At 72.0% G+C, this 56734-nt stretch carries 54 protein-coding genes and 1 pseudogene (2 of these 55 only partly in view); 31 read left to right on the top strand and 24 right to left on the bottom strand.

Features of this window, described 5'->3' with window-relative positions; genetic code table 11:
* The 3 genes and pseudogenes from IH48_RS33655 to IH48_RS0127365 form a co-directional block, all read left to right on the top strand.
* A pseudogene (locus tag IH48_RS33655) lies at positions 1-864 on the top strand (MFS transporter) (it extends 506 nt beyond the left edge of the window).
* A 198-nt stretch (positions 865-1062) separates the two neighbouring features.
* Positions 1063-1962, top strand: coding sequence for an aldo/keto reductase (locus IH48_RS0127370; protein WP_030910223.1), 900 nt, complete (start codon positions 1063-1065; stop codon positions 1960-1962).
* An 80-nt stretch (positions 1963-2042) separates the two neighbouring features.
* Positions 2043-2870, top strand: a complete 828-nt coding sequence (locus IH48_RS0127365; protein ID WP_030910220.1) for a transglutaminase-like domain-containing protein — start codon at positions 2043-2045, stop codon at positions 2868-2870.
* A 25-nt stretch (positions 2871-2895) separates the two neighbouring features.
* On the opposite strand, the gene IH48_RS0127360 is transcribed toward IH48_RS0127365, so the two are convergent.
* Complete coding sequence (locus IH48_RS0127360; RefSeq protein ID WP_030910218.1) at positions 2896-3099, bottom strand: DUF397 domain-containing protein; 204 nt, start codon at positions 3097-3099, stop codon at positions 2896-2898.
* Complete coding sequence (locus tag IH48_RS0127355; RefSeq protein WP_030910215.1) at positions 3096-3941, bottom strand: helix-turn-helix domain-containing protein; 846 nt, start codon at positions 3939-3941, stop codon at positions 3096-3098. Before IH48_RS0127355 ends, IH48_RS0127360 begins: the two co-directional genes overlap by 4 nt.
* 204 nt (positions 3942-4145) lie before the next feature.
* On the opposite strand from IH48_RS0127355, the gene IH48_RS0127350 reads away from it, so the two are divergent.
* Positions 4146-5105 (top strand): aldo/keto reductase, encoded by a 960-nt coding sequence (locus tag IH48_RS0127350; protein ID WP_030910212.1) that lies wholly within the window; start codon positions 4146-4148, stop codon positions 5103-5105.
* 158 nt (positions 5106-5263) lie between these two features.
* Positions 5264-6199, top strand: a complete 936-nt coding sequence (locus tag IH48_RS0127345; protein WP_030910209.1) for a LysR family transcriptional regulator — start codon at positions 5264-5266, stop codon at positions 6197-6199.
* Between the two features lie 6 nt (positions 6200-6205).
* Here the strand turns inward: IH48_RS0127345 and IH48_RS0127340 are convergent, their stop codons facing one another.
* The 4 genes from IH48_RS0127340 to IH48_RS0127325 form a co-directional block, all read right to left on the bottom strand.
* Positions 6206-10684 (bottom strand): NACHT and WD repeat domain-containing protein, encoded by a 4479-nt coding sequence (locus IH48_RS0127340; protein WP_030910206.1) that lies wholly within the window; start codon positions 10682-10684, stop codon positions 6206-6208.
* Positions 10681-11073 (bottom strand): effector-associated constant component EACC1, encoded by a 393-nt coding sequence (locus IH48_RS35955; protein WP_267885331.1) that lies wholly within the window; start codon positions 11071-11073, stop codon positions 10681-10683. Before IH48_RS35955 ends, IH48_RS0127340 begins: the two co-directional genes overlap by 4 nt.
* A 143-nt stretch (positions 11074-11216) precedes the next feature.
* Entirely contained in the window at positions 11217-11993 is a 777-nt protein-coding gene (locus IH48_RS0127330) for a serine hydrolase (RefSeq protein ID WP_199810010.1), read from the bottom strand.
* 5 nt (positions 11994-11998) lie between these two features.
* On the bottom strand, positions 11999-13528 hold the full coding sequence (locus IH48_RS0127325; protein WP_030910199.1) for an N-acyl-D-amino-acid deacylase family protein: 1530 nt from the start codon (positions 13526-13528) through the stop codon (positions 11999-12001).
* A gap of 219 nt (positions 13529-13747) precedes the next feature.
* Here IH48_RS0127325 and IH48_RS0127320 point away from each other — a divergent pair, with 219 nt between their 5' ends.
* Genes IH48_RS0127320 through IH48_RS0127295 form a run of 6 tightly spaced genes read left to right on the top strand, consistent with a single transcriptional unit; the run spans position 13748 to position 20605 of the window.
* Positions 13748-15655, top strand: a complete 1908-nt coding sequence (locus IH48_RS0127320; RefSeq protein WP_078850072.1) for an ABC transporter substrate-binding protein — start codon at positions 13748-13750, stop codon at positions 15653-15655.
* Positions 15648-16715 (top strand): ABC transporter permease, encoded by a 1068-nt coding sequence (locus tag IH48_RS0127315; RefSeq protein ID WP_234434399.1) that lies wholly within the window; start codon positions 15648-15650, stop codon positions 16713-16715. Before IH48_RS0127320 ends, IH48_RS0127315 begins: the two co-directional genes overlap by 8 nt.
* Complete coding sequence (locus IH48_RS0127310) at positions 16712-17626, top strand: ABC transporter permease (protein WP_037843304.1); 915 nt, start codon at positions 16712-16714, stop codon at positions 17624-17626. The genes IH48_RS0127315 and IH48_RS0127310 overlap by 4 nt, the downstream gene beginning before the upstream one ends.
* On the top strand, positions 17623-18648 hold the full coding sequence (locus IH48_RS0127305) for an ABC transporter ATP-binding protein (RefSeq protein WP_051840658.1): 1026 nt from the start codon (positions 17623-17625) through the stop codon (positions 18646-18648). The genes IH48_RS0127310 and IH48_RS0127305 overlap by 4 nt, the downstream gene beginning before the upstream one ends.
* Positions 18645-19652: an ABC transporter ATP-binding protein gene (locus IH48_RS0127300; protein ID WP_037843301.1), complete on the top strand. Its 1008-nt coding sequence runs from the start codon at positions 18645-18647 to the stop codon at positions 19650-19652. The genes IH48_RS0127305 and IH48_RS0127300 overlap by 4 nt, the downstream gene beginning before the upstream one ends.
* Positions 19649-20605 (top strand): S66 peptidase family protein, encoded by a 957-nt coding sequence (locus IH48_RS0127295; RefSeq protein ID WP_037843299.1) that lies wholly within the window; start codon positions 19649-19651, stop codon positions 20603-20605. Before IH48_RS0127300 ends, IH48_RS0127295 begins: the two co-directional genes overlap by 4 nt.
* Before the next feature lie 191 nt (positions 20606-20796).
* Here IH48_RS0127295 and IH48_RS0127290 read toward each other — a convergent pair whose 3' ends face one another.
* The 3 genes from IH48_RS0127290 to IH48_RS0127280 form a co-directional block, all read right to left on the bottom strand.
* Positions 20797-21594, bottom strand: coding sequence for a DedA family protein (locus IH48_RS0127290; RefSeq protein WP_078850070.1), 798 nt, complete (start codon positions 21592-21594; stop codon positions 20797-20799).
* Between the two features lie 277 nt (positions 21595-21871).
* Positions 21872-22348: a DoxX family protein gene (locus IH48_RS0127285; RefSeq protein WP_078850069.1), complete on the bottom strand. Its 477-nt coding sequence runs from the start codon at positions 22346-22348 to the stop codon at positions 21872-21874.
* A gap of 261 nt (positions 22349-22609) precedes the next feature.
* Positions 22610-24307 carry an alkaline phosphatase D family protein gene (locus IH48_RS0127280; RefSeq protein WP_030910171.1) on the bottom strand — a complete coding sequence of 566 codons (1698 nt, stop codon included), beginning with the start codon at positions 24305-24307 and terminating at the stop codon, positions 22610-22612.
* 86 nt (positions 24308-24393) lie between these two features.
* Between IH48_RS0127280 and IH48_RS0127275 the strand changes: the two genes are divergently transcribed.
* Positions 24394-24870 (top strand): TIGR03668 family PPOX class F420-dependent oxidoreductase, encoded by a 477-nt coding sequence (locus IH48_RS0127275; RefSeq protein ID WP_030910168.1) that lies wholly within the window; start codon positions 24394-24396, stop codon positions 24868-24870.
* A 6-nt stretch (positions 24871-24876) separates the two neighbouring features.
* On the opposite strand, the gene IH48_RS0127270 is transcribed toward IH48_RS0127275, so the two are convergent.
* A complete protein-coding gene (locus tag IH48_RS0127270; protein ID WP_030910165.1) occupies positions 24877-25428 on the bottom strand; it encodes a hypothetical protein in 552 nt (183 codons plus the stop codon).
* A gap of 581 nt (positions 25429-26009) precedes the next feature.
* Here IH48_RS0127270 and IH48_RS0127265 point away from each other — a divergent pair.
* The gene (locus tag IH48_RS0127265) at positions 26010-26594 is read left to right on the top strand and encodes a TMEM165/GDT1 family protein (RefSeq protein ID WP_030910162.1); all 585 of its coding nucleotides are present in this window, start codon (positions 26010-26012) and stop codon (positions 26592-26594) included.
* Positions 26595-26632: 38 nt separating this feature from the next.
* Here IH48_RS0127265 and IH48_RS0127260 read toward each other — a convergent pair whose 3' ends face one another.
* From IH48_RS0127260 to IH48_RS0127250, 3 genes are all read right to left on the bottom strand, one after another.
* Positions 26633-27313: an HAD-IA family hydrolase gene (locus IH48_RS0127260; RefSeq protein ID WP_030910159.1), complete on the bottom strand. Its 681-nt coding sequence runs from the start codon at positions 27311-27313 to the stop codon at positions 26633-26635.
* A 191-nt stretch (positions 27314-27504) separates the two neighbouring features.
* Positions 27505-28593, bottom strand: a complete 1089-nt coding sequence (locus IH48_RS34550) for a peptidoglycan-binding domain-containing protein (RefSeq protein ID WP_051840656.1) — start codon at positions 28591-28593, stop codon at positions 27505-27507.
* Positions 28594-28671: 78 nt separating this feature from the next.
* Positions 28672-29175, bottom strand: a complete 504-nt coding sequence (locus IH48_RS0127250; RefSeq protein ID WP_030910154.1) for a GNAT family N-acetyltransferase — start codon at positions 29173-29175, stop codon at positions 28672-28674.
* A gap of 343 nt (positions 29176-29518) precedes the next feature.
* Here IH48_RS0127250 and IH48_RS0127245 point away from each other — a divergent pair, with 343 nt between their 5' ends.
* Positions 29519-31606, top strand: coding sequence for a bifunctional glycosyltransferase 87/phosphatase PAP2 family protein (locus IH48_RS0127245; protein WP_234434398.1), 2088 nt, complete (start codon positions 29519-29521; stop codon positions 31604-31606).
* A 57-nt stretch (positions 31607-31663) separates the two neighbouring features.
* Here the strand turns inward: IH48_RS0127245 and IH48_RS0127240 are convergent, their stop codons facing one another.
* Positions 31664-32338: an HAD family hydrolase gene (locus IH48_RS0127240; RefSeq protein ID WP_030910148.1), complete on the bottom strand. Its 675-nt coding sequence runs from the start codon at positions 32336-32338 to the stop codon at positions 31664-31666.
* Positions 32339-32440: 102 nt separating this feature from the next.
* Here IH48_RS0127240 and IH48_RS0127235 point away from each other — a divergent pair, with 102 nt between their 5' ends.
* From IH48_RS0127235 to IH48_RS37680, 10 genes are all read left to right on the top strand, one after another.
* Entirely contained in the window at positions 32441-33643 is a 1203-nt protein-coding gene (locus tag IH48_RS0127235; RefSeq protein WP_030910146.1) for a helix-turn-helix domain-containing protein, read from the top strand.
* 102 nt (positions 33644-33745) lie between these two features.
* Complete coding sequence (locus tag IH48_RS0127230; RefSeq protein ID WP_051840651.1) at positions 33746-34135, top strand: hypothetical protein; 390 nt, start codon at positions 33746-33748, stop codon at positions 34133-34135.
* 432 nt (positions 34136-34567) lie between these two features.
* The gene (locus IH48_RS0127220; RefSeq protein ID WP_030910137.1) at positions 34568-34993 is read left to right on the top strand and encodes an ATP-binding protein; all 426 of its coding nucleotides are present in this window, start codon (positions 34568-34570) and stop codon (positions 34991-34993) included.
* A 227-nt stretch (positions 34994-35220) separates the two neighbouring features.
* Entirely contained in the window at positions 35221-36378 is a 1158-nt protein-coding gene (locus IH48_RS0127210) for a radical SAM protein (protein WP_051840649.1), read from the top strand.
* The gene (locus IH48_RS0127205) at positions 36375-36587 is read left to right on the top strand and encodes a hypothetical protein (protein WP_030910132.1); all 213 of its coding nucleotides are present in this window, start codon (positions 36375-36377) and stop codon (positions 36585-36587) included. Before IH48_RS0127210 ends, IH48_RS0127205 begins: the two co-directional genes overlap by 4 nt.
* 119 nt (positions 36588-36706) lie before the next feature.
* On the top strand, positions 36707-37510 hold the full coding sequence (locus IH48_RS0127200; RefSeq protein WP_234434397.1) for an aminoglycoside phosphotransferase: 804 nt from the start codon (positions 36707-36709) through the stop codon (positions 37508-37510).
* Between the two features lie 231 nt (positions 37511-37741).
* Positions 37742-38125: a type II toxin-antitoxin system RelE/ParE family toxin gene (locus tag IH48_RS0127195; RefSeq protein WP_030910127.1), complete on the top strand. Its 384-nt coding sequence runs from the start codon at positions 37742-37744 to the stop codon at positions 38123-38125.
* On the top strand, positions 38122-38460 hold the full coding sequence (locus IH48_RS0127190) for a helix-turn-helix domain-containing protein (protein ID WP_030910124.1): 339 nt from the start codon (positions 38122-38124) through the stop codon (positions 38458-38460). Before IH48_RS0127195 ends, IH48_RS0127190 begins: the two co-directional genes overlap by 4 nt.
* A 14-nt stretch (positions 38461-38474) precedes the next feature.
* Entirely contained in the window at positions 38475-38711 is a 237-nt protein-coding gene (locus tag IH48_RS0127185) for a helix-turn-helix domain-containing protein (protein WP_030910121.1), read from the top strand.
* 5 nt (positions 38712-38716) lie between these two features.
* Complete coding sequence (locus IH48_RS37680) at positions 38717-38956, top strand: DUF3710 domain-containing protein (protein ID WP_078850066.1); 240 nt, start codon at positions 38717-38719, stop codon at positions 38954-38956.
* Positions 38957-39069: 113 nt separating this feature from the next.
* Here IH48_RS37680 and IH48_RS0127180 read toward each other — a convergent pair whose 3' ends face one another.
* The gene (locus IH48_RS0127180) at positions 39070-40401 is read right to left on the bottom strand and encodes a prenyltransferase/squalene oxidase repeat-containing protein (RefSeq protein ID WP_030910117.1); all 1332 of its coding nucleotides are present in this window, start codon (positions 40399-40401) and stop codon (positions 39070-39072) included.
* Between the two features lie 212 nt (positions 40402-40613).
* Positions 40614-41513, bottom strand: a complete 900-nt coding sequence (locus tag IH48_RS0127175) for an LLM class F420-dependent oxidoreductase (protein ID WP_030910114.1) — start codon at positions 41511-41513, stop codon at positions 40614-40616.
* A 203-nt stretch (positions 41514-41716) separates the two neighbouring features.
* On the opposite strand from IH48_RS0127175, the gene IH48_RS0127170 reads away from it, so the two are divergent.
* From IH48_RS0127170 to IH48_RS0127145, 6 genes are all read left to right on the top strand, one after another.
* Positions 41717-42235, top strand: coding sequence for an excalibur calcium-binding domain-containing protein (locus IH48_RS0127170; protein WP_037843296.1), 519 nt, complete (start codon positions 41717-41719; stop codon positions 42233-42235).
* A 266-nt stretch (positions 42236-42501) separates the two neighbouring features.
* Positions 42502-43926: a glycosyltransferase family 4 protein gene (locus IH48_RS0127165; RefSeq protein ID WP_078850065.1), complete on the top strand. Its 1425-nt coding sequence runs from the start codon at positions 42502-42504 to the stop codon at positions 43924-43926.
* Positions 43927-43965: 39 nt separating this feature from the next.
* Positions 43966-44700 (top strand): class I SAM-dependent methyltransferase, encoded by a 735-nt coding sequence (locus IH48_RS0127160; protein ID WP_030910106.1) that lies wholly within the window; start codon positions 43966-43968, stop codon positions 44698-44700.
* A gap of 2 nt (positions 44701-44702) precedes the next feature.
* Positions 44703-45788: a prenyltransferase gene (locus IH48_RS0127155; protein ID WP_030910103.1), complete on the top strand. Its 1086-nt coding sequence runs from the start codon at positions 44703-44705 to the stop codon at positions 45786-45788.
* A gap of 91 nt (positions 45789-45879) precedes the next feature.
* Positions 45880-46173 (top strand): hypothetical protein, encoded by a 294-nt coding sequence (locus IH48_RS0127150; protein ID WP_030910100.1) that lies wholly within the window; start codon positions 45880-45882, stop codon positions 46171-46173.
* Between the two features lie 35 nt (positions 46174-46208).
* Positions 46209-46994, top strand: a complete 786-nt coding sequence (locus IH48_RS0127145) for a maleylpyruvate isomerase N-terminal domain-containing protein (RefSeq protein WP_030910097.1) — start codon at positions 46209-46211, stop codon at positions 46992-46994.
* 96 nt (positions 46995-47090) lie between these two features.
* On the opposite strand, the gene IH48_RS0127140 is transcribed toward IH48_RS0127145, so the two are convergent.
* From IH48_RS0127140 to IH48_RS0127130, 3 genes are all read right to left on the bottom strand, one after another.
* Positions 47091-47849, bottom strand: coding sequence for a DUF5336 domain-containing protein (locus IH48_RS0127140; RefSeq protein WP_078850064.1), 759 nt, complete (start codon positions 47847-47849; stop codon positions 47091-47093).
* 148 nt (positions 47850-47997) lie between these two features.
* Positions 47998-48891 carry an N-acetylmuramoyl-L-alanine amidase gene (locus IH48_RS0127135; RefSeq protein WP_078850063.1) on the bottom strand — a complete coding sequence of 298 codons (894 nt, stop codon included), beginning with the start codon at positions 48889-48891 and terminating at the stop codon, positions 47998-48000.
* A gap of 32 nt (positions 48892-48923) precedes the next feature.
* Positions 48924-49577: a class I SAM-dependent methyltransferase gene (locus tag IH48_RS0127130; RefSeq protein WP_030910088.1), complete on the bottom strand. Its 654-nt coding sequence runs from the start codon at positions 49575-49577 to the stop codon at positions 48924-48926.
* 271 nt (positions 49578-49848) lie between these two features.
* Here IH48_RS0127130 and IH48_RS0127125 point away from each other — a divergent pair, with 271 nt between their 5' ends.
* On the top strand, positions 49849-51348 hold the full coding sequence (locus IH48_RS0127125) for an MFS transporter (protein ID WP_037843294.1): 1500 nt from the start codon (positions 49849-49851) through the stop codon (positions 51346-51348).
* Positions 51349-51381: 33 nt separating this feature from the next.
* On the opposite strand, the gene IH48_RS0127120 is transcribed toward IH48_RS0127125, so the two are convergent.
* The 5 genes from IH48_RS0127120 to IH48_RS33650 form a co-directional block, all read right to left on the bottom strand.
* Complete coding sequence (locus IH48_RS0127120; protein WP_030910082.1) at positions 51382-52029, bottom strand: response regulator transcription factor; 648 nt, start codon at positions 52027-52029, stop codon at positions 51382-51384.
* A 756-nt stretch (positions 52030-52785) separates the two neighbouring features.
* Entirely contained in the window at positions 52786-54168 is a 1383-nt protein-coding gene (locus IH48_RS0127115; protein ID WP_234434396.1) for a sensor histidine kinase, read from the bottom strand.
* The gene (locus tag IH48_RS0127110; RefSeq protein WP_030910076.1) at positions 54165-54899 is read right to left on the bottom strand and encodes an ABC transporter permease; all 735 of its coding nucleotides are present in this window, start codon (positions 54897-54899) and stop codon (positions 54165-54167) included. Before IH48_RS0127110 ends, IH48_RS0127115 begins: the two co-directional genes overlap by 4 nt.
* Positions 54896-55906: an ABC transporter ATP-binding protein gene (locus tag IH48_RS0127105; protein WP_078850102.1), complete on the bottom strand. Its 1011-nt coding sequence runs from the start codon at positions 55904-55906 to the stop codon at positions 54896-54898. The genes IH48_RS0127110 and IH48_RS0127105 overlap by 4 nt, the downstream gene beginning before the upstream one ends.
* Before the next feature lie 473 nt (positions 55907-56379).
* Positions 56380-56734, bottom strand: partial view of a hypothetical protein gene (locus tag IH48_RS33650; protein ID WP_234434395.1) — the end only. It continues 965 nt past the right edge of the window; only the last 355 of its 1320 coding nucleotides appear in the window; its start codon lies beyond the right edge, outside the window — the gene reads right to left on this strand; its stop codon occupies positions 56380-56382.

Here is a 56734-nt window from a genome sequence, read left to right as displayed (position 1 = left end):
AGCGCCGCCCACGGGAACGTCTTCGACGGCCCCCGAGCCCGAGGGGCCCGTACGCAGGCCCCCGCTCCTGTCCGCGGTGGCGGTGAGCGCGGCGGCGGCGCTCACCCAGTACGGCGTCTCCTCGTGGGACCTTCGGCATGCGATGGCCACGGCGGCGGGCCTGACGCTGCTCGTGACGCTCGCCCCGCGCCTGCTCCCACCACGCACCTGGCGCGCCGGGCTCGGGCTGCCCGCCACGGTGCTGCTACGGGCGTTGACGTCGGGCGCGTACTTCACACTCGAAGCGTTCGTGCCGCTCATGCTGACCACGGCACGACGAGTGCCGGGCGTGGTGACGGGGCTCGCCTTCACCGGCGCCGCGATTGCCTGGGCCGCGGCGTCCTGGACGCAGGGGCGCCTGCAGGGCCGGGTGGAGCGGCACCGGCTCGTCGCCTCCGGGGCCGGTGTGATGGCGGTTGCGGTCGGGTTGGCGGCGCTGGCCACCCTCCCCGAGGTGCCCGCGGTCGTCGCGGTCTCGTCGATGACGCTCGCAGCCGTGGGCATGGGGCTCGCCGCGCCCTCGCTCACCCTGCTGTCGCTCACCCACGCCCCGGCCGGCAGGCAGGGCTACGCGAGCAGCGTGAGCAGACGTCGCAGAACCTCGGCCAGACGCTGATCCTGGCCCTGGCCTCGGCCCTGTTCAGCGCGGTATCGGCAGCGAGTGCCAGCCAACTCCCGCCGTTTGCATGGGCATTCATCGTGCTGCTGCTACCGGTGGCGGGGGCGGGCTGCCTGGTCGGCCGCACCCGGACGGCGAACCCGGCTCGGCAAGGCGTCCACGAGCCGACCACCACAACTCGCGCCGAGTCGCTGGACGGCACGTGAGGCCATGAGAAGGCGCTCCGTGTGCGCGGAAGCGCCACCTATGACAACTGGCAGTGGGTCCACCGGATTCCCTGTCACGGTGTGACATTCACCCCGCACTCCGTACCTTCCTTCCGTGTCTGCCGTCTGCACATACTCCAGGGCCGCTGCGCCCTGAACTCCCAGGGAGCGGAGGCCGACCGAACGGAGTTGATGGGGATGACGTCACACGCTCCCGCGGCGGCAGCCGCCGGCACGTGGAGGCTCGGCGACCTCACCGTGAACCGGATCGGTTTCGGCGCCATGCGTCTGGCCGCCCGAGCCGCCTTCCGCACAGGCGCGTCGAGGGACCGTGGCCAGTCGATCACCGTACTTCGCCGCGCAGTCGAGCTCGGTGTCAACCACTTCGACACCGCGGCCTTCTACTTCTCGCCTCTGCGTTCCGCCAACGAACTGATCAATACGGCGCTGTCCCCGTACCCGGACGACCTCGTCATCGCCACGAAAGTCGGCCCGGCGCGGGATCCCGGCGGCGAGTGGACCACTCCGGCGCGCCCCGACCAACTGCGCGGACAGGTCGAAGAGAACCTGCGCCAACTGGGCCGTGACCATCTTGACCTGGTCTACCTGCGCGTCATGGGACAGGAATCCGTCAGCGAACACTTCGGCGCTCTCGCCGAGCTGCGCGATGCCGGTCTCGTCCGTCACCTCGGCATCTCAGGCGCCAGCCCGCGACACCTTGCCGAGGCTCGGGAGATCGCGCCAGTGGTCTGCGTCCAGAATCGGTACGTCATCGACACGCCCGGTGGGGAGGAGATGCTCCAGGCGTGCAGAGCACACGGCATCGCGTTCGTGTCTTTCTTCTCCATCGCAGGGGAAGGGGGCGAGGCCGGAGCCGTCCGGGTCGAGCGGGACGAGGTCCTCGCCGTGGCTCGCGCGCACGGGGTCTCGTACGCCCAGATCCGCCTGGCCTGGACCCTCGCACAAGGCGACCACGTGCTGGTCATCCCGGGGACGGGCGACCCGGAACACCTCGCCGACAACGTGGCGGCGGGTGCGCTCCGACTGACGGCGGAGGAGCTCCGACTGCTCGACCTGACAGGCCACCGGGAATTCTGACGCAGCCCGTACTCATCATCTCCGCATGAGTACGGTCCGAAGGCACACACGCAGAAGAGGCCGGATCTACCATGAGGCTCGTGACCATCGAGCTCGATTACTCCTCTGCCGGACCGCTGACGGGACTCGCCCCCGGCCAGGTCCCGTTGGCGGACGGTCTGCCGCATGACCCCGTCGGTATCTGTGCCACCGTGCAGGCTCTGTTCATCCAGCCCGGTGACGCCTCGGCTCTGGGCGTCGCTGAGCACCGCCTCGCAGAGAAGGACATCCGACCGGCGAGTGCACTGGTCGCGGCGCTCACAGCCCTCAACCCCGCCCCGCTCCGCCTCGCGCGGAAACCGGAAGAGCGTGTCGTGGGCACCTGCCGCCACTTCGCCACCCTCGCCTGCGCCCTTCTGCGGCTCCGGGGCGTCCCTGCCCGGGCCAGGTGCGGGTTCGGGATGTGCTTTCTGGAGGGGCGCGGCGCCGACCACTGGATCACCGAGTACTGGCGGGACGACGACTCCCGTTGGGTGCGCGTGGACATCGAACACCTCGGACACGGCTACGTGGCGCACCCCGAGGACCTCGGCCCGGACGAGTTCCTCACCGGTGGCGAGGCCTGGGTCCAGTACCGCGAGGGCCTCGTCGATCCGCACCGGTTCGGGGTGCCGGGGACGGACGACGCCTGGGGACCGGCCGAGATCAGCGGCAACGCCGTGCGCGACCTGGCCGCGCTCTGCAAGCACGAGATGCTGCCCTGGGACGAGTGGGGCCGCATGACGGCCGCGTACGACGGCGCCACGGGACCCGACTACGACCGGCTCATCGACGACGTCGCGGCCGCCTGCTCCGCCGATGAACCGTCGGCTCTCGTACGCCTTTTCGCGCACGAGGACCTGGCGGTGCCACGCCTCCTGATCGCCTGAAGGCGGCCCGCCGTCCCGAGCCGCGCTACCGCACCGCGTGTGCTACGAACGCCGTCCACTGGTCGCGGCCGAGCCGCAGCGCCGGGCCGGTCGCCGCCTTGGAGTCCCGTACGTACACGGCACCCTGGCCCGCGGCCACCTCCACGCAGTCGCCGCCGCCCGACCCGCTGTAGCTGCTCTTGAACCAGCGCAGCTCGTCCCCGCTTTCGGATACTCGCTTCCCGCTCATGTCTCTCCAACCAGCCGTTCGATGAGCCGTGCGGACTCCCTGCCGTTCAGAGCCTGCGACCGCAGCTTGCCATACCGCAACCCGAAGGCGCTGACGTCTGCCGGATCGTGGACCACGCAGCCAATCTCTTGGGACTCGATGTAACCGATCTGCCGATGTTCGTTCGTCTCCAGCAGCACGAACGGGCCGTTGAGGCCGGAGTGGAAACCTGGCGCGGCGGGCATGATTTGTACCTCGACGTTGCGCATCTCGCGGAGATCCAGCAGGCGGCGCCACTGTCCGCGCATGACTTCACCGCTGCCCACCGGATTCCGTAGCGCCTCCTCGCTGATGACGAACGACAACTCGGCGAGAGGCACCCTGCTCAGCAGCTTCTGACGACTGAGCCGAGCTTCCGTGTGCTGATCGATGATCTCTTCGTTCAGCGGTGGGCAGTGCCCCGCGAACACCGCCCGCGCGTACGCCTCCGTCTGCAACAGGCCCGGTACCAGCAGCGGGTCGTAGGAGAAACGGCTCAGTACCTCCGCCTCGATGAGGGCGAAGTCTCGGAAGAATCGGGGGAGTTTCGCGCGATCCACCTCGTCCTGGAGTGCTTCCAGGGCCCCGCGCGCCTCCAGCACCCGGTCAGCCGCCGTTGTGAAGTCGGCCTTCGCCGGGCGTCGGCCCTGCTCGACCGAGGCGACCTGCTCCAACGAGTACCCGATGGCCTGGCCGAACGCCTGCTGATTCAGCCCGCGCTGCTTGCGCAGGTGCTGGAGGAGTCTGCCGTACGCCGCCCACGCGCCCGGCAGTCCGCTCTCGCCCGCCCTGTTCGCCGTGCGCCTGTCGTGTGTATCCCGCATCGCCGCCCTCACGCCCCTTCCCGTCGCCGCGTGCACTGCCGAGCCTCACCCGGCAGCGACCGTCGTCGGCCTCACTGCGCCGGGCACGGTTCAACCCCGTGGGCGGTTCCCTGGGCACGGCCACCGGCCCGTACAGAACCCGTACAACAGCGGTTTCCCGGCGAGCCCGGAACTTCGGACAGGCGAGCACTCGTTGGTTCTGGCATGACTGAACTGCGCCCCCTCGGCTCGTCCGACCTCCTCGTTTCCCCCCTCTGCCTGGGCGGCAACGTCTTCGGCTGGACCGCCGACAAGACCCAGTCGTTGGCCGTGCTCGACGCCTACCTCGCCGCAGGCGGCAACTTCATCGACACCTCCGACTCGTACATGAACTACTTTCCCGAGCAGGGCAACGAGCCGGGACAGTCCGAGAGCATCATCGGCGACTGGCTCGCCACCCGGCGCAACCGCGACGACGTGGTCGTCGCGACCAAGGTCGGCGACCATCCGAAGTTCATGGGCCTCGCGCCCGCCAACATCAAGGCCGCTGCCGAGGAATCCCTGCGGCGGCTGCGCACCGACCACATCGACCTCTACTACACCCATTTCGACCGGGACGAGTCCATCCCGGTGGACGACATCATCACCGCGCTCGACGACCTCGTGAAGGCCGGCAAGGTGCGTGCCATCGCGACCTCCAACATCAGCCCCGAGCGGCTCTCCGCCTCGCTGGCCTTCTCCGATCGCGAAGGGATGGCCCGGTACGTCGCTCTGCAGCCGCAGTACAACCTCGTCTCGCGCGACACCTACGAGGGCGCGCGGCGGGATGTCGTGGAGCGCGGAGGGCTGGCCTGCGTTCCGTACTTCGCGCTCGCCTCCGGCTTCCTCACCGGCAAGTACCGTCCTGGGAAGAGCATCGAGAACGTGCGCGACATTCCCGGACTCGCCGGCGGCTACGCGGACACCGAACGCGGCGTGAAGGTGCTCGATGCGCTGGAGCGGATCGCGGCGGCGCGCGGGGCGGAGATGGCCACGGTGGCGCTGGCCTGGCTCGGGCAGCAGCCGACCGTGACCGCGCCGATCGCCTCCGCACGCACCGTCGAGCAGCTGCCTGCGCTTCTGGCCGCGCAGGACCTGCGTCTGTCGGACACCGAGCTCGGGGCCTTGACGGCAGCCTCGTCCTGACCGCCCAGGCACCTGCCGCCCGTACCGGAAGGAGGGGACCAGCGGCTCGACCGCTGGTGAGGGCCCCGAAACGAGGCTTCTTGAAGATGTTGCGGAATGCATGAAAATCCGTTTCCGACCCCTGCCAACGCCGCGGGGTGGCGTCATAGTCTGCCGCCATGCTCAACACGCACCGCCTGCACGTACTGGCCACGGTCGACCAGGCAGGGAGTATCGCCGGGGCCGCCCGCGAGCTGCGGTTGTCGCCGTCCGCCGTGTCGCACCAGCTGGCCCAGTTGGAGAAGGACGCGGGCATCAGCCTCGTCGAGCGCAGCGCGCAGAGCCTGCGGCTGACTCCCGCCGGGCGGCGGCTCTCGCTGCGCGGGCAGGAGGTGCTGGCCCTGCTGGACTCGGCGGAGCGTGACCTGCGGGCGCAGTCGCGCGCAGACTCGGGGCACCTGCGGATCGGGTTCTTCGCGTCGGCCGGCTACCAGCTGCTGCCGCAGTCGCTGTCACGGTTCTCCCGCCGCCACCCCGGCGTCGAGCTGGAGCTCGTCGAGGGGCAGCCGCACGAGCTGGCCCTCGGCGTCCAGCAGGGCGCGATCGACACGCTGGTCGTCTTCGAGCACGCCCTCGACCCGTGGGTGCCGCCCGAGGGCGTCGAGGTGAAGGTGCTCTTCCACGAGCCGCAGCTGCTGGTGGTACCGGCCGGTCACCCCGCCGGGAGGCGCGGCCAGGTGCGGCTGGTGGAGCTGGCGGGGGAGCAGTGGGTGACGTCGTTCGGCACGGGCACGCCGGTCCTTTCCGTGCTGGAGCGGGCGTGCGCCCTTGAGGGCTTCGTGCCGCACATTCGCTGCCGCAGCGACCACTACGAGGTGATCGTGGGCCTCGTGCGGGCGGGAATGGGCATCGCGCTGGTGCCGAGCCTCGGACTCAACGACACCAGCGGTGTGCAGACGAGCCGCGTGTCCGGGCCGAAGCTCTACCGGAAGATAGGCGTCGCCTGGCGTCCGGAGAACCCCAACCCGGTGCTGAGCAGCTTCACCGCCTACCTGGGCAGCGCCGCGTCCAACCTGCTGGCCGCCGGGCACCTCGCCGGGATGGCCCCCGGCTGATCCACGTCACTGACATGGCGGTTGGTAGGGGCGATCCGGCAGGTACTTCTTCCAATCCTGCTGGGAGATCGGGTCGCCGATCGCGTTGCAGAGAGACGTGATGACGTGCTGCGGATTGGTGTCCCACAGATCGATGCCGGCGGAGGCGCGTACGACGGCGAGGGTCTTGCCGTCGGGAGCGAATGCCAGGGAGTAGAAGTCCGATGCGGTCGGCATGTAGAACTGCCGGCTGGGTGAGTGCGGATCACTCACGTCCCAGACCTCGGGGCGCTTTTTGAAGTCGTCGTTGGTCGTGAACAGAGCGATGCGGGTCCCGTCGGGGCTGAAGGCCAACGGACTGTCGGGCTTCCCGATGGACACCTTTGCGGTGCGACCTGCCAGACGGTCACGGCGGACGTCCCACAGCCGGAGCGTTCCAGTCTCGTCGTAGAGCGCGAAGAGCTTCCCGTCCGGCCGGAACGCGAAATAAGCGAATCTGGTGCCGGTCGGCAGGCGTATCGACCACGATGCGGATGGATGAGTGGGATGGGTGACGTCCCAGCTGCGTACCACCGGGTCTGCGGTCGGGCGGGCTTTCCTGTCGCTCTTGGTGGACTCGTCGATGACCAGCGACCTGCCGTCCGGTGAGAAGACAAGTCCGTACCCGGCCGTTTCGATCGTGGAGAGGTGACGCGGGTGCCGGGGATCGGCGATGTCGTAGAGCCGGACGACCTGGGGCTTGGGGTTTCTGGCCACGAGGCCGTTGGAGTCGGAGACGGCCAGGAGGGGCTTGGTCGGACTGAAGGCGAGTGCTCCCACGCCGTTGTCCACATTGATCATGGCCAGCTTCTCTTTCGGGTGGGCGGTACCGCGCAGAAAGAGGTTGGCGTACGTGTCCTTGCCCTGCTTGTAGACCTCGGTGTCGGCGAGGAGCTTGCCGTCCGGGCTGAGGGCGATGTCCTGTCCCGCGAACATGTCGGGCGCGCGCGTCATGACCAGAGGCTTGCTTCGCCGACTCCGGAGGTCGAGGTCCCGCAGCCAGTTCGCGCCCACGCCTTGGTAGGCGAGGAGCACTTTCTTCCCGGCCCTCGCGAGGGACAGCCGGCCTCCGGTGCCGGGCGCCGGTGGTATGAATCCCACCGCCCCCGGCTGGGCGCCGTTGGCGAGGTCCCAGATCTTGACGCCGCGGTCGGTGGCCTTGAGCACCTGCTTGGCGTTGCCGGGGACAAACAGCGCTACTCCGCCGCCCCTGTCGCTGCCGGTGTTCGACGCACCGGGCAGGATCGCGTCGGTTCCGTGTGTGTAGATCCAGATCTTCCAACTGGGGCCGCAAGCCGCGACGATCCGTTTGCTCTTCGAGGCGAACGCCATCGAGGTCACGCTGTCCGTGCATCTGCTGGCGCTGCTCGACACGCCTTTGTCCGCTGACACGACCTGCCGGGGAGCCTTCGGGTCGTCGAGGGTCCACAGCGCCAGATCGTCACGGTAATCGAGGGTGTCCGTCTTCTTCGGTTTCTCGGCCGGTGCTGCCAGCAGGCTGCCCGAACTGTCGAAGGCGATTCGGTGCAGTGGCCGCATATGCTTGTCAAAGTAGGCGTCGTACGGGGCCGCGCGCAGTGTGGCGAGGGGTTTGGTGCCGGTCGCCTTCCACAGCCGTACCCGCCCGTCGACACTCGCGCTCGCGAGCAGACCGCGCTTGGGGGAGACGGCCAGGGAGTCGACCTGCTTGCCGTTGCCCCGGAGCGGGGGCAGGGCGTGCGGCGCACGAGGATCACCGGTGTCCCAGCGGAGGATCCCGCCCGCCGATGTGCCGGCGAAGAGGGTGTTCCCGTGAGTGCCGAAGACCAGCGCGGTGACGGCGTCCGACGTCGTGGGCGCGGACAGCTTCTTCGGCCGGCCGGGTCGGGAGATGTCCCACAGCCGCACAGTCGCCGAGGTGGAGCCGTCGGTGGCGTAGGTGGCCGCGGCGAGCACGGTGCCGTCGGCGGTCACCGCGATCGGGCCGGTCAGGATCCCGTCAATATGCCCTGCCCGGCCGTGCCGGGTGCGCAGCACGATCGAGTCGCCGGTGGAGATGGCGAGCACCTGGCCGTTCGCGCTGTAGGCGAGGTCATAGGCCGGTTCGCCGTCGTTGATCACGCCTGGTGTGTGCTGGCTGTTGAGGAGGGCGCTGCGGCCGGCCTCGTGGTCGAGCCGGTACGAGACCAGGCTGAGCTGCTTGGCCAGCCCGGGGTGGAGCTCGCGCTGCCCCTCGGCCTCGGCGGCCAGGTACCGGGCGAGGTCGCGCTGCTGCGCCTGACCGGCCTGGCGCCAGTAGATTCCCGCGCCTGCCAGGCCGGTCGTCGCCAGCAGGGCCAGCACGACGAAGAAGGTGAACACGGCACGGCGTCGGCGGCCGTCGCGCGTGTGCTGGCGCCAGGAGTTCTCCATGAACTCGGCGGATACCGAGCCGAGTGGTGGGGCGCCGGGTGCGGCCGTGCGCTCCCGCATCGCGGCGAGCCGGTTCCCCCGGTACAGCAGGGAGGTGTCCCGTTCTGACTGCTCCCAGCCCGCCGCGTCCGAGGCGAGCTGCTGGCGGGCGCGCAGCAGGTCGCGATCCTCGTCGATCCACTGCCCCAGCTTGGGCCAGGCACGCAGCAGCGCCTCGTGGCTGATGCGGACCGTGTCGCGGTCGAGGGTGAGCAGGCGGGCCCCGGCGAACCGTGCGATCGCATTCCTCGCGATCGCCTCGTCGGACACCCCGTGCAGGAGCACAGGCCATTCGACCGGCTGTGCGGTGTCGCCGGCGTCCTCGCTCACCCGGGCCAGCCGGGGCAGCATGAGGCGCACCGCCTCCTGGCCGGGCGCATCGAGCCCGCCGTAGACGCTCTCCGCCGTGGTCGCGACGGCCTTCGTGATGCCACCGGTGGCGAGGTATCCGGAGACGGTGAGCCGCAGGTCCTCGCGCTCCTTCCACGTCTCCTGCAACACGTGGGACAGGAGCGGCAGCGCCTCCGCGGGCGACCGCAGGCCGGTCGCTCTGCCCAGCTCCTCCAGGATGAGAGGGGCGAGCCCCTCCTCGAGCTCCAGCTGCGCGGTGGCCGCAGGTTCCTCGATCGAGGCGCGCAGTTCGCCGGCGTCCATGGGGTCGACCAGTAGCTGGCTGCTACTCAGGATGGTCCGCAGTTCGGGGCGTTCGGCCGCCTGGGCGTAGAAGTCCGCCCGCAGCGCGAAGACCACCAAGGCCCGCGGTTCGTGGCCCTCTTGGGGCTGGGCCAGTTCGGTCACCGCCCTCAGGAACGCCGTCTGTTCCTCCGGGTCCGTACAGAGGGTGAACAGCTCTTCCAGCTGATCGACGACCATGACCAGCCGTTGCCCCGGGTGGTCGAGAAGGCGGTCCGCGAATTCTGCCGCGTGGCCCTTCACCAGCAGCGACTCGGCGCCGTCGGGGGCCTCGGGCGCGAGGGAGTCGGCGAGGTTCCGTAGCGGGTTCCTGCCAGGTGTCAGGCGCCGGCCGGGCCAGCCGGTCGACCCCGGCAGTCCGGGCAGTCCATGGGTGCGCAGACGTGCCAGCAGACCGGCGTTGAGCAGGGACGTCTTTCCGGATCCTGACGCCCCGACGAGGATCAGGGAGCCAGGTGCGCCGAAGGCCGCCGCCGTCGCCTTCACCAGGCGCTCGGTCATCGCGGTGCGTCCGGCGAAGACATCGGCCCGCTCCACCGAGAAGGGGCTGAGCCCCGGGTAGGGGCAGACGCTGTCGGCGGGCGGCTGCCGGTCCGGTGCGGAGGCACGCGTGTGAAAGGCCGGGTTGGGCGCGATGACGAGATTGCCGGAAAGGTCTCCGTTCACCCTCCGGGGTACGGGCTGCTGTCCGTCCCGCAGCCTTCGCTCCAGGGCGTAGTAGGCCGCGTCCAGGGTCAGCGACTGCTGCCCCTCGGCGTCGCCGTGCTCCAGCAGGTGGAGTAACGCCCCCGTGAATGTGGTGTGTTCGGCATCCTCCGGGGCGCGGGCCAGCAGTTCCGCCGACCCGAGGAGGTACATCCCATTGCCCGGTGCCGCGTTGAAAGCGGTGACCAATGAGGTGCCGCCCAGCGACGCGCGCCCGGAGAAGCAGCAGTCGAGCACGATGACTTTGGACGCGGCCCGGCTCGCCAGCACCGCCTCACGCAGGGCGGCGAAGGAGTACGCCTGGTGCTCGGCCATGCCGGGAGTGAGTTCCGCGGTGTTGCCTGCGGCCAGGTACAGGTCCCCGCTCGGGGCAAGCAGGCCGTGCCCGATGAAGTAGACCAGCAGAACGGTGTCGGCCCGCATTGTTGCCCTGGCCACGGCGAGGGCCATGCTCTGGGCGTCTGCCGGGTCGAGCACCGCCGTCACCTGTTCCGGCCGCACCCCGCAATGCTCGACCAGGGCCGTCCGCAGATCCCTGAAGCTGCCGGCGACCGACGGGACCGAGGGGAGTCCGCCGTCCTGGTGCGTCGCGGTGGCGATCAGCAGAACCTGCACGCCCGCGCCGTCCAGATCGGTCATCGGTCCTCGCGGTGCTCGGGCGCCGAGATCCGCAGGGTCGTGTCTCCCTGCTGGTCCTGCGCGCCCAGCAGGGACGCGACATCGGCCACTTGGCGCCGCAGGTCTGCCGCGTCGAGAGCGGCCACGTTCCTGGCGGAGAGTTCCAGTGAACGGCCGTCCGGGAGCGTCATCTTGACGTGTATCTCACCGCGCCGGGTACGCAGCCAGGCGATGACGGTGGTCGCCAGCGCGGATGCCGCGGCGCCGGGACCGACCGCCACCGTCAGCGCCTCGAGCAAAGGCCCGAGCGTGCCCTTCTCGGGCGGGCCCTCCTTGCGGCCGACTCGGCCTCTCAACTCATCGACATCCGCCAACCAGGCGTGCAGTGAACGAAGTTGGTCTGCTGTCATCGGGCCATTGGTGTTCAGCGTCACTTCTCACAAGCCCCCGTCGCCGCCGCGTACAACTCTCTGCCTTCACGGCTGCGACGAGGCTAGCGGCTGCCGCTCGGCCTGACCAGGGTCACTGAACTCGGCGCTTCGGACCGCGGCGCTCAGCTTGCCGCGGCCGCGATCTGCGCGCCGACCGCGCGCATCGCCCGCACCATTTCGAACTCGTCGCCCGGCGCGCACCTGGCGAGCACCGCGTAGCAGACCTGACGTGCGCCGCGCACCACCCCGACGTCACAGCGCACCCCCTCGTCCGTGCCCGTCTTGTTCGCGACCCACAGCGACGGGCACGGGACGTCGCGGACCTCGGCGTCCTCGGCGTCGTGCGGGATGAAGGCCGGGACCATCGCCCGGTCGCCGCATCCGGCCATCCAGCCGAGCAGCAGGCGCGCCCACCGCTCGTCGGCGGCGATGCGCTCCGCGAGGGCGGACAGTTCCGCCGCGGTGCCGACCGCGAAGGTGGTCGGGTGCCCCGGGAGCCGGGGTTCGCGGATCCGGTCGAGGACGCGCGTGCGGACGAGCCCGAGTGCTTCCGCCCTCTTGTTGACGCGCGAAAGGCCCACCCGGCGGATCAGCGCGTTGGTTGCGGTGTTGTCGCTCACCGCCGCCGTGAGGACGGCCAGGTCGGCGATGGTCGGGCGGCGTACGGACAGCCGGGTCAGCAGCCCTGAGCCGCCGCAATGGTCCTCGCCGAGCAGTTCGACGGGCTCGGCCGCGTCCAGGCGGTCTCCGGCCGGGCCGGTGCCGGTCAGGCCGTGGGCGACCTCGGCGAGCAGCAGCAGCTTGCCGACGCTGGCCAGCGGCAGCACCTCGTCGGGACGGTGTTCGAGCACGCCCGGCACCGAGACGGACAGCGTGCCGGGAAGGTCGGGTGGCAGCACGCCGCTCAGCATGCCAGCACCCGGCCCGGCCGCGCCTTGGTGACCTCGCCGTCCTCCACGACCACCGCGCCCGCCACCACCACGATCCTGACGCCGCACGGCGCCGGCAGCGGGTCGGAGAAGGTGGCGCGGTCGGCGACGGTCTCCGGGTCGAACACCACCAGGTCGGCGTGGCCGCCGTCGCGCAGCACACCGCGCCCGGTCAGGCCGAACCGCGCCGCGGTCGCGCCCGTCATCTTGTGGACGGCGTCGGGCAGCCCCAGCAGGCCGAGTTCGCGCACGTAGCGGCCGAGCACGCGGGCGAACGTGCCGGCCCAGCGGGGATGCGGCAGCCCCGGTCTCGGCACACCGTCAGAGCCGATCATGGTGAACGGCGCGGCGAGCACGCGCCGTACGTCGTCCTCCCGCATCGAGTGGCTGATGATCGTCACGTCCCCGTCCTCCGCCAGCAGCAGGTCGGCGACCACGTCGAGGGGATCGGCGCCGCGTTCGTACGCGATGTCCGCGACCGTTCGCCCGTGCAGCGCGGCGTGGTGTGCGGTGCCGGCGAGCGAGATCCGGTCCCAGCCGCCGTTGCCGACGGTGTTCTCCCAGCCGTCCACGCCGTCCGCGATGGCGGCGCGCATCCTGGCGCGCTGTTCCGTGTCGCGCAGCCGCTCCAGCAGGCGGACGTCGCCGCCGTCGTGCGCCCACGGCGGCAGCATCGCGGCGAGGGACGTGCTGCCCGCGGTGTACGGGTAGACGTCGCAGGTCACGTCCATGCCATCGGCGCGCAGTCCGTGCAGGCGCGGCAGCGTCCGCTCGGTGCCGCCCCAGCCGTACCGGCCCGCGGTCTTGTGGTGCGACACGTGCAGCGGCGCGCCGCTGTCGCGGGCGATCCGCACCGCCTCCTCCAGCGCCTCCTCGACGGCGGACATCTCGTCGCGCAGGTGCGTCACGTACGGCTTGCCGTGCCGTGCCGCGACCGCGGCGAGGGCCGTGACCTCGGCCGTGTCGGCGTACGAGCCCGGCGTGTAGATCAGGCCCGTGGACAGGCCCGCGGCGCCCGCGGAGAGCGCGTCGTCCAGCACCCTGCACATGGCGCCCAGTTCGTCCTCGCTGACCGCCCGGGCGTCGGGGCCCGCCACGGCCTCGCGCAGCGTGCCGTGGCCGACGAGCGAGGCGATGTGGTTCGGCCGGCCCGCATCGGCGTGTGCCCGGCAGAACGCCGGGAAGTCCGGGAAAGGTCCGGGGAAGGCGCTGTCGCCGCAGTTTCCGCAGACCTCCACGGTGACGCCCTGCAGCACGGCCGAGTGTGCGGGCAGCTCCCCGGTCCGGTCGAGGGCTGTGACGTCGGAGTGCGTGTGGGCGTCGATGAAGCCGGGCGCGACAACGTGCCCGGGGGCGTCCACGACCCGGTCGGCGGTCGCGGGGGCGCCGGGCGGCAGGACGCGTACCCGGCCGTCGGCGACCCCGACCTGGCCCGCGGCGAGCGGCGCGCCCGTCCCGTCCGCGATGTCCGCGCCCCGGATCAGCAGGTCGAAGTGGGGATTCATGTGCCTCCTCGCTCGAGCGTCCTCGCTGGGGTGTCCACCTGGACGCGCGGAGTCAGCGTGCAACCCGCCGGAGGCCTGCCGCACGGAGCACCGAAAATCTCGCCGCTCACCGATCACTTCTTGTACGGCGGACGGCAGGGCCCGCCTCAGCCGCCACGATGTCGACCCACCGGGCCAGCCGAACGTCGACCCTCCGGGCCAGTCGAACGAGGAGCGCACATGACCGCCGTCGAGGACACCGCCGCCACGGCGCCCGCGAGTACGCGCCGGCTGCGCGGACTGCGAGGACCGCGCGCCGTCCTGGCGCTCGCCATCGCGTGTGCCATGTGCCTGCTCGGCCTGGCGGGCTCCGCGTCCGCCGCGTCCCCGAGCCGGGCATCACCCGGCAGTTCCGCGTCCACGGGTTCCGCCGCAGGCAAGACGCTCCGCGTGGCGATGGACAGTTCGGGCGTGGACACGCTGAACCCGTTCGTGTCGTACTTCAACGGCTCCCTCGACATCTTCGGCGCCATCTACCCGACGCTCACTGTGATCGAGAAGAACGGCAAGCCCGGCCCCTACCTCGCCACGTCCTGGTCCCTGTCGAAGGACCACCGCACGTGGACGTTCAAGATCCGGCCCGGCCTCAAGTGGAGCGACGGCAAGCCGCTGACCGCCGCCGACGCCGCCTGGACCTTCCACCTGATCATGACGAACGAGGTGGCGGCGACCGCCAACGGCACGCTCGTGTCCCACTTCAAGTCCGTGTCGGCACCGAACCCCACCACACTGGTCATCACAACGGACGAGCCGCAGGCCGACCTCACCTACGTGAGCGTGCCGATCTACGGCATCCCGATCGTGCCCGAGCACATCTGGAAGTCGCACGTCAAAGACCTCAAGAGCTACCAGAACGACTCCTATCCCGTGGTCGGCTACGGCCCGTGGATTCTCACCGGGTACAAGACGGACCAGTACGCGACGCTCGACGCGAACAAGTCGTTCCTCTTCGGCGCGCCCAAGTTCGGCCACCTCATCGAGCGGCTCTACAAGACCAGTGACAGTGCCGTCGCCGCGCTGCGATCGGGACAGCTCGACTACATCAGCGGCGTCAACGCCACGGAGTTCACGTCGCTGAGACGCACCTCCGGTGTGCACACCGTGCAGGCGGCGGGCAACGGCTGGAACGGACTCGAGCTCAACCCGGGCGCGAGGACCCGCGGCGGCAAGCCCATCGGCACCGGCAACCCGGCCCTGAAGGACCCTGTGCTGCGGCGCGCGATCGCGCTGAGCATCGACAAGAAGACGCTGGTCGGCAAGGTTCTCGACGGCTACGGCACGGTCGGCCAGGGGTACCTGCCACCGGCCTGGTCGCAGTGGGTGTGGAAGCCGCCACCCGGCCAGGAGCAGAGGTACGACCCGCGGCATGCCAACCGGATGCTCGACAAGGCCGGCTACAAGCGGGGCCGGGACGGCATCCGGATCGACCCCAAGAACGGCAAGCCACTCGTCCTCAGGCTCGGGATCCACTCCGACGAGTCCGAAGACGCGGCGTTCGCCCCCTACATCCAGGGCTGGCTCAGGGACATCGGAATAAAGGTGGTGATCCACCCCATGAGCATGTCCGCACTCAACAGCGACCTGGGCAAGGGGGATTGGGACATGCTGATCGACGCATGGACCAGCGGCCCCGACCCGACGTACATGCTCGGCATCCAGAGCTGCACCACCCTGCCCAACGAGCAGGGCACGGGCGGCAACACGGACTCGTTCTTCTGCGACCCCCGCTACGAGAAGCTGTTCGCGCAGCAGCAGAGCGAGTTCGACCCCGGGCAGCGTGCGCGGGTCGTCGGCAAGATGCAGAAGATCCTCTACGACGCCGACGTGGACATCATGTTCTACAACAAGAGGCAGAAGATCGCGATGTCCTCCAAGGTCACCGCCATGAACACCGGCACACCTGACGCGCAGGGCTTCTACCCGGCGCAGGGCTCCTTCTGGAGCTACCTCGACGCGACCCCCACCGCCCAGCGCCACTACTCCGCCGGCGGCATCGGCCTCGGGTTCGGCATAGCCGCAGCGGTCATCGTGCTCGGGGCGGCAGCCGCGATCGTCCGGCACCGGGCGGGGGTGGACGACCGTGAGTGATCCCGCCATCGCCACCGGGACGACGGCCGGGGCGCCCGCCCCGGTCCCCGCGCCGCGCCGGCAGCGCTCGCCGCGCATGCCCTGGGCGCGCTACCTGGTCTCCAAACTCGCCGCCGCCGTCGTGAGCTTCGCCGTCACCCTCGTCATCGGCTTCGTGCTGTTCAACATGATGCCGTCCGACCCGGTGCGCACCATGACACGCGGGCGGCCCGTCAGCGAGTCCCAACTCGCCCACCTGCGCGTGCAGCTCGGCCTCGACAAGCCGCTGTGGCTGAGGTTCCTCGACTTCGTCAACGACACACTCCACGGCCATCTCGGCTACTCGTGGGAGTACCAGCGCTCGGTGGCGTCGCTGACGCTGAGCCACATCGGCCCCACCCTGCTGCTGATGGGAACCTCGTTCGCCATCTCCGTCGTCATCGGGCTGTGGCTGGGCCAGCGCAGCGGCTGGCGCGCGGGCAGTGCGTTCGACCGCGTCACCTCGTCCACGTCACTCACACTCTGGTCCGTGCCCACCTTCTGGCTGGGCATGATCCTGCTGATGGTGTGCAGCGTCGGCATCGGCCCGATCCACGGCTTCCTGCCCGCCGGCGGCATGAGCGACCCCTCGCTCCCGCAGACCGGGTTCACGCACTACGTGGACGTCGCGCGGCACCTGGTGCTGCCCGCGCTGACCATGGTCCTCGTCACCTACGCCCAGTACGTGACGATCATGCGGTCCTCGATCATCGAGGAGAAGGGCAGCCCCTACCTGCTGACCGCACGCGCCAAGGGACTGAGAGACGCCCACGTGCGCCGCGGCCATGCGCTGCCCAACGCCATGCTCCCCTCGGTGACCATGATCTTCATGCACCTCGGGATGCTGATCAGCGGCGCGGTCACCGTCGAGGCGGTCTACTCCTGGCCCGGCCTCGGCGACCTCACCTACGAGGCGCTCAAGATCCCCGACCTGCCGCTGCTCCAGGGCACCTTCATCGTCTTCAGTGCGAGTGTGATCATCATGAATCTCCTGGCGGACCTCGCCTACCGGTTCCTCGACCCCAGGGTGCGCGCCCAGTGAGCGCCGCACAGGCCGTGGGTGCCGATCAGGCGGCGGTGGCGGTCCCGCCACGGTTCGCCGGGGCGCGCCGCTTCGTCCGGGCCTTCGCGCACCGCCCGTCCGGTGTCACGGGTGTCGTGCTGCTCGTGCTGTTCATCCTGCTCGCGCTGGTCTCGCCGCTGTTCATCGGCCTCGACCAGCTCGACGTCACGAAGGCGGACGGGCCGCTGCTCGCAGCGCCGAGCGGCCACTACCCGCTCGGCACCGACCAGGCGGGACGCAACGTGCTGCTCCTGCTGGTCTGGGGTTCGCGCGAGAGCCTGCGGGTCGGCGTCATCGCCACCGCGCTGACCGTCGTGTTCGGCGCCGGCGTGGGCATCGTCGCCGGGCACTACGGCGGCTTCGTCGGCCGCGCGCTGATGCACGTGACGGACTGGTTCATCGCACTGCCCAGCCTGCCGCTCGCGATCTCCCTCGCCGCGGTGCTCGGCCAGGGCGAGACGTCGATCACCATCGCCATCGCCGTCACCTCGTGGACCGCGACCGCGCGCCTCATCCGCGCGCAGACACTGGCCGTCGAGGCGCGGCCGTTCGTCGAACGGGCGCGGGCGCTCGGGGCGGGGGACTGGCAGATCATGGTGCGCCAGGTGCTGCCCAATGTGACCCCGCTGATCCTGGTCTCCTCCACCCTGACGGTCGCCGGGGCCCTGCTGTCCGAGGCCACCCTGACCTTCCTCGGCCTCGGCAACCCCGCCTCCATCACCTGGGGCGAGATGCTCAACAACGCATTCTTCAACGGCGCGTTCACCGCCGGGGCCTGGTGGTACGTGCTGCCACCCGGCCTCGCGATCCTCGTGGTGGTCCTGGGCTTCACGCTCACAGGACGCGCCGTGGAACACGTGCTCGACCCACGGACGGAGGACAGGCGTTGACCACCAGTACGGCGGACGCCGCCGACAGCACGACCACCGAGGACACACCGCTGCTCGACGTGCGCGACCTCCACGTCACCTACCGGCTGGGCGAGCGCGAGGTGCCCGCGGTGCGCGGGGTCGGCTTCAGCCTCGCCGCCGGGGACACACTCGGCGTCGCCGGGGAGTCCGGCTGCGGCAAGTCGACGATGGCGCTCAGCCTGTTGCGGCTGCAGGACCGCGGCGCGAAGGTCGACGGCGAAGTGCTCTTCCGCGGCGAGAACCTGCTGACCACCAGATGGGTGCGGCTGCGCGCGGTGCGCTGGGCCGGCGCCTCCGTCGTGTTCCAGGGCGCGATGAGCGCGCTGAACCCGGTGCGCCGCGTCCTCGACCAGGTCGTCGAACCGATGGTCGTGCACGACGGGATACGGCCGAAGGCAGCGGAACGCCGCGCCATCGAACTGCTCGACAGTGTCGGCATCCCGGCCAGGCGGGTCCGCGGCTACCCGCACGAGTTCTCCGGCGGCCAGCGGCAGCGTGTGATGATCGCGATGGCCCTGGCCTGCCGCCCCGAGCTGATCATCGCCGACGAGCCCACCACGGCGCTCGACGTCATGGTCCAGGCCCAGATCCTGCAACTGCTGGCCGATCTCGTCCGCGAGTCGCGGATCGCCGTCATCATGATCACGCACGACCTGTCGCTGCTCGCCCACACCTGCGATCGGCTGGCCGTCATGTACGCCGGCCGGATCGTCGAACTCGGCCCGGCGAAGCAGGTACTGCGGAATCCGGAACACCCCTACACCAGGGCGTTGTCACGGGCGTTCCCCACCATCGGCGACCCGGCGTCGCGGCGCGCGCCCGCCGGCCTCAGGGGCGACCCGCCTCGGCCGTCGGACACCCGAACGGGCTGCGACTTCGCCGCACGATGCCCCGAGGTGCTGCCCGCCTGCCACACCGAGGACATGCGGCTGTGGCCCGCCGGGCCCGGTCGCACGGCCGCGTGCCTCAAGGCGCTGCCCGAGCACCGAGGAGAGCAGTGACCAGCGAACCCGGCCAGGCCCCCGCCGCGTTGGAGGCCCGCGAACTGTCCGTCGTCTACCCGCCGTCACGCGGGCGCGGCCCGGCCCGCGCCGTCGACGGCGTCAACCTGCGCGTCGCGAAGGGCGAGATCGTCGCGCTGATCGGCGAGTCGGGGTGCGGCAAGTCCACACTGGCACGCGCGCTGGTCGGGCTCGTCAAGCCGACCGGCGGCGAGGTGCGCTACGAGGACACACCGCTCGCCTACACGGCCAAGGGGCTCAAGCGCTACCGGCGCCACACCCAACTCGTCCTGCAGGACCCGGGCGGCGCCCTCAACCCCAAGCAGAACGTCTACGACGCGGTGGCCATGGGGCCGCGCCTGCACGGCCTCACCGACGGGCTGCCGCGCACCGTGCACCAGGCCCTGGCGCGCGCAGGACTGCGGCCGCCCGAGGACTACTTCGGCCGCTACCCGCACGAGATGTCCGGCGGGCAGCAGCAGCGCGTCGTCATCGCCGGCGTGCTGGCGCTCAACCCCTCCGTCATCGTCGCGGACGAGCCGGTGGCGTCGCTGGACGCGTCGGTGCGCGGCGAGATCCTGGAGCTCATCCTGCGGCTGCGCGACGACCTCGGCGTGTCCGCCCTCGTCGTCAGCCACGACCTCGGCCTCGCCTGGAACATCGCCGACCGGGTGGCGGTGATGTACCTGGGCAGGATCGTCGAGCAGGGCACCGTCGAGGAGGTGCTGCTGCGCCCGCAGCACCCCTATACGCGGGCGCTGCTGTCGGTGGTGCCGACCGGCGCCGACGACTGGCACCCCACCCTCCTCACCGGCGAGCCGCCCGACCCCACGGCCATCCCGTCCGGCTGCCGCTTCCACCCGCGCTGCGGCCGCTGGGCGGGCGCCACGCCACAGGAACGGGCCACCGCCGCCTGCGACCGCCGCGAGCTGCCCGTGCTGGGGTCCGGCACCTCGTGCGCCGCCTGCCACCTCCTCACACCGACACACCTGGAGAACGCATGACCCTGCTCCGTCCGCCCGCGCTGCGCCCGGGCGACACCGTCGCCGTCATCTGCGCCAGCTCGCCCGTGGACGACCAGGAGCACCTGGAGTCCGGCCTCGCGGCCATGCGTTCTGTGGGCCTCGTGCCCGAGGTCTTCGGGTCGGCACGCGACGCGGGCAGCGTCTACGACTACCTGGCCGGCGACGACGAACTGCGGGCGTCGGACCTGACGCGCGCCCTGTCCGACCCGGCCTACGCCGGCGTGTTCCTCGCCTGCGGCGGCTACGGCGCGCAGCGCACGCTCGAACTGGTCGACTTCGGCCGCATCGACCCCGCACGCCCGAAGGTCGTCGTCGGCTACTCCGACGTGACGGCGCTGCTCGAAGCGCTGGCCGCCAAGCTGGGCTGGGTCTCGCTGTTCGGGCCGATGGTCGCCTGCGGCGGCTTCTGGGAGGGCCCGTCGGAGTACGACTTCGCGCGGCTCATGAAGTTGCTGTACACGCCGTCCGAGGTCAAGGAACTGACCTTCCCCGACGCGCGGACGCTGGTCCCCGGCATCGCCGAGGGGCTGACCCTGGGCGGCACGGCGACGCTGATAGCCGCGAGCCTCGGCACCGACACGTCGTACCCGGCGAAGGACGCCATCCTCTTCCTGGAGGACGTCGACGAACTGCCTTTCCGTATCGACCGGATCGTCACCCAGATCAGGCGCGCCAAGAGCTACCTCGACGGGGTCGCGGGGATCGTACTCGGCACGTTCACCGAGTGCGGCGACCCCGCGCACGTCGACCGGATGCTGGCGGAGCGCTTCGGCGACCTCGGCGTGCCGGTGCTGGCGGGCGTCAACATCGGGCACAACACGCGGATGCAGACGTACCCCATCGGGGTCAGGGCGCGGCTGGACGCCGACGGAGCGCGGCTGACGTTCCTCGACCAGGTGCTCACCGACCCCGAGCCCGCCCTGCTCGGCTGACCCGGCCGCCCCGTGCGGTCCGGCCGCCGGGCCGGTGCGGCCCGCACCGGCCGGGGCCGTTCGCCGGGGCCGGACGGCGGCGTTCCAGGGACCGGGCACGCGCCGTCGTGGCCGACAGCGTAGGGACGCGTAGAGCGGCAGCAGGCCGTGGCAGGGCGCTCGCGCGCGGCAGTTCCCGGGACCCGGCGCTCCTACGCGGCCCGCATCGGGCGGGGCTGTTCGTCGGGGGCCGTGGCCTGGGCCGGGACGCCGGCCCGGTGCACGGACCGGGACATGGCCGGGGGCAGGTCGCAGCCGATGACGCGTACGCCGGTGGCGAGCGGGGCGGGTGCGGCGGCGGCCGCGACGGCGGCGGCCGGGCGGCGGCGGACCACGTACGCGGCGACCGCGCCCGCGCCGAACAGCGCCAGCACTGACAGGAACGTGCCGAACCAGCTCGCGCCGAGCCACTGCCCGCCGAAGTACCCGAGCCCCACGCTGTAGACGGCCCAGGCGGCGCCGGCCAGCGCCGACCACGGCAGGAACTCCTTCGTCCTGCGCTGCGAGGTGCCCGCGCCGAACGACATCACCGACCGCCCGGCCGGAGCGAAGCGCGCGATCACGACCAGGAGGCCGCCGCCCGCCGCCAGTGCCCTGCCGAGACTCTCGTGCGCCCTGGTCAGCCGCCTGGAGCGGCCCAGGGCGGCGGACAGCCTCGTGCTGCCGCTTCTCGCGAGGCGGAAGGCGACGAGGTCGCCGAGCACGGACGCGGTGGTGGCGCAGAGGCCGAGGAGGAGCAGGGAGGGCAGCTCGTGCGCCAGGCGCGTCAGGTGCGACACCTTGTCCGCGGCCTGCGCCATGCTGGTGGACCCGGCGGCGGTCGCGGTCGCCGCCGTCACCACGATCACACCACTCGGCAGGACCGGCACGAAGACGTCGAGGAGTACGGAGAGCGCCACGACGGCATAGATCCACGGGCTGCTCGCCAGCGGCCCAAGACTCTCCAGCACGTGCCCTACTTCCCCGATCCCGTCTCGTCGCCGCGGGTGTCGCAAGGGCGGCAGGAGCGGCCCACCGGCTATACAGCGTACGCCCGAGGCCTGTGGCGGGTTCAGGCGGCGTGCGTGATGTTGTCCACTTCGATACCTCCGGTGGTCACCCGCCGGTCATACGCGGCTCACCCGGGGTCGCCAGGGCCGGTACGGGTCGCACATGGTGCCGGAAGGCGTACGCAACGTGTGCGGCCGCGCCCGCGCGTGGCGGGGTCGCGGCCGCACAGGGGCCGGCTCAGGGCGCGACCGGGTCGCTCTCACGCGGTCCCCGGGGTGCGACCACGCCGGATGGGCCGTCGGGCGGCGTGGTCGCCGCGCCGTCACGTCCGCTCGTGAACAGCCGGTGCGAGGCGAGCGCTCCCGGGCCCGCGAAGGCGATCAGCAGGAAGGCCCAGCAGAAGAACACCGGGGCCTCGCCGCCGTTCTGGATCGGCAGCAGGCCGTGCTCCTGGTGGACGGTGAAGTACGCGAACGCCATGGATCCGGAGCTGAGGAGGGCAGCGGGCCGCGTGGTGAGACCCAGCATGACGAGCGCGCCGCAGGCGAGCTGGATGACGGCCGCGTACCAGCCGGGCCAGTCCCCGGCCGTCGCGGCGTGCTTGCCCAGCACGCCGAAGAGCGTCGCCACTCCGTGGCAGGTGAAAAGCGCGCCGATGATGATTCTGAACAGGCCGAGGACGTAGGGCTGTGTCCGATCGAGTCGTCCGAACATGTGGGGGTGACTCCTTCGGTCGGTCGAGACCAGTTGGTATGGACCTGTGGAGTCTCCTCGTGCGTGCCCGGCGGGGAAATCCGGCCGTACGAGTTCGATGTCTTCGCACGAACGATTCGGGTCGGGCCGGGGTGCGCTATGCGGACGCGCTGGTGGGTCATGGACATGCCCTTACCGCGGTGCCCGGCGTTCTGCGGTGTTCGTGGCCGCTTTGTGCCGCGGCGCACGCTCGTCCGAAAAGCGGCGCCTGCCACGGGACGGTCAGCTCGTCAGCGTCCGCTCGTCCACCGTCACCAGGCTCGCGGTCCCGTCCCGGGCCGCGCGGGACTGATCGAGGCGCAGATCGGCGCGGCGGCCGTCCAGGGTCAGTGTCATCAGCTGGTTGCCGAACCACGGGCCGCCCGTCCTGTCCCACGCCACCTGCGTGTGCCCCAGGCGCCCGTGCAGCCGCAGCAACCGGCCAAGCCCTCTGCCGAGGCCGCTCCAGCCCATTCGGAACGTGAACTTCATATAGCCCGGCACGGAGTTGTGCACGGGCGAGCACGTCAGCTGCACCACCCGCGAGCCGACCTCGCCCCCCGGCCGCTCGCGCGGCCACGCCGCCTGAGCGATATAGGCGTGGTGCACGTCCCCCGACAGCACACACACCGTCGCAGGGGCCTCGGGCCCACTGCCCACCTCCGCGACCAGGTCCGCGAGTTCGCCGAACGAGCGCGGGAACGCCGCCCAGTGCTCCAGGTCGGCCGTGCGGCGCAGCCGCTCGCCGATCCGCGCCCAGCGCGGTCCGCGCCCACCGCCGCACAGCACCGAGTCCCAGCTCTCCAGGTCGTGGATCATCGGCGGCAGCAGCCACGGCAGCGACGTGCCGAGCAGCAGGTGGTCGTACGAGCCAGGCGCGTCGAGCGCCTGCTCGCGCACCCAGCGCGCCTCCTCCTCGTCGACCATCTTGCGCCCGTCCTCCGCCAGTACGCGCGCCGCGCGCGAGTCGACCACCAGCAGGCGCGTGCGGCCCAAGTCGCGGCGGTAGCTCCAGCGGGTCGCCGCACGGTCGCGGTCGGCACGCGCCGCGAACTCCCGCAGCGCCGCCGTCGCGTCCTCGCCCTCCCGCACCGCCGCGTACAGCTCGTCGCGGCCCAACTCTCCGGGCGAGAGGTTGCCGAGGTGCTGGTAGACCCAGTACGACATCAGCCCGCTGACGATCCGCTCCTCCCACCAGTCGGTGGCGCGCATCTCGTCCAGCCAGGAACCGCTGGTGTTCCAGTCGTCCACGACGTCGTGGTCGTCGAAGATCATGCAGCTCGGCACGGTGGAGAGTAGCCACCGCACCTCGGGGTCGCCCCACGACTCGTCATAGAGGTGGGTGTACTCCTCGTAGTCGGCCACCTGCGTGCCCGGCGGGCGCCGGAGGTCGCGCCGGGACGCCAGCCACCGCTGCGTCTCCTTCGACGTCTCGTCCGCGTACACCTGGTCGCCCGCGAGGAAGAGCAGGTCGGGCCGGTCCGACTCGTCCGCCGCCGCGAGCCGCAGCGCCAGCGTGTCGAGGGCGTCGGGGCCGACGGGGTCGTGACCCTCCTTGGCGGGTCTCGCCCACCGGCAGGAGCCGAACGCGACGCGCGCACCGCCGGCGTCCCGCGCGGGCGTGCGTATCGCGCTCGGGGGGAACACCGGGCCGTCCGGCGCGGGCCGTCCGCCCGCGCCGCCGTGCGGCGCCCGCGGCCAGACGCCGTGCCCGTCAAGACGCACCTCGTACGTCGTCGACGTGCCGGGCGTCAGCCCCTCGACCAGTACGAGCGCGTAGTGGTGCCCGGCCACCTCGAACGTCGGCGCGGACCCCGACGCCCCGTCCGCGCAACGGACTTCGGCGGTGCAGGCGCCGTCCGCCTCCACCCACACGGTCGCCGTTCCCGATCCGTCCCACGCGACGTGCCGCAGCACGGGGCCCAGCCGAAGCTCGGTCATGCGTCACCCCTCCTCATGTCCGCCCGTACGCTACGGAAACCGGGTCGCGACACGCGAGGCGGCCCCCGGCGCGGTACGAATGGACCGTGCGACTGACCGAGGACGAGGCGAGGCGGCGGCTCGGCGCCGCCCGGGTGCTCAGGCTCGCCACCGTGGATGCCGGCGGCGCGCCCCACCAGGTGCCCGCCACGTTCGCCTTCTACGGCGGCGGCCGGCTCGCCATCGCCGTCGACCACAAGCCCAAGCGGACCAGCGACCTCAGGCGCCTGCGCAACATCGAGGCCGAGCCGCGCGTGTGCGTGTTGGCCGACGAGTACAGCGACGACTGGACGCGGCTGTGGTGGGTGCGGGCCGACGGCACGGCGCGCGTCCTGGCCGCCGGCGCCGTGCGGGAAACCGGCGCCGGGCGGACAGGACGCGACAGAGAGGCCGAGCGCACCGAGGCGGTGGACCGGCTGGTGGCCAAGTACCCGCAGTACGCGGCGCACCGGCCGGAAGGACCGGTCATCGTGATCGACGTCGAGCGCATCACGGGATGGGCGTACGCGGACCCGGCAGGGTAACCGCGGTCAGCCGATGCCGGTGACGCTGAGAGCCGTGGTCCAGTTGTTCTTCATGGCGCTGCGGGCGGCGGACAGGGTGATCCGCCCGTCGCACACCGCGTTCTTGAGCTTCGTCTCGACGCCGTCCTTGCTCCTGGCCGTCTTCGTACCCGAGTACGGCTCCGGCCACAGGTTCCCGGGGTCGCGCGGGGAGCCGCCGAGCTCCAGCGGGATGAAGTGGTCCTCCTCGTAGGCGGAGGTGGAGGTGTTCGCGTAGCCGTAGTCCGCGATGCCCTGCACCTTCAGCGGGTTGGTGTAGGACGTGGGCGGGCGGACGGTCGCCGTCCAGCCGGAGACGCAGATCGTCGAGTCGATCGTCGACTGGGTGACGTCGGGGTTGTACACGCCGGGGGTGCACGACGGGTCGGGCAGCGGCAGGTACGCCTGCGAGCAGCCGGCCGCCCGGGCGGTGCCGGCGGCCGCCTGGGCCGTTCCGGCGCTCACGCCGAGGAGGAGCCCGCTGCCGGCCACGGCGAACGCGGACGCGACGGCGACGGGCGTCCGGACTGTCCGGAGCATCCGGGGTATTCGGGGTGTTCGGGGGAGGGAACGCATGGGGGTCTCGCTCTCCTGAGTGGGTGGAAACACTGCGGACGGCCCCCGCGTGACGCGCGTAGAACGACGGCACTTGTCCTTACGGCGACGGGCGCGAGGGGTCGACTACGGGGCGAGCGTGGCGGGGTGGGGTGTCCGCCGCGCATGCGCCGGATGACAGCTTGGGGTCAGGTTCACGTCAAAACAAGAGGGGCGACGCGATCCGGGACGCCCGGGACGCGCGGGACACCCGGGACGCCCGAGGCCCAAGGGCCCTGGATGGCGAGACGGCCCGTGACGTAGGCTGGGGGCAGCAGAAGGGGAGTAGCTCTTCGCCGGAACGTCGACATACTGCCGGGCCCGGGATCCGTCCCGACCCGGCCGGCGCCCGGAGGCGGCCGTGTCCACGGCCCGCCAGCGAGACCTTCGGCCGCAGTGATCCGTGGTGCACGCCGCCGGCGCAGGACGCCGGTGGCCCCGACGACGCTGCCGTGCCGAAGCGGTCCGTCCCCTCGTACGGTCACCCTCCCGGTACGGCGCGCCCGACCGATTGAGGACAACGACCAGTGTTCAGCTTCACCGTCATGGCAATCGTCTTCGGCGTGATCTTCCTCGCCGAGCTGCCGGACAAGACCGCTCTCGCCGGCCTGATGCTGGGGACGCGCTACCGCGCCTCGTACGTGTTCGCGGGCGTGGCCGCCGCCTTCGCCGTCCACGTCGCGCTCGCCATCGCGGCGGGCAGCGTGCTGACCCTGCTGCCGCACCGGCTCGTGCAGGGGGTGGTCGGCGTGCTGTTCCTCGCCGGGGCCGCGATCCTCCTGTTCAAGAAGGACGAGGAGGAGGACGAGGAGGTCAAGGCGCCCTCCGACCAGTCCTTCTGGCGCGTCGCGGGCGCGGGCTTCACGCTCATCCTCGTCGCGGAGTTCGGCGACCTCACGCAGATCATGACCGCCAACCTGGCGGCGCGCTACGACGACCCGTTCTCGGTCGGCATCGGCGCCGTCCTCGCCCTGTGGGCGGTCGGCGCGCTCGGCATCCTCGGCGGCAGGACGCTGATGAAGTACGTCCCGCTGAAGCTGATCACCAAGATCGCCGCGCTCGTGATGATCGCACTCGCCGGGTTCAGCCTCTACGAGGCGATCGCGGGCTGACGGGGCGCCGCGGCGGGGCGGCTTGCGCGCGGGCTCGCTCAGGGCGCGATGCGCAGGGTGATGCCCGCCGTTGCCGCGTCGCGCTCCACCGTCACCTGCGTCAGGTCGCGCACGTGCGCCGTGGGGGCCATCGCGGCCGCGCGCGGCCCGACGCCCACCACCCGCATGCCCGCCGCACGCGCCGCGGCGATGCCCGCCTCGGAGTCCTCGAAGGCCACGCAGTCCTCCGGCGCGAAGCCCAGGCCCGCCGCGCCCTTCACGAACCCCTCGGGGTCCGGCTTGCTCGCGCTGACGTCCTCGGCGGTGACGCGCGTCATCGGCATGGGCAGGTCCGCCGCGCCCATCCTGGCCTCGGCGAGCGCCACATCGGCCGAGGTGACGAGTGCGTGCGGCAGAGCGGCCGCGACGAGCTCCGCGAGGAAGGCGGGGGCGCCGGGCACCGGGACGACGCCCTCCGTGTCCGCGGTCTCCTGCGCCAGCATCCGCTCGTTCTCGGCGCAATTGTCCTCCATCGGCCGGTCGGGCAGCAGCGCCGCCATCGTGGCGTACCCCTGCCTGCCGTGGACGACGCCCATGATCGCGTCGCCGTCGAGCCCGTGCCGGACGGCCCACTCGCGCCAGACGCGCTCCACCACCGCGTCGGAGTTGACCAGGGTCCCGTCCATGTCGAGCAGTACGGCCCGGCAGGTGAGGACGGTTTCGGGGGCGGTGGCCTGCATGTGCGCGACTCCAGGTGGGGGCGTAGGACACAAGCGGCCCCGCCCGCCGGTCAGGGAGTACGGGCGGAACCACTTTGTTCCCCCACAGTACAAACCAGAGGCCGTGGCGCGCCACCACCGGGGGGTGAACGCCGGGGAACGAGCGTCCGCGCAGGTGGGCGGCGTGTGATACGCGCCACGTGCGGGCCGCGTCAGCGGTAGCGCGTCCCGCCGTACCCGTCGAAGTGGTCTCCCGTGCTGCCGCTGCCCGCATACGTGCCGGAGTCCGTGCCGTAGGGGCTCTGCGCGCCGTAACGGCCGTCCGACGGGTAGGTTCCGGACTCCTGCCGCGACTGCCGCCGCGTCTCCTGGCCGGAGCGCGAGTGCTGCCAGGAGTGCTGCGTCTGCTGGGTCCGCCGGGTCTGCTGCGTGCCGGTCCCGCGGGCGCCATGGGTCCCCTGCCGCGGCGTCTGCTCCGACTCAAGCGCGCGCCGCGTGTTCGGCCCGTACACGCCCGGCTGATCGCCCTTGACGTGCCGGTACATCTGGTAGATGCGGACCGAAGCGGCCACGGACCGGCCGTATTCGCCGTCCTGCGCACCGTGGTACAGGTACATCGCCGCCAGGCGCCGCTGGAGCGCCGCCACGCGCGCGCCGCTGTCGCCGTAGGCGAGGGAGGCGCCCGCGTCAGTGCCTGCCGTCCGGCCCGCCGAGCGGTCGGCGCCGTGCTGGGCGCCCGATGATGCGCTGTGCCCCGCCGCGATGTTCTTGGCCGTGGCGGACGTGCGGGACGACGTGCCCGCCTGCGCGGGGTGGCCCGAGGGGTGGTCGGGAGCGGCCGTCGCACCGTCCGGGAGCGCGGTGTCGGGCAGCCCCGCGTGCGTAGCGTCGGCGAGGGCCTCGCCGGATCCGCCGCCCGAGAACATGCCGGACGCGAACGCCGCCGTGCCGAGCACGGCCGCGGCGGTCACGCCCAGAGCGACGGCCTTCATGGGCCTGTGCGCGGCCCTGCCCGCGTCCGCACGGTCGGGCGCGTGCGGCGGCATCGGCCCGGGCGGCGGGGGAAGCACACGCGCCAGCGGCGGCAGCGGACCGGCCGTACGCGGGGGAGCGGCGGGCCGCTCGTGCTCGTCGAGCGTCACGTACGGGCGTATGTGCAGCGGGTGGAAGTCCTCGGCGCCGGACGCCTCGGTAGACGCGGACGCCGCATGCTCGGCGTACGGGGCGCACGAGCAGCCCGCACCGCCGCCCGGCACGCGCGGCGTACCGCACGCACGGCAGAACCGCCCGTTCACCGTCACCGTGGAACCCCTCCCCTTTGTGAACTGCCCCAGATTATCCAGCCCCTGGGGCCTCATGGGGGCAAACGGCGGGTATTTCTACCGGGGCCCGATGTCCTTCCCGTACCAGATCTCCGAGTACGGGCCGGAGCTGTACGCCGCAATCTCCCGGAAGCCGTGCTTCACGTACAGTCCTCGCGCCTCGATCAGGTCGAGGCGGGTGTCGAGTACCAGCCGTGACGCACCCAGCGCGGCGGCGGCCGTCTCCAGCGCGGCGAGCACCGCCGCACCACCGCCGGTGGAGCGCGCTGCCGGGCTCACGTAGACCCGGGTCAGCTCCGCCCTGCACGCGTCGAGCAGGCGCACGCCTCCGCAGGCCGCCGCCTCCCCGCCGTACCTCCCGACGACGAACCGGCCGCACGGCGGGGCGAGTTCCAGGGCCGCGTCGTCCGCGATGCCCGCGTCCACCTCGGCCTCGGTGGCGGGCCTGCCCCAGTAGCGCCCGGCGACCTCCGCGTAGTAGGCGCGGCGCAGCCGTGCGGCGTCGCGCGTGCCGGCGTGCTCGGGGCGCACGGACCAGGCGCGGGCGTGCGGCGACGTCATGATCCACCTCCTGATCCGGATCCACATCCGGTTCCGCATCCTGATCGTCGGGAGCCCGTGGCGCGATCTCGTTTCCGGACACGCGGACGGCACCGCAGAGCGCACCGCGCGGCTGCGCCACGTCCCGCGTCACCCCGGTCGACCCCCGGCCGATCCCTGCCTTTCGCGGCGAAATGGGGGTGACAGCCGGCCGAAGAGTGGGTTGCCTGAACATTTCACCCCCGGAGGTGCCAGGCTCTTGCTCCAAGGGCCGCATCCGTGGCGGTTTCGGACGGGATTGGGAGGTCGTCGGGACGTGGCGAACGCGGAGGGCAGTGTCCGGGGCGGTACGGCGCCGAGAGGGGTGAGCGGTGGGCCCGCCGCCGCGCGGGCGCTGCTGTGGCTGGTGGCCGCCGTGCTCGCGGCGCGCCAAGTCGCCGCCGTGCTCGGCAAGCCGCCGGGCAGCCGCCTCACCGACCTGGCGACGTGGACGGGCCCGACCGGCCTCCTGCACGTGCGGGGTTCCCTCTACGACCATGGCTCGACCTTCACCGGCACGCCGTTCTCCGGGGTCGTGCTCAAGCCTCTGACGCGCTCGGCGGAGCAGTCGCTCGGCGTCGCCTGGACGTTCGGGACGCTCCTGCTCGTCGTCGCGGTCGGCGTGCTCGCCGCGCGCGCCATGCCGGGCCGTACGCGGGTGCCCGCCGCGCCCGTCGCGATCAGCCTGCTGATGCTCTCGCTGCCCGTGCGCAACAGCTTCCACCTGGGGCAGACCAGCATCATCCCCGTCCTGCTGGTCCTGCTCGGCTGCTTCGCAGCGCGTGGCGAGCGCGGCGCCGGGCTCCTCGTCGGGCTCGGGGCCGCGCTGCAGCCCGCCGTCCTGCTGTTCGCGCCGCTGCTGTGGCTGACCGGGCGCAGGAAGGCGGCCGTCACGTCCGTGGCGACCTTCGTCGGCTGCTCGGCGCTCGCCTGGGCCGTGCTGCCCGCGGACTCGCGGACGTACTGGGTGCACCACCTCGCCGGGATCGGCCTCGGCGAGTCCGCGTCAGGACTCGCGAACCAGTCCCTGCACGGCGCGCTGCTGCGCTTCGGCGCGCACGGCACCCTGGGTACGGTGCTCGCCGCCGTGCTGGCGGCCGCCGTGGTGTGCATCGGCCTGCGGCGTGCCGTGCGGTACGCGAAGGACGGGCAGTTGCTGCTCGCGGTGGCCGTGACGGGCTGCGTCGCGGTCGCCGTGTCGCCGACGGCGTGGCAGTACCAGCTGATGTGGATCCTGCTCGCGCTCGCGGGCCGCGTCGGCACGCGAGCCAAGGACCGGCTGGTGTGGCCCGTCGTCGTCGTTCTCGTGATGACGCTGCCCGGCACCGTCCTGCTGCCGAACATGGCCTTCGTCGCGCCCGTACGGGACAACGTGCCGCTGCTCGCCGCGCTGGCGGCCGCGTGCGTGGTGCCCTTCCTCGGGCGCACGTCGCCGTGCTTCGACAGACCCGTGCCGACCGATTACGCGCAGCCCGTACCGGCGCGCCTGAGCCGCGTCCCGCTCGCCGCGCCCGTGTGGCGGCGGCTGAGGGGCCGGCCGAACCTCGTGCTTGAGCTGCTCGTCATCCGCGTCGGCTACTCCGCCTACTCGCACATCAGGCTCGCCGCCTCCGCCGACCCGGCGACCGCCGAGGCGCACGGGCGGGCCGTGCACTCCCTGGAACGCTTCCTCCACATCGGCATCGAGCACTGGGCGAACCACGCGCTCGTGCAGGTCGGATGGTTGCGCGCCTTCCTCGACTTCTACTACGAGACGTTCCACTTCGCGTTCCCGCTGGCGATCCTGGCCGTGCTGTACTGGCGCAGCCCGGCCGACTACCGGTGGGCGCGCTCCTCGCTGTCCTTCGCCACGGTGCTCGCCCTGGTCGGCTTCTGGTTCTTCCCGCTCGCGCCGCCGCGCCTGATGCCGGGCCTCGGCTTCATCGACACCGTGCACGGCCCGCAGGACCTGGCGCACCCGAGCTACGGGGCGATGACGGCGGTCACCAACCAGTACGCCGCCATGCCGTCGCTGCACTTCGGCTGGTCGCTGTGGTGCGGCGTCACGGTGGTGGTGCTCGCGCCGAAGGTGTGGATGAAGCTGTTGGCGCTGCTTGACCCGCTGTTCACGGTGTCCGCGATCATCACCACGGCGAACCACTGGGTCCTGGACGCGGTGGGCGGCGCGACGGTGGTCGCGGCCGGGTTCGGTCTCACGTACCTGCTGGGCGGGCCGCGCAGGCTGCTGCCCGCGGGGGTCGCGGCCTCGGGGGACCTCGCGCCGGACCTCGACCCGGCGCCGCGCGCCCGGGCGGCCGCGGCGAGGCCCGTCGAGGCCTCCGACGACCGGCCACCGCCGCCGGACGCGGGGCGTGCACCAGAGGCGGCCGACGATCCGGACGGGCGTCCCCGCCCGGGCCCGGTGGCCCGCTGAGCGGCACGGGCGGCGCTGCTGGGCCGCCGCTGCCGGCGCGTTCACGCCGAACGCAACTCAGCTCCGGTCGAAGACCAGCCTGCGCAACAGATCGGTGTCGGTCAGGTCGTCAAGAACGACGTCGGCGCCCGCCTCACGCAGCTCGACGGCGGAGCTTCGACCGGTCGCCACGGCGATGACCCGCACGCCGTTCGCGTGTCCTCCATCAATATCTGCGGGTGTGTCGCCGACCAGTACCGCGTCCGCCGCTGTGATCGCTGAGCGGGTGAGCGCGAGATCGACGAGGGCAGGCCGCAGGTCGGCATCCTCGCCGTATGCGCCGACCTTCCAGTCGATGTGGGTGGCCAGCCCGAAGATGTCCAGCTTGAGTTCTGCGACCGCGCGGACGTTGCCCGTCACCACAGTCTGGCGCACGTGTGCTGCGGCCAGAGCGTCGAGGGTTGCGGCGGCGCCGGGAAGGGCTGTCCCGCGCTCCCGGAGTCTCCGAGCCTGCAGGACGTGGTGCTCGCTCAGGGCTTGGGCGAATCGCTCGAAGTCCGCCCGATCCGTTGCGAGACCGTGCAGCTTCGCGGTCTCACGGAAGATGACTGCCTCTGTGATGCCATCGATCGTCGCCTGATCCCGCATGGGCTGACCAGTCACCTGCTCGAACGCGGCTGCGGACAACTCTCGGCCCACGCCACGCGATTCGATGAGTGTGTGGTCGATGTCCCACAGAACCAGATGAGGCACGTTGTCCCTCCCTGAAGGTTGATCACGATGGTTCACGACAGTGGCGAAAGCCCCCGCCTCAGGGGAAGTCCGCCCTACGCTCGTCGTACGGGAGGACAGACAGTGGAATTAAAGCTGCCCATCGGGGCACGGATTAGGCACTACCGCAGAAGGCACGGTAACCGATCGCTGGCGGCCGTCGCGGGTCTGTGCGAGGTCTCCGAGCGGTATCTGTCGATGATCGAAAACGGGAAGAGGACACCCTCTCCCAAACTGCTGACCCGGATCGCTGCCGAGCTCGACGTGCCCGTGGCGGCACTCCTGTCCGACGAGCCACCCCCCAAGGACCCGATCTCGCTGACGACTTCTCCGGACGTCGCCCGGGCTCTCCTCGGGCACACGCCGACCCGTGCGCGCCCGGTTGCTGGGCCGACAAAGCTTCGAGACCGTGTCGAAGACGCGTGGCGGATCTGGCAGACCAGCCCCGAGCGGTTTAGCGAGATCGAGCGTGTACTCCCAGCCCTCATCGAGGATGTGGAGCAGTCCATCCGAGCGCATCGCGGATCGAGCGACTCCGTGGCCCGGCGGGACCTCCTCCGCGTAGCGGCCGACCTGTACGGCCTGCTGCGGTCCTACTGCCGCAGGTCGGGTCGGCTCGACCTGTCCCTGATGGTGGCGGACCGCGCCCTCAGGGCTGCGGAAGATGCCGACGATCCGATCCGAATCGCTGCGGCGCACTGGAACCTCGGGCACTGTCTCCTTTCTCAGGTCGGAGGCGCGCAAGAGGCTGAGGAGGTCGCGCGCGTCGCGATCAAAGGACTCGGTGTCCCCGGGGAAAGCCAGGACGCTGCCGCGATGAAGGGGGCCCTGGAGCTGGTCCGCGTTGTTGCCGAGGCGAAGAACAACAAGTGGTGGGACGCTCGGCAGAGACTTCAGACGGCCGCCCCGCTCGGGAAGAGAGTCGGCGACTCCAACACCATGTGGACCGTCTTCGGCCCGACGAACATCCACCTGCATGCCCTCAGTATCGAGATGCTGGCCGGCGAGAGCGCTGAAGGACTGCGCCTGGCCGACGAGGTCGACATCTCCCGGCTTCCCAGCCGGGAACGGCAGTTCACATTCACGCTCGAACTCGCCCGATGCTACGACCTCCGGCGCGATGACGCTGCGGTCTTCGTGCATCTCCTGGACCTCGAAGAGTTGAGTGGCGAGGACATGGCCCGGAGTGCCCCAGCCGTCGACATGGTGGCCGGGCTGCTCCACCGCGTGCGCCCTACCTACCGAAGGCAGGTGTCCAAGCTCGCCGAACGGATCGGCATCGTGTGAACACCCCGAACTGAGAGTTCTTCCGAACTCTCAGTTCGGGTCGTCGGCCCGGATGCGGAATAGCTTCCCTCCATCGCAGTCGCCGACGAAATGAGGCCCAAGGTGACGAGAGAGCCGCTGGGCGGCGTCTTTTCGGAATCCCGAACGACCGTCGCAGCCCCGAGTTGGGAGGCAGTTCGCGTCGGTCGGTACTACGGCCTCAAGGCGCTCACCTGGCTGACCGTTCCCGGCGCGGTGGCGGTGGACCCAGAGGATCCCGGGGTCTACTTCTTCGTCGCGGCCGGTGCCACGGCCGACTGGCCGCCATCCCCGGCCCGCACGGCCCTGGTCGTCAGACAGAGCCTCGACCTGCCACCTGCGCACCGCCGAACACCGCCCGGGACGTACTGGCTCGTACCGCCGTGGCGGGGAACAATCGGGCTCACGGACGCGGGCACACTCTGCGCGGCGCTCGCCGATCTTCTCCCCGAGTGGATGGAGACACCGGCGTGAACGAGATCCCATCAACCGGCGCTGCTTGGCTGCGGCCCGGTCTCCTGTTCGCGGCCGTGACGATTCCGGCCGGCGTCCTCCACGTGGCTGTTGGCTTTGACAGCCCGGAGGACTGTATGCAGTCCCTCGCCCCGGTGCTGGAGTCCGGCCCCCTGTTCTTCAGCTCAACCGGCTTCCGGCGCGAAGGCTCGTACACGGCGCTACTCCCTGCCGATGTCGCCCTACGGCGGGAGCCTCTGCCGGGAGTGGTGACGCTCCCGCAGCGTGCACTACTCATGGTGCCGGCGCCAGTGGTCACCGCGCCTACGGTCCAGGGTGCTCCCTGGTGGGTGTCCCCTCTCGTCGGCCCTGCGCTGCTGTGCCCTCCGCAGCGCGTCGCCGCTCTGGCCGCTCTCGGCCGAGACCTCCGCAGCCAGTCGAAGGGGCGCCACGATGACTGAGACCGCGCCCTTTACTCCTGCGCTACCCGCCTACACCGAGACATTGCTGAGGGCTCCGGAAGCCGCACGCGACGCGCGGCGCCTTGTGCACCTGGCCACGAATGTCTGGGGCATTCACGCCGTACGGGACGCCGCTGAGATCGTCGTCAGCGAGTTGCTGACGAACGCGGTTCTGCACGCTCGGCGGGACACGGTGCGGGTAACGGTGACGCGGCTGAGCGACGACCGAATCCGTATCGCCGTCGTGGACCTGTCGAAGGTGCGCCCGCAGATTCGGTGTGCGAGTTCGACTGAGGAGTCCGGGCGGGGACTGGGGATCGTGGCAGCGCTGAGCGGCGGCCGGTGGGGCGTTGACCCGCTTGCCTGGGGGAAACGCGTGTGGGCCGAGCTGAGCGCGGAGGGCGAATCCAGTGAGTGAACGTACACGGCAGGTGCTCTACGTCGTGACCCTCACGGCGCTGCTCGGCGCCTTGTACCTCGGCATCAAGCCCAGGTAGCGACTCACGGAAAAGGCATGAATCACCGGCGTGTTCCGACGCTGCGAGGCGTCGTATGCGCTCGTGCATACGACGCCTCGCAGCCCTGATTGCCGCCCACAAACCAGTTTGGCCATTCCGTCGCACGTTTCTACCCGTGGAGGCGCCCATGACCGCAACGACGAGCATCAGCAGAGAACAGGAACCAAAGGGTGTGCGGCTCGTTGCCAGCCCGTTCCTCGCCCAATACCTCCTCCTGCGGCCCGGCCGGGCAACCGGCGTGCGGATCCCCGAGGTCCGCTACGAGGAGTTGCGCACCGCTGGCGCCGAGGAGCGGCCCGTACCGGCCTGGATGGTTGACGCGGCGTCGAAGGCGTGGGGCGTCGCGCTGCCCTCGGTGCCGGTCGGTGACGTCGTCCTGGTCCGCGAGCGGTCCCAGTACGGGTACGGCAAGGCCTCATGGGAGATCAACCTCGGCTGCGACTACGACTGCGAGTTCTGCTACCTCGGCGAGAAGCGGTTCGAAGGCCTGAACTGGGACGGCAAGAAGCAGCTCTTGGAGGTGCTGCGCGACGCCGGAGTCCTCTGGTTGCAGATCACCGGCGGGGAGGCGCTGATCGACCGCGAGTTCGGCGCGGCGTACGAATACGCCCACCGCCTCGGAATGATGGTTCAGGTCTCGTCGAACGGGTCGTCGCTGCGGAAGCGGCCGATCCGGGACCTGTTCACCCGGCACCGTCCGTACCGGCTGACGCTCAGCGTGTACGGCGCGACCGCCGAGACGTACGAAAAGGTCACGCGGAACCGCGGCGCGTTCGGCCGCTTCGTGCAGGGCCTCGACGTCGCTCGCGAGGACCAGCTCCCGGTCCGGCTGAACGTGATCGTCTCCGACGACAACGCCCACGAGGTCAGCGAGATGGTGGCCCTGTGCCAGAGCTACGGCTTCCCGCACCAGGTGTTCACGAACATGTCGCCGACGATCGACGGCGAGGCGAACCCGTTGGCGACGCAGGCTGAAAGTCACATCAAAGCTCGGCGCGTCTTTACCGGTTGCAACGCTGGTCACACGTTCTTCCACGTCAACCCACATGGCATCGCTTCGATCTGCAAGGTTGGCCGCGATCCAAGCGTGAACCTCGTCACCGAGGGCGTCGCCGCTCTCCCCCGACTCGGCGTGATCGCCGAGTCCCTACAGCTCCGCACCGGTGGATGCTCTGGCTGCACGATCGCGGGCACGTGTCGCACGTGTCGTCCGCTGGCCAAGCTCTACCAGGAGGCGGGGGACAGAAGAGATCTCTACTGCCAGCATGGAGGCTACGGATCATGACTCCACCCACCACAACCCTGGCCCCGCCGTGTCAACCGGTGGCGGTCACCATCGGCCGCCGTCCGGCGGCCGGATCGACCGGCGTCCTGCCGGTGCCGCTGACCGGCGCCGCGATCAAGGACGACGAGGTTCAGTTCATCGCCGACCTGGACGAAGCCGCCGAGGGGGCCGAGTGCAGCTGCTCGGCCGGTGACGACCAGCCGTACTAGGGCGACACCGCGGGTGGCCTCCATGCCGCCTGCTCTCATCCCTTGAATGCCGCCCCGGCCGTAGTCTGGCCGGGGCGGCATTCCCTATCCCCGACCATCCCGAGGCAGAGCGCGTGTCCATGTCCCGTATTCCCTTCGAGCAGCTTCCCGCCGACGTCCGCCAGGCCGTCGGCGACAAGACCGGCGCCGTGCACCAGGCGGTGACCGCGCCGGGCGGCATGAACTCCGGAATCGCCTCCATCCTGGAGACCGAGAGCGGCAGCGTCTTCGTCAAGGGCATCCCTGCTGACCACCCGCAAGTCGCCGCACAGCGCCGCGAGGCGGCAGTGGCCCCGCACCTTCCGACGTCATGCCCGCGCCTGTACTGGCACCTGGAGCTCGACGGCTGGAGCCTCCTCGGATACGAGGTCGTCGGCGGCCGGCACGCCGACTACGCGCCCGGATCGCCGGACCTGCCGCTCGTGGAAGCGGCGCTCACCGAGTTGCAAAGCGTCAAGACCCCGTCCGGCATCGAGATCAAGGACGCTGTGGACCGGTGGGCGGACTACGCGCCGCTGGGCACCTTGCATCACTTCGACGGCGACGCGCTGCTGCACACCGACTTCGCACCGGACAACGTCCTGATTGTCGATGACCGCGCGCGGCTTATCGACTGGGCGTGGCCGACGCGAGGTGCGGCGTGGATTGACCCGGGCGCGCTGGCGCTGCGGCTTATGGACGCAGGCCACCCGGTCGAGGCGGCTGTCGCCTTCGCCGGGCGCTTCCCGTCGTGGCGTTATGCCGACCCGAAAGTGCTCGGGGAGTTCGGGGCGGCTACCGCGGCACTGTGGCGGGAAATCGCCGAGGAGGACGGGACGCCGTGGAAACTGGGGATGGCGGAGCGGGCGGCGACACTCGCCCAAATCCTCGGCGGGGGCCTGTAGGCGCTCGCGCTGCCGGTGGCGCCCAGCCGGACCGGCGACACTCGGGTGTCGGTCCTCCGCGTGGCGTCAGGCTTGGCGTGCGGGCACTTCTCGGAGAGTCCTGTTGTCTTTGCCGGGAGGAGGCGGACCCTTGGGGCGTGCCACACTGGAGTGGCTGCGATCGCGGCAACGGCACACGACCCGACCTACGAAGTTGCGCTCTCACACCCTGTGCCATATATCATCGACGCTATGGGCGGTGGGTGCTACTCGATCGAGATCGAGCCGGAGGTGCGGTTGTGGCTGGAGAACATCCCCTCCCAGCACTACAAGCAGGCCGAACGCGTTGCCGACCTGCTGGCCGAGCAGCCCACCACGCTCGATGAACCGCACTCCCGCCACCTGGGCGGGAAGCTCCGCGAGCTGCGCTTCCGCCTGGGCGATGCCCATCAGCGGATTACCTACTGGCTGGCGCCCGGCCGACGTGTCGTACTGCTCACCGTGTTCCGCAAGACCAAGATGCGCGAGCAGGCCGAAGTGGACCGCGCCCACGCCGCACAGCGACTGTGCGAGGCAGAGCATGAAGCCGCCGCCGAGCACGACCTCTACAGCCGCGACCTCAAGGAGAGCCGGTGAACCACAGCGAATGGAGGACCCGTCGCCACCGCCAGCTGCTGGGCGAACACCTGGACGCTGACCCCGAGTACGACCGGGTCTACGAAGAGGCCGGCCTCGCCATGACGTTGGGCAAGGCCGTCTACAACCGGCGTAAGCAGCTGGGCCTGAGCGAGATCGACCTCGCCGAGCGCATGCACGTCGGCGTCGATGATATCGAAGGCATCGAGACGGCCACCGAGCTGCCGCCCATCGCGGTCATCATGCGCCTGGCCCGCGCACTGGACCTCACGGTGGACATGCACCTCGCCGGCGGAGACGAGCCCACCGTCACTATCGTCGCCCCCGCGGCCTGAGGCGGGGAGGAACCATGCAGGACCCGCCTTCCGCGCTCGCCCGTGAGCTCGGGCAACTCGTCCACGACCGGCGCATCGAGCTCGGGTTGTCCCAGACCGAGCTGGCCGAGCGGTGCGGAATGAAGCAGCCGCAAATCTCCCGCTTCGAAGGCGGCGGGACCGTGCCCACGCTTCCCCTCCTGCGCCGCCTGGCTCAGGCTCTCGGCGCCGACCTGACCATCGGCCTCACCCCGCACGACGAAGCCGCCTGACACGCATGCGGAATGAGCCGGTCGCTGTCCGATTCGTCGGTTACGACGGACCGGAGTGGATGCTTCGCGGCGTCGTGACCGGACCCGGCGCCGACTCCGACATTCTGCAGGAACAGTCTCGCCAAATCTTCCTGAGATCGGTGGTTGACGTTCGCGGCGCCACGGCACTATCCAACCGCCTCATTACGTTGCAGTGGCCGCCTCTGGCCGGATGGAACGAAGCCGACACTCCACTGTTCGACTGACTCTTCAGCTGGAGCCACTTGCCGTGACGCCGCTGCGAGGGGCGTCCGCTTCTCGGGCGACGAGCCGATGCGACGAGCCGCCGGGGCTCGGGTGCGGCTCGCTCGCGGGCGGGTCAGTCGTGTGGGTGGGTGCTGCGGCGGTTGACGACGACCACGCCTGCCGCGATCAGCACGATCACGCCGATCGCGACCCACCAGACCGCGCCCGAGAACACGGGGCTGTCGTCGGCGTCGGCAGCCGGGGCGATCGCCGCCGGGTTCATTGCCGCCTCGGACGGGGTCGGGCTCGGCGTCGGGGCGGGCGAGCCGCTGTGGGTGGGCTGCGGTACCGGCTTCGGGGCCGCGGGGCCCGTCGCGTTGAGCTTCTTGACGAGGTCGACGCCGCCGAAGGCGGCCGGGTCGACGCCCGCCGTGTGCGCGGCGAAGATCAGGCGCGCGTAGGCGGCCGGGCCCGTCTTCTGCGCCCAGGAGGGGCCGTGCTTCTCCAGCCAGTGCAGCGCGCCCTCGGCCTTGTCGCCGTAGCCGGCCGCGCACATCGCGACGACGGCCTCAGCCGTGGCGCCCGGATCGGGGGCGCCGGAGACCGTGCTGAGGTGTGAGCCCGCGGGCGCGAGGAGCGGCGCGAGGTAGGCGGCGCCGTTGCGGGCGACGCCCTCGGGCGCGGTGGCGCCCGCCGGGTCGCACTTCGGCGGGGGGCCCGACTGCACCGGGGCGGCGACCTGGCGCTTCCCTATCCCGCCGAGCAGCGCCGCGGTGGTGGCCTGGGCGTCGGCCACGGGCCGCTGGCCGGGCGAGGGCGGGCTCGTCGCGAAACCGCCCCCTCGGCCGGTGGCGCCTTCGTCGGCCCCGCCGGCCGGCGCGCAGGGCACGGAGGCGGCGACGAGCGCGTCGTACGCCTGCTTGCCCGTGAAAGGGGACCTGATCGAGCTGGGCTTCGCGCCCATCATGGCGAGCGAGCCGATCACCACGGAGGTGGTGGCCGTGTCGGTGGGCGCGCCCGGGGTGGCGCCCCAGCCGCCGTCCGGGTTCTGCTGGGTGCGCAGCCAGTTGAGCGCGGCCTTCAGCCGGGGGCGCTGGCCGCCCACGCTGGTGAGGGCCTGCATCGCGAGGGCGGTGGAGTTGATGTCGCGCGCCTGCGCGGGAGTGCAGGGCACGGCGGGCTGCGGCCGGTAGGCGGTGAAGGAGCCGTCGGCGCACTGCTGTGCCTGGAGCCAGGCGATGGCGGAGTTCGCGGGCCGCAGCTCAGCGGCGTACTGACCGAGCATGGCGAGCGACTGGCGGCTCACGCCGTCGGCGGCGGGGTCCTTGCTGCCGTAGAGCCCGTGGGCCCGGGCGCCGGTGGCGGCCGGCTCGGGCGCGGCCTGCGCGGCGCTGGGGGACAGCGCCACGCCGCACAGCACGGCGGAGGCGGCTAGGGCGGCGGCGACGCGGCGGGCGGTGGTCATGGGGCGGACGGCGACTTTCCCTGACGGGCGGCGGGGGACCGGGCCACTCTACCGGGCGCACCGGTAGGCCCCTGACCCCCGCCGTCCCCGGCCGTGGTCCTGGTCGCGCTCCCGCTCCCGGCCCGGCCGTCCCAAGGACGTACGGGCTCCGCGGGGCGGCGCCACCCGGAGCCTCGGGCCGCCGCGCACGTGCGGCCCGCCGCGCGTCCCCCTCAGCCGCCCACGGGCAGCGTCCTCGCGAGCTCGCGCCACTGCGTGAGCGGCACGTCGTGCCGCGGGTCCGCGGTGACGACCTGGATCGCCACGTGGTCCGCGCCTGCCGACAGGAACGCGCCCACGCGGCTCGCGATCGTCTCCGCGTCGCCGAGCGCGAACACCGCGTCGAGGAGGCGGTCGCTGCCACCGCCCGCGAAGTCGGGCTCCGCGAAGCCCAGGCGTTCCAGGTTCTTCGTGTAGTTGGGCAGCTGCAGGTAGCCGCCCAGGTAGGCCCTGGCCGTCTTCCGTGCCGCCGCCACGTCCGTGTCGAGCACGACCTTCAGCTCCGGCGCGAGCAGCGCACCCTTGCCGAGGATCTCGCGCGCCTTCGCCGTGTGCTCCGCCGTCACGAGGTACGGGTGGGCGCCCGCCGCCCGGTCGCGGGAGAGCTCCAGCATCTTCGGGCCGAGCGCCGCCAGCACGCGGCCGCTCGCGGGGACCGGCTCCGCGGCCTCGTCGAGGCCCGTGAGGTACTCCTTCATCGTCGAGTACGGGCGGGCGTAGCGCTCAGCCAGGGCGCTGTGACTCGCCCCGAGGCCCAGCACGAAGCGGCCCGGGTGGTCGCGTTCCAGGCGGGCGCGTGCGGCGGCGACGTCCTCCGGGTTGTGGTCCCAGATGCTGAGGATGCCCGTCGCGACCGTGATGCGCCTCGTCGCCGCGAGCAGCGGGGCCGCGTCCGCGACCGAGGGGCTGCCGCCGAGCCAGATCGTGCCGTAGCCGAGGGACTCCAGCTCGGCCGCCGCGTCGGAGACCTCCCCGCCGTGCTCCGGGTTGTCCGTGCGGAGCGCGGTGCTCCACACGCCGATGGTGCCGAATGCCGTCGTGGCGGACGTGTTCGTGGGTTCCATGGATTCCATGGTGGGGCAACCAGGCGGCGGGACCGGGTTGTTCCACGCCGGTGCGGCCGTGTCGTACGCGTGTGCCGCACCGGAGCGGGGCCGCTGGGACACCTCACCCACACGTCTGCATCACGGTTTCGTCACCACCGGAACATTCGGGTCCGTCGGTGGCGCGCCACCGCTAGCGTCTTGCCTCCGACAAGCGGTCCTGGGGGGAACGCATGGCACGAGGCAATCAGCCGGCGCAACTGCCGCCGGCCACCAACCCGTACAACGGACCGGCCGGGCGGACCGGTCGGCGATGGACGCGCAAGCGCGTGTTGCTGCCGGCCGCAGCGGTCGTATTCCTCGGCATCGGTATGGGTGTCGGGGCCTCCGGCGGGGGTGCCGAGGCGAAGGCTGGGCCCGCCGCGGCCCCGACGGTCACCGCCACCGCCACGGCGACGGCCACCATGACCGAGACGCCGCCGGCCCCGACGGCGACGGTCACCACGACCGAGGAGGCGCGGCCCGCGCCGACCGTGACGGTGACCCGCACCAGCCGTGTCCGGGTCACCGTCACCGCGGCGGCCCCGCGCTCCGGAGGCGGTGGCGGGGGCAGCGGCAGTGGCGGTGGGGGCTCGACCTACTACGAGAACTGCACGGCCGCACGCGCCGCCGGCGCCGCCCCCCTCCACCGGGGGGATCCCGGCTACGCCGCGCACCTCGACCGTGACGGCGACGGGGTCGCCTGCGAGTAGGCCGACGACCGGAGGGTTTCGGTCCGCCGCAGGGGCTTCCCTGTCCGCCGCGCGGTTTTCCCACGACGGAACCGGAGGCCCGGGGCGGGGGGCGTGTGGGCGGTGCGCGTGGCGGGAATCACCTGATCCGGGGGCCTGCCGCCCCCTACTAGCCGGTAGATTCGGAGGCTGTCGCCGATCAGGCGTGACTTGTCCGCGCTCATCGCGGCCGGTTACGCTCCGTCGGCACGTCAAGTCGACAAAGAGCCCGGTGGGAAGGGGACGGAGTGACCGCTGGAGCCACGGAGTCCCGGGCCTCGTCCGACCGCCCGGGCCCCGCCCGCGGTACCGGCCCCCGCGCCGCCGGAACGGACCCTGCCGCGACGCGCGCCGCCGGAACGCGCGCCGCCGGGGCGCACGGCGCCGGGTCTGAGGCGCTGAGGATCGCGCTGCTCAGCTACAAGGGCAACCCGTTCTGCGGCGGGCAGGGCGTCTACGTCCGCCACCTCTCCCGCGAACTCGCCCGGCTCGGCCACCGCGTCGAGGTGATCGGCGCCCAGCCCTACCCGGTGCTCGACGAGGTCGACGGCGTCACGCTCACCGAGCTGCCCAGCCTCGACCTGTACCGGCAGCCAGACCCGTTCAGGACGCCGAAGGCCGCCGAGTTCCGCGACTGGGTCGACGCGCTGGAGGTCGCCACCATGTGGAGCGGCGGCTTCCCCGAGCCGCTGACGTTCTCGCTGCGTGCCCGCCGCCACCTCGCCTCGCGCGCCGGGCAGTTCGACGTCGTCCACGACAACCAGACGCTCGGCTACGGCCTGCTCGGCGACCTCGGCGCCCCGCTCGTCACGACCATCCACCACCCGATCACCGTCGACCGCCGCCTCGACCTGAGTGCCGCGCACGGCCGGCGGGGGCGGTACTCCGTGCGCCGCTGGTACGGCTTCACGCGCATGCAGAAGCGCGTGGCGCGCCGGCTGCCGTCCGTGCTGACCGTCTCGGGATCGTCGAAGCGGGAGATCGTCGACGACCTGGGCGTGCGGGCCGATCGTGTCCACGTCGTGCACATCGGCGCGGACACCGGCCTGTTCTCGCCCGACCCGGCCGTGCCCGAGGTGCCGGGGCGCATCGTCACCACGTCGAGCGCGGACGTCCCGCTCAAGGGGCTCGTGCACCTTGTGGAGGCGCTCGCGAAGGTGCGCACGGAGAACCCGGAGGCGCACCTCGTCGTCGTCGGCAGGCGCGCCGACGACGGGCCGGTGGCGCGGGCCATCGCACGCTACGGGCTCGAAGGCGCCGTCGAGTTCGTCAAGGGCGTCTCCGACGCCGAACTCGTCGACCTGGTGCGCGGCGCGCAGATCGCCTGCGTCCCCTCGCTGTACGAGGGGTTCTCGCTGCCGGCCGCCGAGGCGATGGCGACGGGCACGCCGCTCGTCGCGACCACCGGGGGAGCGATCCCCGAGGTGGCGGGCGCCGACGGCGAGACGTGTCTCGCCGTGCCGCCCGGCGACTCGGGCGCGCTGGCCGCCGCTCTCGGACGGCTGCTCGGCGACCCGGCGCTGCGCGCCAGGCTCGGCGCGGCCGGCCGCGACCGTGTCCTCGCCCGGTTCACCTGGGCGAAAGCCGCGGAGGGCACCGTCGAGAGGTATCGCGCGGCGATCGAGCGACGCGGACGGAACACCCCCGACCCGCGTCCGCGGCCGGCCGCGTAAGAAGCCAGAACCACTACCGACCGCCGAAGGCAGGATCACGTGCTGACCGTGGACTTCACCCGCTTCCCGCTCGCCGCGGGCGACCGCGTGCTCGACCTGGGCTGCGGCGCGGGCCGGCACGCCTTCGAGTGCTACCGGCGCGGCGCGCGCGTCGTCGCCCTGGACCGCAACGGCGAGGAGATCCGCGAGGTCGCCCGCTGGTTCGCCGCCATGAAGGAGGCGGGCGAGGCGCCCGACGGCGCCACCGCGACCGCCATGGAGGGCGACGCGCTCAATCTGCCGTTCCCGGACGAGTCGTTCGACGTCGTCATCATCTCCGAGGTGATGGAGCACATCCACGACGACAAGGGCGTGCTCGCCGAGATGGTGCGCGTCCTGCGCCCCGGCGGGCGCATAGCGGTCACCGTGCCGCGCTACGGCCCCGAGAAGGTCTGCTGGGCGCTGTCCGACGCGTACCACGAGGTCGAGGGCGGCCACATCCGCATCTACAAGGCGGACGAACTCCTGGGCCGCATCAGGGAGGCCGGCCTCAAGCCGTACGGCAGCCACCACGCGCACGCGCTGCACGCGCCCTACTGGTGGCTCAAGTGCGCCATGGGCGTCGACAACGACCGCGCGCTCCCGGTGCGTGCGTACCACAAGCTGCTGGTGTGGGACATCATGAAGAAACCCTTCGCCACGAAGGCGGCGGAGCAACTGCTCAACCCCGTCATCGGCAAGAGCTTCGTGGCGTATGCGACGAAGCCCCGCCAGGCGGCTGCGGGCGTGGAGTGACCCTGTCGAGCGCGGGGCCCGGCCGCACGGAACACCTCGTGCTGCCCGGTGTGCTGACGGGCCGTCAGGCATCCGAGACCGTCGCGGGCATCCGCGCGGTGCAACGGCCCGACGGCGCGATCCCCTGGTTCCGCGGCCACCACCTCGACCCGTGGGACCATGTGGAGGCGGCCATGGCGCTCGACGCGGCGGGCGAGCACGGCGCCGCCGGTGCCGCGTACGCGTGGCTCGCCGCCCACCAGAACGGCGACGGTTCCTGGTACGCGGCCTACCAGGACGGCGACCAGGGCTGCCGGCTGCCGCGCGAGCTGCACCGCGAGACCAACTTCTGCGCATATCCGGCCGTCGGCGTGTGGCACCACTACCTGGCCACCGGTGACGACGCGTTCCTCGACGCCATGTGGCCCGTCGTGCGTGCGGCCGTCGACTACGTGCTCGAACTGCGGCGGCCCGGCGGGCAGATCGGCTGGAAGCGCGAGGCCGACGGCACGCCCGTGCACGATGCACTGCTGACCGGCTGCTCCTCCGTGTACCAGGCGCTGCGGTGTGCACTCGCGATCGCGGGGGAACGCGAAGAGCCCCAGCCGGAATGGGAGTTGGCCACGGGTGCGCTGGGCCACGCGATCCGTTCGCACCCCGGTGCCTTCCTCGACAAGGGGCGCTACTCGATGGACTGGTACTACCCGGTCCTGGGCGGCGCGCTGACCGGCGCCGAGGCCAAGTCCCGTATCGAGGAGGGCTGGGACACCTTCGTCGTGCCGGACCTCGGGGTGCGGTGCGTCGTGCCGAACCCGTGGGTCACCGGCGGCGAGAGCTGTGAACTCGCGCTGGCCCTTTGGGCGATGGGCGAATCCGACCGCGCCCTCGGCGTCCTCCAGTCGGTGGGGCACCTGCGCGCCGACGACGGCATGTACTGGACCGGTTACGTCTTCGAGGGAGACAAGGCCATGTGGCCGGCGGAACGCACCACGTGGACCGCCGCCTCGCTGCTCCTCGCGGTCGCCGCGCTCGGCGGCGACGAGGCCACCACCGCGGTGTTCGGCGGTCGGCGGCTGCCGCGCGGTGTGGCACCCGACTGCTGCGCGTAGGGGACCCGCCGTTCCGACTGCCCTGCCCCGCACGCCCGTTCGGGGTTCCGAACGCGGGTTTCACACGTACACAAGCGGCAAGACGACCTGCATGGCCACACATACACGCAGTGGGAATCGTTCCGCGGCGACGGTCATCATCGTCATCGCCGACATCATGGCCCTCATCCTGGGCCTGTGGATCGTGATGTACCTGCTGGACGCCAACCGGGCGAACGCGCTGGTGAGTTTCATCCAGGACGCGGCCCGCTGGCTCGCCGGTTGGTCGTACAACCTGTTCACCTTCGACGACGCCTGGGCGAGGGTCGTCGCGGGCTACGGCCTGGCTGCCGTTGTCTACCTGTTCGTGGGCCACGGGCTCGCCAACCGGCTCCGCCACTTCTGACGCCGCCGGTCACGCCCCGGCCTTAAGGTCGGCGCATGCCCGTACTGACACACGAACGCTACTGTGACGAGATCACCCGGCAGACCGCCGCGCTGTGCGCGCTGCTCGACGGGGCCGACCTCGCGGCGCGCGTACCGACCTGCCCGGACTGGACCACCGGGCAACTGGTGCGGCACACCGGGGGAGTCCTGCGCTGGGCCGGGCACATCGTCGCCGAACGCGCGCAGCACAACCCGCCGGACGACGAGGTGCCCGAAGGAGAAGGCCCCGAGGGCTCCGATGATCCGCGCGAGACGGCGGCCTGGCTCGCCGGCGGCGCGGCCGTCGTGACCGACGCGCTCCGTGCGGCCGGGCCCGACGTTCCGGTGTGGACCTGGGGGTGGGACCAGTCGACGGCGTTCTGGGCCCGGCGCATGTGCCACGAGGTCCTGGTCCACCGCGCCGACGCCGCGCTCGCGGTCGCAGGCGGCCTCGACGCGTACCGGCCCGACGCCGATCTCGCCGCCGACGCGCTCGACGAGTGGCTGCGGATCATCGAGTTCGCGGTCACCGAGAAGCACTCCCCGGCGCTTGCCGGTCCCGCGCGCACCATCCACCTGCACGCCACGGACGTGCCGGGCGCGGAATGGCTGCTGGAGGCAGGCGGGCACGGTTTCCGGTGGCGCCGCGCCCACGAGAAGGCGGACGTGGCGGTGCGCGCGCCACTCACCGCCCTGCTGCTGGCATCGCTGCGGCGGCTCCCCGTGGACGGGAAGGACTTCGAAGTGCTGGGCGACCGTGAACTGCTGCACGCCTGGCTGGAGTCCGCCCGGTTCGACTGACTCCCGCGGAATTGAGCGCGCGCCGCCGTCATGGCATGAGTACGGCGGGCCCCTGAGCCGGGGACCCGCCGTACGCGCGTACCGCGCCCGGGAGACTCAGCCGCGCTGGATCCCCGTGGTGTCCTGGAGCACGCCCCTGCGCCCGTCCTGCGTCTGCGCGACGAGGCCCGCGCCGTGCTGCTCCACCGCCAGGTACCAGGTGCCCGGGGCGAGTTCGGCGATCGGGGACGGCGAGCCGTCCTCCCCGTACAGCGGGCGCGCGACCGGGACCGCGAACCAGAACGGCGCGAACTCCGGCGCCCCGCCGCCCGTCGCGGGCGCGGCACCGGCAGCCTGCGCGCCGTACCCGTGGCCCTGCGCCCCGTACGGCTGCTGGCCGCCGCCCGGGTACCCGTACCCCTGGCCGCCGGCGAAACCGGCCCCGTACGGCTGCTGCGGCTGAGGCTTCGGCGCGGGCGCGAGCGGCGCCTGCAGCGCGGGCAGCAGCGGGGTGGCGACCGCGCCGAACGCGAGGACAAGCGCCGCGATGAGGCCGATGACGAGTCCCGCGCCCCTGTCCGTGTAGTCGATGAAGGTCCACAGCGCCGTCCACGCGGCGAACACCGTGAACGCCACCCCGAACTGCCGCATGTCGAGGCCCATGACCTTGCGCGGCTGGGCCGACGAGCGGGACAGCACGAGCAGCGCCGCGCCGATCACGCCGCCCACGTACATGCTCATGGTGAGACCGAGGTTGTTCCACGCGTTCGACCCGAAGCCGTTGGCCGAGACCACATCGAGGAACGACGCGATGAACAGCACCACCGCTGCTCCGATCACCACGCCGTCGCCTCGAGTGAGAGAGCGGATGTTCACGTAAAAGTCCTTCGTCAGTCGTCTCTTCGGGGCGGGCGGTCGTGGCCCCGGGTGCGGTCACGAATGTATCGTCCGTCCGTTCGCGGCGTTCGGCGCGTCCGCCCGCCGGAACGTAGGCCCTGATCAGGCCCCGTCGCGCAGCGGGCCGCTACTTCAGGTACTTCTCAAGGCCTTCGGCCATGCCGAGGGCCGCCTTCTGCCGCCAGGCCGGACTCTTCAGCAGCGCCGCGTCCTTGGGGTCGCGCATGTTCCCGCACTCGATGAAGACCTTCGGGACCGTCGAGAGGTTGAGTCCGCCGAGGTCCGTTCTCGTGTCCAACCCGGTGCCACCGCCTATGTAGTTGGAGCGAGCACTGCCGGTCACCCGCTGGAAGGCGTTCCTGAGGTCCTTGCCGAGCGTGCGGGACGGCCGCACGATCGCCGCGTTGTCCGCGCCGCCCTCGTCCACCCGGCCGGGCATGATGACGTGGAAGCCGCGCCTGCCGACCGGGGCGCCGTCCGCGTGTATGGACAGCGCGGCGTCGGCCCCCGCCTTGTTGCCGGCCTCCGCGCGCTCCGTGACGCACGGGCCCCACGGGCGGTCGCCGTCGTAGGTGAGGACGACCTTGGCGCCCTGCTCTTCGAGCAGCGTGCGCAGCCGGTGCGCCACGTCGAGCGTGAAGTCGGCCTCCGCGTAACCGTCGTTGGTCGACGTGCCGGTGGTGTCGCACTCCTTGTGGCCGTTGCCCACCGCCACCTGCTTGTTGATCTGCGCGGTGTGCAGGTGGTTGTCCGGGTTGTGCCCCGGGTCTATGGCGACGACCTTGCCCGCGAGCGGCCGTGCGGGGGCCGTGGCCGTGGGCGCGGTGGCGGAGGGCGTGGCGGCGCGCGCCTTGGGGTCGTCGGTGCCGGCCGCGTGGGCCGCGGCCCCGGTGCCGTGGCACCCGGCGAGCGCGCACGACGCGGCGGCCAGCGCGGCGCCCAGGGCGGCCGCACGCAGCCGGCCGTGCGCCGGGGCGTGCAGAGGGGCGTGCGGTGTCGGCGACTTCTCGTGGTGGGACACCCGCGCGATGGTAGTGGGGCGCGCGCCCACCGTCAGAGGCCCTGTCCGATACGCCGTAGTACGCGCAGGGAACGCGTGACGGACGTCTCCTCGAAGGCGCCGGAGGCCAGCGCGCGCCGGTGGATCCGGTAGGGCGCCTGGCCGCCGTCCGCCGGGTCGGGGAACACGTCGTGGATCGCCAGCAGCCCGCCGGGCACGAGGTGCGGCACCCATCCCTCGTAGTCGCCCGTCGCGTGCTCGTCCGTGTGTCCGCCGTCCACGAACACCATCCCGAGCGTGCCGCCCCACACCGCCGCGACCTGCGGCGAGCGCCCCACCACCGCGATCACCCGGTCCTCCAGGCCGGCACGGTGCAGGGTGCGGCGGAACGTGGGCAGCGTGTCCATCACGCCCAGCTCAGGGTCCACCACCTCCGGGTCGTGGTACTCCCAGCCGGGCTGCTGCTCCTCGCTGCCGCGGTGGTGGTCGACCGTCACCGCGACGGTGCCCGAGCGCCGCGCCGCGTCGGCGAGCAGCAGCGTCGAACGCCCGCAGTACGAGCCGACTTCGAGCAGCGGCAGCCCGAGCGACCCCGCCTCGACGGCCGCCGCGTAGAGGGCGAGGCCCTCGTCCCGCGGCATGAACCCCTTGGCCGCCTCGAAGGCGTCCAGCGTCTTTTCGGCGGGGGTGGGCGCGTGCCCTTGCATGACGTGCTCCGTGCTCCGTGGTGGTGGTCCTGGCGGCCCTGGTGGTTCTGGCGCTCGTGGCGACCGTGGTGGCCGCTCCGGTGTCCCGGCAGGCGGCGGCCACGCGGCTCATGGTGCCAAGCCGCGCCGGGCCCCCGGCCACCGGGGCGCCCGGCACGGGCGTGAGTCCCGGGAACCCCGGTGGCGGTCACAGGCGCCTAGGCCGAAGGTCCGAGCTGATTCGGCCGTTAATCGGATGTCAGGGGCGCGGGCGCCCTGCGAGCATGACGCCATGCCCACCACACCGCCCGAACCGACCCCGTCGGCGCCCGCCCCGGCACGTGTCCCGCCGTCCGCGCCCGCCACCGGCGCCGGGGGACGCCGGGAGCGCGCCCGCACCGTCCCGGCCTGGGCGGTCATCCTCATCGCCTGCGCCGGCCAGTTCCTCGTCGTCCTCGACGTGTCCGTGGTCAACGTGGCGCTTCCGTCGATGCGGACGGATCTCGGCATGAGCGAGAGCGGTCTGCAGTGGGTGCTCAACGCGTACTCGATCGCCTTCGCCGGCTTCATGCTGCTCGGCGGCCGGGCGGCCGACCTGTTCGGGCAGAAGCGGACGTTCCTGCTCGGCCTCGCCGTGTTCACCCTCGCCTCGCTCGCCGGCGGCCTCGCCCAGGAGAGCCGGCAGCTGCTCGCCGCCCGCGCCGTGCAGGGTCTCGGCGCGGCCGTGCTCGCCCCCGCGACGCTGACGCTGCTGACCTCCGCCGTACCCGCCGGGCCCGCACGCGTGAGGGCCGTCGGCACCTGGGCCGCGGTGGGGGCCGCGGGCGGTGCGGCAGGCGGCCTCGTCGGCGGCACGCTGACCGACCTGCTGTCCTGGCGCTGGGTGCTGCTCATCAACGTGCCCGTGGGCGCGCTCGTGCTGACGGGCGGCGCCCTGTGGCTCGCCGAGCGCAGGGGCGGCGGCAGCCGCCGCCTCGACCTTCCGGGCGCGGTCCTGGTGACGGCGGGGCTCGCCGCCCTGTCGTACGGCATCGTGCAGACCGAGCGGAGCGGCTGGGGCGCCGCCGCGACCCTCGTCCCCCTGGCCGCCGGCCTCGTGCTGCTCGCCGCGTTCCTGGTGCTTGAGTCGCGCGCACGCGAGCCGCTGATGCCGCTGAAGGTCTTCCGCACACGCGCGGTCGCGGCGGCCAACGCGGCCATGTTCGTCTTCGGGGCGACGAGCTTCGCGGTGTGGTTCTTCATGACCGTCTACGCCCAGAACGTGCTGGGCTACACGCCGTTCCAGGCGGGCCTCGCGCTCGTGCCGAGCTCGCTGAGCATCGTGTTCGGCTCGAAGATCGCGCCCGCGATGATGCACAGGATCGGCCCGCGCCAAGTGGCCCTGATCGGCGGCGTCGTCGCGGCGGCCGGCTTCGCGTGGCAGTCCGGCCTGAGCGCGCACGGCGGCTACGCGACGTCGATCCTCGGCCCCGGGGTTGTCGTCATGACGGGCCTCGGCATGGCGGGCACACCGCTCGCGGCGCTCGCCACGGGCAGCGCGGAACCGCAGGACGCGGGCCTGGTGTCCGGCATCGTCAACACCGCCAGGACGATGGGCGGTGCGCTCGGGCTCGCCGTGCTGTCCACGGCGGCGGCGACCCGCAGCGGAGGGGGGACCGATCCGGTCGCGCTGACGGCGGGATACGCGCTCGCCTTCAGGATCGGCTGCGGGGTGTCGGTGGCGGCGGTCCTGCTCATGCTGGTGTGGCTGCCCCGCCGTCCGTCGGCACGCGAGAAGGCCGTGCGCGGCTGACGTCGCGTGCGGCTCACGTCGCGCGCGGGTGCCTCAGAGCCACCCCTGGCGGCGCGCGGCGCGTACGGCCTCCATGCGGTTGCGCGTGGCGGTCTTGCCGATCGCGGACGACAGGTAGTTGCGGACCGTCGACTCCGACAGGTGCACCCTGGCCGCGACGTCCGCGACCGTCGCGCCGTCGGCGGCCGCGCCCAGCACGTCCCGTTCGCGTGCCGTCAGCGGATTGGGCCCCGCGCTCAGCGCGGCAGCGGCGAGCCCCGGGTCGACCACCGTCTCGCCGCCGAGCACCCGGCGGATCGACGCGGCGAGTTCCTCGACGGGGCCGTCCTTGACCAGGAACCCGGCGGCCCCGGCCTCCATCGCCCTGCGCAGGTAGCCGGGCCTGCCGAACGTCGTGAGGATCATGACCCGGCACGACGGCAGCCGCTCCCGCAGGTCGGCCGCCGCGTCGAGGCCGCTGCGGCCGGGCAACTCGATGTCGAGCAGCGCCACATCGGGCCGCGCGGCGAGTGCCTCGGGCACGATGGCGTCCCCCGAGGCGACCTGGGCGACGACCTCCATGTCGTCCTCCATCCCGAGCAGCAGCGCGAGCGCACCGCGCATCATGCCCTGGTCCTCGGCGAGCAGCAGCCTCACAGGCGGCGCCGCGGGCTGCGCACCGCGGTCCGTGGTGTCGGTCATGGGCCCAGCGTAGAGCGCACGCGCCGGCACCCTGCCGTGGACGCCCAGCACGCCACGGCGTACGCCGCCGCGCCCCGCACACGCGGTGCGTGCCGTGGGCGTCCCGGTCGAGGAAGCCCCGCGCCGTTCGTCGCCGTTGAGGCGACTGGCGTCCCGGCTGCGAACTCCGCGCCCATCGGCGGCATCCCCGCACGGCCCCGCGTCGCCTGAGCTCATGACCGGGTGCCGCGTCCGTTCTCCCCGTGGCGCGCCGGCGCGGGGAGCCGCGCCGCCGCGACGGGCAGGCTCGGCGCCGTCCAGACACCGCGCCGGCGTCTGTGCTGTCGCCTCTGCGACTGGTGGCGTCCGATACGCGGGGCCGGGATCCGATGTCGGCCCGCACGCGTCGCCGTGACGGGCAAGCCGGGCCGTGCCCGCCCGGTCCGGGGCTTCGCCCGGTGGGGCGGCTCCGGGTCCGGTGCCGCCCCGTCCCGACGCCGCTCGGCGTCTGTGTTGTCGCCTCCGCGCGTGGCCGTATGCCATACGCGGGGCCCGGATCCGATGTCGGCCCGCGGGTGCGGGGTGGCGTGTCGGTTCTCCCCGTGGTGCGGTGGCGCCCGGGAGTGTCGCCGTGACGGGCAAGCCCGGCCGCACACCGGTCCGGGCTTCGCCCGGTGGGTCGGCTTCGGGTTCTGCGGCGTCCGGCTGCGTGGCGCGCCCGAGCGGGGCGCGCAGGGGGCCGCGTCACCCGGCGCGATGCCGCCCGCACGCGGCCGTTCACGCTCGGCGCCGCGTGCGAACGCCGTCGCCCGACGGGAGCGTCGCCGTGACGCGGAAGCCCGGGGCACTCCCGTCCGTCTCCAGGGCGCCTCCCGCCGCCGCGATCCGTTCCCGCAGGCCCTTGAGGCCCGTTCCCGTCGACGAGGCCACCAGGTCGGCGTGGACACCCACGCCGTCGTCCGAGACGCTCGCCCGTACGCGCCGGTCCGTCGACTGCACCTCGATCTCGCAGCGGCCCGCGCCGCTGTGCCGCACCACGTTCGTCACCGCCTCGCGGACCACCCAGCCGAGCAGCGCCTCCGTCGCCGGATCCAGCGGCGGGCCCGACTGCCGCACGACCGTCTCCACGCCCGCCGCGTCCAGCGCGGAGCGCGCCCTGTCCAGGTCCGCCGCGAGGCTGCCCTCGCGGTACCCGGTCACCGCCTCCCGCACCTCCGTCAGCGCCTGCCTGCCGACGGACTCGATGTCCGCCACCTGCGTCAGCGCCGCGTCCAGCCGCACGGGGGCCAGCCTGCGCGCCGCCTCCGCCTTGACGACGATCACGGACAGCGTGTGGCCCAGCAGGTCGTGCAGGTCGCGCGAGAAGCGCAGCCGCTCCTGCTCCACCGCCGAACGCGCCAGCTCCTGGCGCGTCGCCCGCAGTTGCATGACCGTTTCCGACAGCGTGAGGATCGCCGCCGTCACCATCATCGAGATGGCCGACCCGTAGGCGATCGGCACCGCGGTCCAGCCCTCGTGGTACGCGGCGATCGCGGCTGTCGCGCAGCCGAGCAGGAGCGCGCCCCACCCCAGCCACCTGCCACGCAGCACCGTGCCGCAGGCCAGACCGAACAGCGGCAGGAACAGCAGCCACGAACCGCCGTAGAAGCCCGCGAGCGCGAACGTCATCAGGCCCATCACCAGGACCATCCAGCGGACCTGCGGGCTGTCGCGCTTCCCCGGCACGAACGACCTGAACACCACGGAGACGTAGAGGGAGTTGAAGACGAGCAGGCCGAGTACGCCGATCCACGGGTCCGGTGTCTTGCCCTGCACGATGTTGGAGAACGAGCCGAGGCCGAGCAGCAGCCAGGGCATCATCGTGAAGCCGTTCGGCGGTCCCGGCCTGCGCAGGTGCCGCCGGCCCTCGCCGCAGCCGGACGGGTCGTCCGCGCCGGGCGGAACCGCCGCAGCCGACTCCGGCTCCCGCTTCCCCTTCCGACCCTTCCGATCGGCGCCCGCGCGCGCACGCAGCCACGACGGCGTACGGAACGGCGGCACCGGGAAGTCCCGCAGCACCAGCGGCTCCCGCCGGCGCTTCCCGTTCGCCGCCGGCGCCTCGTCCTCGTGTGCGCCCTGCACGCCGTGCACGGCCTGCACGTCCTGTTCGTCGTCCGTCATGTCGCCGTCCTCGCAGCCCTGCGGTACGAGACCACAGCGTACGAACCGCTCAGCGCGAGCCATCCGAGCAACACCGCCACCGTCGCCGCCGTCGGCGCCCCGCCCGCCGTGGTCGACCAGCCGAGCGCGGCGAACCGGTTCGCCGGTGTGAACTCGGCGATCACGCGCAACCAGTGCGGGAACAGGCCGACGGGGAACCACAGCCCGCCGATCACGGCGAGACCCACCAGGCAGCCGATGTTCAGCACGCCCGTCGTCTGCGCCGACAGGCGGTAGCCGTTGCCGATGCCGAACAGTGTGAACGGCAGTGCTCCGAGCCACATCAGACCCACCAGCGCGGGCCACTGCCACGCATCCAGCCGCACACCGTTGACCAGTGCGCCCGCGGCGAGCACCAGCAGCAGGCTGGGCAGCACCGTCACCGATCCGGCCAGCGCCCTGCCGAGCACCACGTCACGCGGCCTTATCGGTGTGATTCGCAACTGGTGCAGCCAGCCGAGCTGCTTGTCCTCGGCGATGCCCGTCCCCGTGCCGACGGCGGCACCCAGCGCCCCGTAGGCGGCCATCCCGACCATCGAGGTGACCTTCCAGGCGTCGCCGTCCGGGTTCGCGCCCTGGCCGATGTTGGTGAACAGCAGGTACATCACCACGGGCATCCCCGCGCCGAAGACGATGAACCCGGGGTCGCGCAGGGCACGCCGTACTTCGAGGCGCACATACCGGCCGATCATGACGTCTCCTCCAGGTGCTTGCCCAGGTGTTCGCCCAGGTGCTCGTCGTGCCGCCGTGTCAGGGCGAGGAAGGCGTCCTCGAGCGTGGCGCGGGTGACCTCGATGTCCCGCACCCTGCCGAGCCCCGCGAGCGCCACCACCGTCGCGTCCGCGTCGTCCGTGCGCAGATACGCGCGTCCCGCCCGCACGTCCACGTCCCGCACGCCGGGCAGCAGCCGCAGCCCGGCGGCGTCCCCGCCCGCCAGGTCGAAGGCGACCAGGCGGCCGCCCGCGGCCTCGCGCAGCCGTTCGCCCGTGCCGTCCGCGACGATCTCGCCGCGGTCGAGCACGAGGATCCGGTCCGCGTAGGCGTCGGCCTCCTCCAGGTGGTGTGTGGAGAACAGCACGGTGTTGCCCCGGCCCGCGTACGTACGCATCGACGCCCAGAACGCGCGCCGCGCCTCCACGTCGAGCGCCGCCGTCGGCTCGTCGAGTACGACCAGCTCGGGGCCGCCGGCGAGTGCGACGGCGAACCGCACGCGCTGCACCTGGCCGCCGGAGAGCCGGTCGACGCGCCGGTCCTCAAGCCCGGTGAGCCCTGCCAACCCGATCGTCTCCGCAACCGGCAGCGGGTGCGGGAACGCGGCGGCCACGAACGACACCAGCTCCCGTACGGTCACGCGCCGTACCGCCCGGCCGTCCTGCAGCATGGCGCCCACCCGCCCGGCGGCGACCGCGCGCGACGGCGGGCCGCCGAAGAGGCGCACCGTCCCCGCGTCAGGTTCATCGAGCCCGAGCAGCAGGCCGACGGCCGTCGACTTGCCCGCGCCGTTGCGGCCGAGCAGCGCAACCGTCTCACCGCGCGCCACCGACAGGTCGACGCCGGCGACGGCCCGTACCCTGCCGAACGACTTGTGCACCTGCTCGAAGCACACGGCGGGGGAGCCGCTCGTCGCCGGATCCGTCGGATCCGCCGGATCCGGCGGTGCCGTGCGCGCGGTCAGCGCTGTCAGCGCTCCATTTCTCATGCACTCGACGCTACGGACGGCGCGGCGCCCGCGGCAGATGCGGATGTTGGCGAACGGGCAGTACAAATGTCCTGCCCGGACATGGCGGAGGGGCCGCCCCGGCAATGCTGCTGCCGGGGCGGCCCCTCCGTCCGCTGAGCTCAGGCGGCCTCGGGCCGCCGGGCCGATGTACTCACGGCCGGCGGTGTTTGCCGTTCGCCTCGGACGACGAGTCGTCCGAGGGTGCCGAGCCCCCGCGGTGCTTTCCGTGGTTCCCGGCTGCACCCTGATCGGCGCCCGTGGTCTCCGGACGCTTCTCGATGGTGTCGTTTCGGGCTTCGGACATGGTGGGAAGTCACCCCGTCGTGGTCGCTGATTGTGGTGGCTCAGGGGCCCCGCGATCCGGGCCCGTCCCGCAGCACCGAGGCGATCGCACCCGCGGCGCGGTCACCGGTGGTGTCCGGTCGGCACGGCCGCGTAACCCCGGTCGAATTCTAGCCAAGTACCCCCTGGCCGCCGACCGGCACCCGCCCCGCACCCGCACGTTGCTGGAGGGGCGCCTGTTGCAGGGGAACCGGCCTGCACACCACAGGAGCGTGTACGTCGGCGCGTGGTTCCGCGACCGGTGGTTCCGGTTGGGGCGATTGTGTGCGGGAGCTGCCGCTGACGCCGCCTGCGCCACCCCGCTCGGCCGTCGTCCGCGCCGCTCCGGTGGCCCGATCCCGCCCGGGACGGTGCGACGCGGCCGCGATGGTCGCATCGTCCGGCGCCCGCACCTCCGCCACCGCGCAGGGCGCGCCGGCCGTCGTGCACGGCAGCCTCAGGACGCCCTCACGGGTCCAAAGGCCC

The sequence above is a fragment of the Streptomyces sp. NRRL F-5126 genome (assembly GCF_000721265.1).
Lineage (GTDB): Bacteria > Actinomycetota > Actinomycetes > Streptomycetales > Streptomycetaceae > Streptomyces.
The sequence above is the reverse complement of the archived record's forward strand: the minus strand, read 5'-3'. Positions and strand labels throughout refer to the sequence as shown.

Bases quoted from the DNA above. Each gene is read 5' to 3' on its own strand.
- IH48_RS0127175 (WP_030910114.1), bottom strand. From the start codon at position 41,513: ATGGAATCCATGGAACCCACGAACACGTCCGCCACGACGGCATTCGGC.
- IH48_RS0127320 (WP_078850072.1), top strand. From the start codon at position 13,748: ATGACCGCCGTCGAGGACACCGCCGCCACGGCGCCCGCGAGTACGCGC.
- IH48_RS0127185 (WP_030910121.1), top strand. From the start codon at position 38,475: ATGCAGGACCCGCCTTCCGCGCTCGCCCGTGAGCTCGGGCAACTCGTC.
- IH48_RS0127120 (WP_030910082.1), bottom strand. From the start codon at position 52,029: ATGACCGACACCACGGACCGCGGTGCGCAGCCCGCGGCGCCGCCTGTG.
- IH48_RS0127345 (WP_030910209.1), top strand. From the start codon at position 5,264: ATGCTCAACACGCACCGCCTGCACGTACTGGCCACGGTCGACCAGGCA.
- IH48_RS0127200 (WP_234434397.1), top strand. From the start codon at position 36,707: ATGTCCCGTATTCCCTTCGAGCAGCTTCCCGCCGACGTCCGCCAGGCC.
- IH48_RS0127195 (WP_030910127.1), top strand. From the start codon at position 37,742: ATGGGCGGTGGGTGCTACTCGATCGAGATCGAGCCGGAGGTGCGGTTG.
- IH48_RS0127105 (WP_078850102.1), bottom strand. From the start codon at position 55,906: ATGAGAAATGGAGCGCTGACAGCGCTGACCGCGCGCACGGCACCGCCG.
- IH48_RS0127325 (WP_030910199.1), bottom strand. From the start codon at position 13,528: ATGAATCCCCACTTCGACCTGCTGATCCGGGGCGCGGACATCGCGGAC.
- IH48_RS0127285 (WP_078850069.1), bottom strand. From the start codon at position 22,348: ATGTTCGGACGACTCGATCGGACACAGCCCTACGTCCTCGGCCTGTTC.
- IH48_RS0127150 (WP_030910100.1), top strand. From the start codon at position 45,880: ATGGCCACACATACACGCAGTGGGAATCGTTCCGCGGCGACGGTCATC.
- IH48_RS0127130 (WP_030910088.1), bottom strand. From the start codon at position 49,577: ATGCAAGGGCACGCGCCCACCCCCGCCGAAAAGACGCTGGACGCCTTC.
- IH48_RS0127350 (WP_030910212.1), top strand. From the start codon at position 4,146: ATGACTGAACTGCGCCCCCTCGGCTCGTCCGACCTCCTCGTTTCCCCC.
- IH48_RS0127110 (WP_030910076.1), bottom strand. From the start codon at position 54,899: ATGATCGGCCGGTATGTGCGCCTCGAAGTACGGCGTGCCCTGCGCGAC.
- IH48_RS0127340 (WP_030910206.1), bottom strand. From the start codon at position 10,684: ATGACCGATCTGGACGGCGCGGGCGTGCAGGTTCTGCTGATCGCCACC.
- IH48_RS0127250 (WP_030910154.1), bottom strand. From the start codon at position 29,175: ATGACGTCGCCGCACGCCCGCGCCTGGTCCGTGCGCCCCGAGCACGCC.
- IH48_RS0127270 (WP_030910165.1), bottom strand. From the start codon at position 25,428: ATGCTCCGGACAGTCCGGACGCCCGTCGCCGTCGCGTCCGCGTTCGCC.
- IH48_RS0127115 (WP_234434396.1), bottom strand. From the start codon at position 54,168: ATGACGGACGACGAACAGGACGTGCAGGCCGTGCACGGCGTGCAGGGC.
- IH48_RS0127360 (WP_030910218.1), bottom strand. From the start codon at position 3,099: ATGAGCGGGAAGCGAGTATCCGAAAGCGGGGACGAGCTGCGCTGGTTC.
- IH48_RS0127370 (WP_030910223.1), top strand. From the start codon at position 1,063: ATGACGTCACACGCTCCCGCGGCGGCAGCCGCCGGCACGTGGAGGCTC.
- IH48_RS0127210 (WP_051840649.1), top strand. From the start codon at position 35,221: ATGACCGCAACGACGAGCATCAGCAGAGAACAGGAACCAAAGGGTGTG.
- IH48_RS0127295 (WP_037843299.1), top strand. From the start codon at position 19,649: ATGACCCTGCTCCGTCCGCCCGCGCTGCGCCCGGGCGACACCGTCGCC.
- IH48_RS0127205 (WP_030910132.1), top strand. From the start codon at position 36,375: ATGACTCCACCCACCACAACCCTGGCCCCGCCGTGTCAACCGGTGGCG.
- IH48_RS0127220 (WP_030910137.1), top strand. From the start codon at position 34,568: ATGACTGAGACCGCGCCCTTTACTCCTGCGCTACCCGCCTACACCGAG.
- IH48_RS0127355 (WP_030910215.1), bottom strand. From the start codon at position 3,941: ATGCGGGATACACACGACAGGCGCACGGCGAACAGGGCGGGCGAGAGC.
- IH48_RS37680 (WP_078850066.1), top strand. From the start codon at position 38,717: ATGCGGAATGAGCCGGTCGCTGTCCGATTCGTCGGTTACGACGGACCG.
- IH48_RS0127145 (WP_030910097.1), top strand. From the start codon at position 46,209: ATGCCCGTACTGACACACGAACGCTACTGTGACGAGATCACCCGGCAG.
- IH48_RS35955 (WP_267885331.1), bottom strand. From the start codon at position 11,073: ATGACAGCAGACCAACTTCGTTCACTGCACGCCTGGTTGGCGGATGTC.
- IH48_RS0127170 (WP_037843296.1), top strand. From the start codon at position 41,717: ATGGCACGAGGCAATCAGCCGGCGCAACTGCCGCCGGCCACCAACCCG.
- IH48_RS0127180 (WP_030910117.1), bottom strand. From the start codon at position 40,401: ATGACCACCGCCCGCCGCGTCGCCGCCGCCCTAGCCGCCTCCGCCGTG.
- IH48_RS0127260 (WP_030910159.1), bottom strand. From the start codon at position 27,313: ATGCAGGCCACCGCCCCCGAAACCGTCCTCACCTGCCGGGCCGTACTG.
- IH48_RS0127125 (WP_037843294.1), top strand. From the start codon at position 49,849: ATGCCCACCACACCGCCCGAACCGACCCCGTCGGCGCCCGCCCCGGCA.
- IH48_RS0127280 (WP_030910171.1), bottom strand. From the start codon at position 24,307: ATGACCGAGCTTCGGCTGGGCCCCGTGCTGCGGCACGTCGCGTGGGAC.